Here is a 51963-nt window from a genome sequence, read left to right as displayed (position 1 = left end):
GCCGGGTGTGGGAGCAGGCGGGCGAGGACGGGGCGGGGCGGGGCGGGTGTGGGAGCGGCGCTGGCGAGCGTTCCCGCGGCTGCTGGTGGTCCTGGTCGGCACGGCGGCCGCCGGGGTCCGCTCGGCGGTGGCGGACCTGCGCCTGGCCGCCGAGGAGAACCCGGCCGTCGCCGAGCTGCTCGCCGCCGTCCCGGCCGGCGCCGCCCGGATCGAGGACCTCATCCAGCGCGGCCCGTCCGCCCCGGTCTGGCACCCGCTCGGCGGCCGGGGCGGGCGTGCGGGCGTGCGGGCGGACCGAGCCGTAGAGGGGCCGGCGTTGTCCATGGGTTGATCGCTTCGTTCCGCGGTGGCAGAGCCAACCGGTGGCGCGAACGGCGCAGGGGCGGACGTGTGAGCCCGCCCCTCCTGACCGGCCTGCCCGGCCGGCTCTCGCGTATCGCTACACGGGAGTCGGTTCAGAGGGGTCGGACCTCCTCCGCTTCCATCCCCTTCGGGCTCCGCTTCGCGGCGTATTCGACGCGCTGGTTCTCCTCCAGCACCTTGGCGCCTTCGACCTGGATCGTCGAATGGTGGACGAAGACATCCGCACCGCCGTCGTCCGGCGCGATGTAGCCGTACCCCTTGTCGGCCTTGAACCACTTCACCGTGCCATGTGGCATCAGATTGCTCCTCGGTCCCGTGCCACGGAGTCATGGCACTCTCGTTCAGGGCAACGGCCTGCGCCCCGCACCGGGCTCTTCCCACCACATCCGGGGCAACACGTGAATTCACTCCCCCGAGACAACGGTCGGGATCGGTCGCGCCGGCGCTCCTTCCCGCGACCACCCGTCGGCCGGGGCGGGCGGGCGTTCGGATGGACGGAGCCGTAGGCGGCGGGGTGGGAACGGCGCTCTCCCCGCGGGGCTTGCCCGGTGCCGTGACGAGTTCGTGAGCCTTGCGGGCCCGTCCGTTACCCGAACGGGTGAGTGATCAGGCGAGTCCGCCACCACCGGGGGCCTTGGCCCCTAGGGTCGCCATCGTCTTTGTCTCCAACTGAGGGAAGTCGAGGGGATCATGGCCAACGACCACGTGATCGTTCACGGAGAGCGCGGCTGCACGGGCAAGAGCCAGACCTTGCAGCCCGGCGCCTACGACACCAGCGCGCTGGATGACGACGACTTCATCAGCTCGGTGACCATCCCGAAGGGATGGACGGTGACTCTGTACGAGGACTCGAAGTTCGCCGGCCGCAGCAAGACCCTCACCGCGACGGGCGACGTCGGCGACGACTTCGACAACATCACGTCCTCCCTGACCGTCTCCAGCCCCGACAAGGAGGCGATCGTCAAGGTCGGCGACACCCACAAGGACGGCAAGGGCAGCACCATCACCGTCGAGCAGAACGACGTGGACGTCGACTCCAAGTCCCTCCTCAAGCTGACCCAGCGGTTCCCCCCGAAGTACGAGTCGATCATGGTCCTCTCCTTCACCATGACGATCGACCAGCCGGGCATGTAGGCGGCCCGAGCCGCTCACCACCCAGCCCCGCCGACCAGTCCGGCGGGGCAGCGGTGCCCCAAGCCACAGGAGAGCCGGCCACCACCCCGCGCGCGATGCGGCAGCGGCGAGGCGGTGCTGCGCGGCGGGCCGGCCTCGCGGCCGTCTGGCGGCAGGACAACGAGGTACTGCCGGTCCGTGTCCTCGACGCGGGCCAGTGTGACGGAGGTCGTGGCCGCTGCGAGCGCCCCGGCGGCCGGGCCGGCCTCCTCCGTCATCCGGTCGATCCGCGAGTGGAAGCGGGTGAGGTCCTTTGCCGGGCCGGTGATCCAGATCGCGATCCGCGCACCCCGGCGCAGCGCGGCGAGCAGGTCCGTACGCAGCGGCCCGTCTTCGGCTTCCTGGAGGAGCGGGTCGTGCAGGCGTTCCTGCCCGCACGGCCGGGACGGCGCCCCCTCGGCCAGCGCTCGACACTTGCGGCACGAGGCCAATGCCTGCGGCTGGAAGTGGTGCAGGAAGAGCCTCAGGTACCGGCCGCGGGTCCCGCACAGGGTACGGCCCGCTCCCCCGGCATGCTCGACACCGGGCACGCCTTCGACCTCGACCGCAGGGAACCCGGCCGGCTCACGTGCGGTCGCGAACGACCAAGTCCCGCCCGAGGCGTCGAAATCAGGAGTGTCGGCCATGCCAGGCGGCATGCCGCGCCGAGCGGCTCGCCTCCCGCGCGAGGGTGCGGGGCAGCCGCACGACCCGCATGCCGCGCTCAAACGGATCCGATAGAGCACAACGAGTGCCTGAAATGCGAGGCTCCGGCGAGCAGCCCATGCCAGGCCCAAGGCCCTGACGCCGGGCCCGGCGTCAGGGCAGTGCGGGCGGCTGCGGCGGCAACGACTGCGCCTTGAACGTGGACGAGGGAGCGGGCTGGGGAATCGGGACGCCGCTCTGGACCGGGTCGCACGGCGGGTACTGGTTCAACGAGTGCGGGGGGCAGGGCGCTGGACCCGCCGGAGTCCCCCACGTGCAGTTGCTGCCGCAGGTCCCGGGCGGGACGTTCCCGGGCGGGATGTCCTGGGGCGGCGTGGCCGCGGGGCGGGGAGCCGTGCGGACAGGCGCAGGCTGCCGCGTAGTGCCCTGCCGTGCGGCAGCGCGCGGCGTGGGCCGTACCGAAGCGGCCGCCGGCGACGCTGCCGGCGAGGCCGACGACGCGACGGCGGGCGAGGCCGACGGGGCGGCGCTCACGACGGGCGAGGCGGACGGCGGGGCCGACGGCCCGGGCGCCGAGGCCGATGGCGCACCGCCGGCGGCAGCGGGAACCGCCCCGTGGCGGGCCCCTGCGGTGGACCTTCCGCCCGCCGCGAGCCAGACGGCCCCCACGACCAGCACCAGCGCCCCCACTGCGACCGCGGTCCGCCGCCCCCCGCGCCCGGCGAACCGGGCGGTCAGGGCGCTCCGGCCGCCCGTACCCGCGACACTCCCGTCAACGCCGCCCGGCCGTCCGTGGTCCTGGTCCTGCTGTTGCTCGGACATCCGCCCGCTCCCCACCTGGTCGATCTTGCTCAGCCGTGGAGCCTAGCGAACGCCGCCACCGCCCCGGCAGAGCGGCCCCAGGCGCCAGCGGCGGCGTAGGCGGCCTCGTCTGCGGCGTCGGCGTACCGGTCGGCAGCTGAACCACTGCCTGGTGGAGGTGCAACAGGGAGGGCGCGTTGCACCCCCACTGGCTTCAAGGCGGTCCCCTGACCGCGCCCTGGGGGAGCGTCAGGGGCCCCGGCCGGATGGCGTCCCGGCTCCTACCGGCCGGGACGATCAGCGGCACAGTGACCTGGCCTGGTCCTCGCCGTGCACGGGCTGACGGGCATCCCCGGCCATCTCGTTCCCCACCGACGGCCGCTCTCCCCGCGCCAGGGGCAACTGGGCGCGGCGGCCCCGGTGCAACCTCGGGGCCGCCGCGCCGTTCAGGTCACTCGCTGCGCCACGCGGCCTGAACTCCGCATGCCGCGAGAGCGTTCCGTCACGGTGCGGTCAGGTCGCCGCAACCACCGTACGGGCCGGCCCACTCGGAGCCGTTGCCGTAGTAGTGCAAGGACGTCCACTGCACGCACTGTGAGTCGTTGATCTCGGCACCCGCGCGCCATGCGTCGTTCGGGGATACCGCCCCGTGATTGACGGGAGCGAAGAAGACGCTGTGGCTCCCGTTGCCCCCACTCATGTCATATGTGGTGGACAGGGTGGGGCCCCAGGGATCGCCGATGTACAACCGGACGCTGCCCGAGAAGCCCGGCGCCCAGATGAATTCGGCCGCGAGGTCCGCCTGCCCGGCGGCAGCACACGAATCCCAATACTGCTGGACGGTCCCCGCGAAGGTTCCCGCGTAGGTGTAGGTGCCGTCGGTCCCGATGCGCTCCCACCCCGTACAGGCGGCCGCGGCCTGTGCGGTGCCGCCGACGCCGAGGGCGGTCCCGGCGGCGAGGGTGAGGGTGGCCGCGGCCATGGCGATGGCGCGGCGGGGTTGTCCGAGTTTCGGCATGGGCATCTTCCCTTGGTCTGACCTCGGAGTCGGCCTGCTGCCTTCTCCGTCGGCCGCCGCCTGACCCGAGCCGGCCGACCGCGGTGACGGCCGTCAGGGACAGCAGCGCGCCCGGCCCGGCCACACCGGCCAGCCGGGCCGCAGCGGCGTAGGCCGCATCGACCGCCTGCACCGCCGTCGCGCCGTGCTGCTGCAAAAGAAAAGCTTGCGCAAATCGAGGTGCAGCAGCAGCGCAAGGGGTCGCCCGTGTTTCTCGGTATTACAACCTTTGATGAGGTCGCCGGACGCGCCAGCCTGGGCGAATGAGCAGAGCCTGGTGAATGGCGCTAGGAGAGCATGCCCGCTTGCCGCCCTAGCGCCATAGCTGCCGCCGGATCGGCCGGAGCCACGAAGCCAATCTTGCGGCAAATCTGAGCGATCCTCTTGTTTCGACGATCCGGATCCGTGGGAAGCTGCTGCAGCTTCAGAATGTCAGGGGTCGCCTTCCATGAATCGAGGAAGTACTGTTCCGCGCGACTGGAATACGAGAGTTCGGCGTCAATAGTGTGCACGAGGCGGATGATGACGTCTGACAGCTGAATCGCTTCCTCGATCGTGTAAGCGATGGGCTGACCTTCGACTATCGGAGTGATGATTGGGCCGGACTTTCCGCCGATGTCTGCCCGGGTCAACGTCGAAACATCACGCCACGCCTTTTCGGCTCTTTTTCCTGCGACGCCCCCACCGTGCATGAAGGAGTTCCGAATCTCCTTGTGGTAGCGATACAGCGCCATGAGTGCATCGAGCTCACTGATACTGTACTTCTTGCTTGCCGAATACGCAGGAAAGAAGGCTTGCTTCATCTCTAATGAGATCCCTGCCTGGTGTATGCCGGCGAGCGCTTCACCCACTCCGCTCCTGCGACTTCCATGCTTCCCCCTGCCGGGAAACTGGATGTCCCTACTGAGATCATCACCCTTCGGGAATTTTGCCATGAGCCCCTCGGCCCACCCTTCATAAAGGGCAATCATGTTCGCCCCAACAATCTGAGCGAACTGCCCCAACTGTTCCCCCCAGGGTGTTTCGACGCAGATCTTCTTGAGATTGTTGGCCTTAATCCCTGACCCACTTGCAAATCGGCCAGAAAGATCTAGATCGGTTGCGGTGGGGGATGCGGCGACAAACCCCTGAACCTGCCACCGCAGATTCCAGAGGGCAACGGAAGCAGGATGTATGAAGCTGAATAGCTGTTCTACGCGGGTCCCGAACGACTTCGATTCGGCGAAGAAGAACTGCTGCATTTTCCTTAGGCTCCCTGCGAAGGCGTTCGGGCCCTTGATGCAACCAGAGCGAACCCCGTTGTGTCCAGGGATGGCTGACACTCAGTCCGCAGGCGCCAGTTGCATCGTGTCGGCCCGTCAGTTTCCTAGCGGGCGTGAAGCGTCCTGGGATCACGCGCGAGCCGGGTAGCCCGTCACCACGCGTCTCTTATGCGAGCGGTCACATCCCGAACTGCATGTAGTAGTCCAGCCCCTCACGCTCGCCGAGGCCCCCGATCGCGCGGACGATCTCGGCGCCCCGCGCTGCGACGCCCTCATCGCGATCCGCGGCCAACTTGCGTGCGAGGTCAGCGGGTACAGCGCGCGGTTCGACCTCAGCAACCTGGAGCAGATCCACCGCCGCGTAGTCGCGGTCTTCCCGATCGCGACTGGCCGCCATCCGGTCGAAGATTGCGCGGGCTGCGGAGCGACGGAGCAACAGCGTCTTCGCGCCGGCGCGGGCAGCCGCGTGGACGTACCAGTCCTCTTTGCTCGGAAGTGTGAGTCTGGCCAGCAGTGACACAGGCACTCGGCCAGGCAGGGACTGAGCCCACTGCCACATCAGCACTGCTGCGCAACTGCGCAGCGAGAAGTTGGCTGATGCAGTCAGCGCCTCAACCTCTTCGAGGGCGATCAGCATGGTGTCGAGGCGATCGGCCGCTTCGAGTAGCGAGCAAGCCAACAGCTGGGTCTCGTGGTCCGCGGTCGTGGTCGCCTCGTGAGTAAGGGCTTCGACGACGACGCGTTGATCGTTGTGGCTGAGCGGCAGGAACAACTGGTTCATGCGGCGTTCTGCCTCTTCGTGCTCGCCGAGGTTCAGGCCCGCCAGCAGTTGTTCGACATGCAGTGCCATGTTTGCCATCGTCGGCGCGCTCGGACCGTGGGTAGTTCGAGCGGCCGCCTGTTGGGCAAATCCAGCTTCGACGGCGGCGCCCACCTGCCGGATCACCTCGGTGGCCTGCGCGAGCCCGCGATGGGTGGATTCGTGGTTGAGCTCGTTGGCAAGCGGTTCGAGCGGCCCGCCACGCGAGCCGAGGAGCACGATCTGCTGACACAGACGCTCGTAGAGCCTCGCTGTTAGCTCGCCAGCCGAGACCCCGAGGGAGTCCGCAGCTGACTGATCCACGCCGGTCATGCTTGCGTCGTCGAGGACCGCGAGCTGAGCGCCGATTGCGGCCTCAAGCGCTTGGGAGGCCGTGACGTCGGCATCGCGCGCGCCACCTCGCGTCGGGGCTTCGAAGAGCTCATTGATCACTCGCGCCAGGTGCTCGGCAGCCTCCTCATCGCCCGGGCACAGCTCGTAGACGGTCAACTGGATCGCCGCAGCGGCAGCGGAGCGTAGTGCCCTTCCCTGCTCGTCGGTGCCGCTAAAAAACTGACTCAACTTCTTGCGGCCCGCGTCCGCCATCGTCGCCACGAGCCACGCCGAGAAACCGTCCGCCAAGAGCACCATGGCCGCAAGTATCACCGACTACTTCGAGACTGTCTTTAGTTCGGAGAAAGCGGTGCAACGTCCGACGTGTGGCTTTGTAGGTGAGTAGTGAGAGCACCTGTTGCTCAGCGGCGAGAGCACCTCGTGCCACGGAAGAGTGATGTCGGCGAGTTTTGAGAGCACTCAGGTGCTTGCTTCGGGACCATGGTTGTGCTCTGCACGACGAGGGGGCCGGGGTGCTGCCGAAGTCCAAGGTCGATCTGTACGCGGCGATCCGCCGGGACTCGCACGCCGGTCTGTCGCACCGCGCTCTCCAGCGCAAGTACGGCGTCGGCTTCCTGACGGCGAAGAAGGCCCTGGAATCGGCATGGCCTGAGGCCCGCAAGAAGCTGCCGCCTCGGCAGACCCGGCTGGACCCCTTCAAGCCGCTGATCGACCGGATGCTGCGTGCGGACCTGGACGCGCCGCGCAAGCAGCGCGACACGGTGAAGCGGATCTTCGACCGGTTGCTGGACGAGCACGGCGCCGACGAGATCTCGTACCAGAGGCCGGCCGGGGCACCGTGGAGGCGTTCATCCCGCAGACCCACAAGCCCGGCGCGGAGGCAGAGGTCGACTTCGGCGACGTGACGGTGCGTCTGGCCGGCGAGCTGGTGACCTGCTACCTGTTCGCGTTCCGCCTGTCCTACTCGGGCAAGGCGGTGCACCGCGTCTTCGCCTCGGCCGGGCAGGAGGCGTTCTTCGAGGGCCACGTCCACGCTCTCAACACGCTGGGCGGGGTGCCGACCGGGAAGGTCCGCTACGACAACCTTAGGGCCGCGGTCGCCCAGGTACTGGGCTTCTCGCGCCAGTGCGTGGAGACCGAGCGGTGGACCGCGTTCCGGTCGCACTACGCTGGACAGCCTCTACTGCCAGCCCGGCATCCGCGGCGCCCACGAGAAGGGCGGCGTCGAGGGCCAGATCGGCTGGTTCCGCCGCAACCACCTGGTCCCCGTCCCCGAGGTCAACTCGTTCGCCGAGCTCAACGAGATGATCGAGCGCTGGGACCAGCAGGACGACGCCCGCCGCATCCGCCCGCGCCCGCGCACGATCGGCGAGTACTTCGCCGCCGAGTAGCCCCTGCTGGCGCCCCTGCCTGACGAGCCGTTCGAGACGGGCCGGCTGTTCACCCAGCGGGTCGACCGCTATAGCCAGATCAGCATCCGAACCAACCGCTACTCGGTGCCGGTGCGGCTGATCAACCGCACTGCTTCACGCCTCCGAGCTGGTCGTCTACGACGACCGAGAGGAGGTCGCCCGGCACGAGCGGCTGATCGCCAAGGGCGGCACCCGCCTCGACCTAGACCACTACCTGGAGGCACTGGTCCGCAAGCCCGGCGCCCTCCCCGGGGCCACCGCCCTCGAACAGGCCCGCTCGGCAGGCAGGTTCACTCCGCTCCACGACGCCTGGTGGGCAGCTGCGTGCGGGGGCGCGGCGAGAACCGGCCTTCCTTACGTGCCGCGGCGAGCAGTGGCAGCTCGCGCACACGGCTGGTCAGCACACCGCCCGGCACCGACGCCGTCACGGCCGGCACAGCCGCCGGCGCGATCCGCTCCCCCGCCGTCAGCGCCGCCACGGTGTCCACCATCGCAACCGCGCCGAACACCGCGGACGCGTCCAACCAGTACCGCGGCTCCTCCGCCGGCTCCCCGTCCGAGCCCGGCAGGATCCCACGGCCAGTGGTCCGCACGATCGCCTGCGCCACCTTCTCCAGCATCCGGCGGTCCTCCTGCAGCAGCTGACGCGCCGCCGGCTCCCCTACCCACCCCGCCGCGCGCGAGCCCGCCTCCGAAGCAGGCCCTTCGGTGTTCCGGACCTGAGTGGGGTGGTCGGCGAACAGGCGCCCGGCCGGCTCGCGGTGGCGGTGCATCACGCTGTAGGCCGCGTGGAGAACGTCGTCGAACGCTTGGCACGCAAGGCCCGGATCGTCGTTGCAGGCCGCACGGTCGAGCTGGAGCAGCAGCACCCGGTCGTGCCGCAGGAGTTCATCGCCGACGGCGCAGAACAGTTCGGCCGCGAGCGGATCGGCAGCCAGGTCGTCAGGGAACCTCGCCCCAACAGGCGCAGGACGGGACCGGCTTCACGGGCTCCGGCATGGCGATGGCGCCTCCCCTCGTGCGGCTTGTTCGGCTCACCAGCGGCCGCCACCAAGGGGCGGCGGCCTGGCGCCGAGGGGGCACCGGACGACACCACGGCCGACTACCTACACAAACTGTTCAAGCCGACCGCACGCGCGATCGACGGCCTGGAACGGGCCCTCGCCGGCATGGGACTGCTCCAGGATGCCCTGACGCTGGACCTACGACGCCCTCAGAGGGCGTTGAGTGAGGATATGTCCGTTTCGTCGTTGTGACGGTGTGTGGGCAGGTCACGCGGTCAGACGGCTGTTCTGGGTGTGGGGATTGCGAAAAGTCCGGGCTCGGTCTCGACGACGAGGCCGGCGCTGGTCAGCCGCTTGAGCTTGTTGCGCATGCCGGAGATGTGCGTGGGCTCGGTGCCGGTGGCCAGGGTCCGGCACAGGTCGCGGCAGCGTTGCGGGGCTGCGGCGTCGATGAGCGCGGTGAGGATGTGCTGGTAGATCGGGTTGTCGCGCAGGCCCGGCATCCGGTCGCCGGTCGGCTCGTCGTCGCCGAGGGACAGGATGACTTTGCGGGCGACCGCCAGGTCGGCGCGTTCCGCGTCGAGTTCGGCCAGGCGGGCGGTGAGCTGGCTGACCTCGGCGGACAGCTGCTCGGTCATGTCACCGATCGCCTGTTCCCGGTCGGAGATCCTCTCCGGTGCGGTGCGTGACATCGGCGGGTCCTCCTACGCTCCGCGCCAGGTCGGCGTCGACTCCTTGGTCAGCCTGCGGGACATGTTCGCCGTTATCGCCCAGTACACGCGGGACTCGGCGTTGGCCGGCAGTGGCCGCGCCTCCCCCGCAGGCAGCACCGACCGCACCCTTTGCCGGCAGCAGGCCGAACGCGAGCGCCGCCGGGCCGAACAGCAGCAGACCGCCAAGAAGTGTCGCCACCTATTCGGCTGAAAACCCACCAGAGCAGCAGAAAAAGAGCCAAAAAAACGAAAGGCGAATCCCGGCCAGTAGAAATCCGAATTCCCCAACACCATAGCGAAGGCGCCTCGAACTGACCCGCCCCCCGCAGAACCCAGGCCGGGCAGCAGGAGCAATGCCGCCCCGGCCCGCACCGCCGTCCGGCCGACCAACCACGCAAGGCCTGCCGGATCCTGAGGATCCGGCAGGCCCCCGAGTCAGATCGGGTGGAGCAGTTGCGCCAGTCGCCGCCCCGACGGTGTGGTCCGCGTCACCTCAGTGGTCGTCGGCCCAGACCTGCGGGCCGGGACCGGTGTCCGGTGCCGCCGCCGGAACGGGCTTGTCGGACCGTCAGCTGAAAACCTGGAGGCACTCCTGGTCCACGAGCTCGTAGTAGTCGTTGCCGAGGTACTCCCAGAGCTTGGCACAGTACTGCCCGGCGGCGATGTTCGCGTTCGGGTAGATCTGGCAGCCCACGACCTGGTTGGTGCCGGAAGTGACGGTGTTCGAGTTGCAGATGTGGCCGTTCGGCCCGGTGACCTCCTCGTGGACCGCGAATCCGGCCTGCACACCGGCGACCTGGGCCCAGCCGCGGACCTCGCTGGCATAGAGCCCGGAACCCTGGACGTACATGCAGTTGAGGGCGCCCCCGGCCTGACCGCAGTTGTTCCCGGTCATCGGAATGGCGATCGCGGGGGACGCGGACTGGCCGGCGGCGTAGGCGGGAGCCGCGCCCGCGGTCACCGCCGTGGCCGCGAGGAGCCCCGCTGCCGCGATCGCCACCCTGGCGAACTTCCTTGTCATCTTCATCTTCTCCTTCGATAGGCCCGAATTTCCGAGAAGCCTCTTGGCCGTGCCCCGCATCTCCTCGGCGGGATCCGTCTGCGACGGGTGCCCGGTCACCGAACGGCGCCAGCACCGCCTCGTGCCCGCATGCCGCGGAGCCCTAGAGGATGCACACCCGCCACCCCCAATGTCCCGGACCCGGCCAGAAGTTGGCCACGGCCGCGACACCGCGCGCAACAACCACCCACGATGCGGCCACGTGAACTGCGCCTTGGGACGACGTTGCACCGCAACGGCAACACCAGGCCCCGGGGGGATCCGGTCGCCTCGCACCCGGCCCCGCCGCCCCGTCAGCGTGCGCCGGCGCCGACCAGGAGGGCGCCCAGCTGCGTGCGGTGGCAGACCACCGTTCCGGCCCCGCGCCCACGGCTCACCAGACCCGACCGGAGCAGCTCCCCCCGAGATGGCAGGAGACGGTGGCAGGGCCGAGGTTGAGCACGTCGGCGAGCGCCCCGGTGCCGGCGGACGACTCCAGGGCGGTGAGCAGGGCCGCGCAGGTGCGGGTGGGGCCGAGGAACTGCTGCAGCGAGTCGGTGGCGGCCCGCGCCCGCGGCAGGGTCCGGCCGGGCCGGGGCCGCTCGGGCGACGGCGGCGGGGCGCCGGGGCTTGGCAGGTGCACGTGATCTTTCCAGAAGCGTCACGAGGGACGCCTGTTGCCCGGGTGGATGTGCTGCTTACGCTCCTGCACGCGACGGTATCCCCCACCACCCGCGCGATGTCACTGGATCCGGTGACGCAGCACCAACGGAAAGACCGCATGAACTACTGCGAGTTCTGTCGACGCCACCTCAACGGCGCGCTGTCCTGCCCTGGTTGCGGTGCCAGCGGTCCGTTCGTGGCAGCCGTGCCGCCGGATCGGTCCCGCACTGGACCGCCCGACCGACCGTCACTCGAAGAGCCCTCGCCCGCGAGTGCTCCGGTGCCGTCCCGGCGGCGGGGCAAGCGGCGGGGCAGGCGGCGCGGGTCGGGACGGCGGCGCGGTGTGCTGGTGCTGTCGATGGTCGGTCTGGTGGCCGGGGGCGGTCTGGGCACGATGGCGATGTCCTCGGGCCACTCGGACGGCACCGCGCTTCCGGTGGCCGCTCCCGACGCGGGGCTGCCCGGGGCGACGGACGGTGCGAGCCCGGGTGCCGCCTCCGTGCAGGTGATCGGGGACCCGACGGCGGGCGCGCGGCGGACCGGCAGCGCCCGCCCGAGTTCCTCCCCCTCGGCGTCCGTGTCCGTGTCCGCGTCCGGCAGCGCGTCCGCGAGCCCCGCGGCTTCGAGCGCGCTCGTCCAACCATCGGCGGCCACACCCGCCCCGGGCAGCTCCAGCACCCGTCCGAGCACTGCTCCGCCCTCGTCGGCCCCGCCCTCACCGACTACGAAGCCGACACCGAGGCCGACACCGACACCCGCACCGACGACCACCTGCACCCAGTTCCTCTTCTGGTGCGGCTGAGCCACCGGCGCCCGAAGCGCGGTCCGACGGTGCGTCAGGCCACCACGGGCCCGGGCGGCTGACGGGGCGTCCGGTCGACGAGCGGGCAGGCCCGCGCGTCGTTACCGTCGTGGCATGGAGATCGATCGCCGTCTGCTGCTGCGTCGCGTAGCGCAGGCCACCTCGGTGGGCGGGCTGATCGTCCTGCCCGCCCTGGGCCGCCCTGGGCTGGTCACCGGTGCGGTGTCCGCGGCCCGGCCCGGCGACGGGTCGGCCCCCTCGTCCGCCGCTCCGGTCGCGGTGGCCGCTCCGGCGATCGTGTCGCGCTCGTCCTGGCAGGCCCCCGCGCAGCCCCCGACGCAGGCGCCAACGGTCCAGTACGACCGCGTGGTGCGCGTCGCGTTCGTCCACCACACCGACAACCCGAACTCCTACGCGCCGCAGGACGTCCCCGAGATCCTGCGGGAGATCCACCACGACCACCTGGAGAACCGGGGGTGGGACGACATCGGCTACAACTTCCTCGTCGACCGGTTCGGCACGATCTACGAGGGCCGGGCCGGCGGCGTGGACCGTCCCGTCGTCGGCGCGCACACGGTCGGCTTCAACCGGGAGACCGTCGGCATCGCGGCGATCGGCACCTTCGACGACGCCGAAGTCCCCGAGGCCCTCGTCGCCGCCACGTCCGCCCTGGTCGCCTGGCGGCTCGGCCTGTGCGGCAGCGATCCGGGCGGCCGGTACGACCTGACGTCCACCAACGGCGACAGCCGCTTCCCGGCCGGCACCCGCCACACGTTCAACGCCGTGTCCGGGCACCGCGACGCCTTCTGCACCACGTGCCCGGGCGAGGCCCTGTACGCGCTCCTCCCCCGGATCGCCGAACGGGCGGCCGCCATCCAGCGGCAGGCCGACGCCTCGCAGGCCCGCACCGACTGGCAGCCGCTCGCGCCGCATCGCAGCGCCACCGGCCCGTCCGCGGGGCAGAGCCGGTGGACGCCGAGGCTGCCGGGCCGCGCACGCTGACCGGGGCGACGCCTACCTCGTCGCCGAGACCGCCCGGCGGGTCGTCAGCCGCACAGGCCGCGGGTGTAGTCGAAGGTCGCCGCGGCCTGCGAGTACTGCCACTGCGGGGCCAGCAGGTCGGCGTCCAGCTGCCCGGCCGCGGTGGGGTCCTCGACGATGTAGCCGAAGTCCTGGAGGTAGGCCGGGTAGAGGTTCTTGGAGCCGATGAAGAACGCCGAGCCGTCGACCGAGACCAGCTTGTGGTGCAGCGCGTACGGGTGGCCGTCGGCCCAGGTCGGGGCGGCGGCGGCACGGAAGGGGGCCAGCTGCAGGTTCTGGCACATCGCCGAGTGCGCGGCCCCGGCGCTGCCGGTCAACGCGATCAGGTGGTTCAGCAGCGTGCCGCTGACCTCGTCGAGCGACTTGATCTGCGAGTACCCGCCGCTGCCGACTGCGCCCCGGTTGGCGGGGTCGCTGACCACGATCCGCACCTTGACGCCGGCCGCCAGCTTGGCCGCCAGGGTGTCGTACAGCCTGACGTCGTAGCGCGGCATCGGCGGGCAGGTGCCGTTCAGGTCCTGCTGGGAGATCTCGATGTGGCTGGTGGCGCCGGCCACCAGGGCGCGCAGCGCGGCCTCCTCCGGGTTGGCGGTGGCGTAGTCGCGGTCGGCGTTGGTGTAGTCGTGCACGCCGATCGGGCCGCAGCGGACGTCCGGGGCGGTGACCGGGGTGAACCGGTAGTCCGAGGCCGGGTCCGCGGCCTGCACGCCGACGCCGAGCCCGCCGATCGCCAGGACCGGGATGCCGCCGGGCGCGGGGGCGGGCGCCGGGTTGGCGTCCTGCTCCAGTGTCGGGTCGCAGGCGGCGCCGTCGGAGGCGGCGAACCAGGCGGCCGAGAGCGGGCCGGTGTTGCGGCAGGTCCAGTCCCAGAGGCGGTCCAGGTAGCGGCCGGCCGTGCCGGCGGCCGGGCCTTCCAGCGCGAGGTCGACGTCCGAGACCGGGTGGGTGGTGTCGAGGTAGTCGTCCTTCCAGCCGTTGATGCCGCCGGTGATCACCCGCTGCCCGTCCACCACCAGCAGCTTGGAGTGGTTCCAGGAGAACGCCGTCCGGGCGGTGGTCATCGAGGCGACGGTGAGCGTGATGCCGCCGGCCGCGTCGCCGAGCCTGCCGAGCAGCTCGTCGCGGTAGCGGGTGGGCAGCGCGGTGACGTTGTACAGCGGGGCCGCGCCGACCAGGATCCGCACCTGGATCCGCCTGCCGCCCGCGTTCGCCACGGCCGTCTTGAGACCGGCCACGATGGCGTCCTCGAAGGCACCGTTGGGGAACGGCGCGAGCGAGGAGATGTCGACCGTGCGGGTCGCGGTGGCGATCGTGCCGGTCATCCGGTCCAGCAGCCGCCGGGTGCCGGGACGGTCGGTGCAGGCCGGGTCGCCCCAGCAGCCCGGCGTCTGCAGCAGCCAACCGCCCGGGTCGCCGGCGGGCGCGTCGAGAGTGTTGCCGGTGGTCCGCTGCCAGACCGTGCCCTCCAGGCCCGGCGAGACCTGGCGCAGCGTCTGCTCCACCGCGTCCAGGTACGGGGTCCGGTCGGCGGGCGCGACACCCGACGGCGCGGTGGAGCCTGCGGGAGCAGCCGGGGCGGTAGAGCCCGCGGGAGCGGCCGGGGCGGTGGGGTCCGCGAAGGCGGGGGCGGCCGGGACGGCGGCGAGGAGGGTGGTGGCCAGGGCGGCGGACGCCATCTGGCCCAGTCGGCGGGTCGGCTGACGGAGCAACAGGATTCCTTCAGGTGTTTGACGTTTGTTCACATGAACGATTCTGAAAGCTACCTGAAAGAAACCTGTGACTTCAACGGGCGCGTACTGCCGGCAGGACGCCGGGCGGGACGGGCGGACGAACCGTCAGGAAGCGGGTGCCGTGAGCATCGAGGCGACCCACGACGCGCACCGCGAGCCACCGGTGGCCAGGCCGAGCGTCCGCCCGTCCTGACGCCCGCCCTCCCGGTGCGACCGCCGCCCCGTCAGCACCGCGGCGCTGCCTGGGTCGTGGGCGAAGAACCCGGCGGGCACGGCGCCCCACCTGGTAGCGCGCCGCGCGGACGGCGCCGTGGCCACCCGGGGCGGCGCGCCCGGTCCGCCCGTTGAGTAGAGTTCCGGCTGTTCCGCCGCCCGGACGCACGTCGTACGGTCCGCCGCAGGCCGCCCGACCGGCCCGCATACGAAGGAAACGCCCGGATGTGCGAAGCACTCGAATCGTGACCTGCGATCGGTGCGCACCGGGAACCCGGAGCCCCGCGGCGCACGTCGCAGGCACTGCCGCGGACCCGAGCCGCCCGACGGCGCGGAGCCTGCGGGCGTGCGCCGCTGACGGCCCGCCACCACACCCCTGACGGCACCGTCGGCCCCGGCCGGCGGCACCGACGAGCAGAGAGCCCGATGATGAACAGCCCGACCCAGCACAGACAGGACCCGGCCGACGGCCAGTGGACGCTGCCCGGCTACACCCACGAGCGCGAGCTCGGATCCGGGGGCAGCGGACGCGTGGTGCTGGCCCGGCACGAGGCGACCGGTACCCGGGTGGCGGTCAAGTACCTGAGCGCGGCGGTCGAGGACACCACCAGGTTCCGTGCCGAGGCCGAACTGCTCGGCGCGCTGCGCTCGCCGCACGTCACCCGGTTCTACGAGTACGTCGAGGGTCCCCGGGGCGCCGCGATCGTGATGGAGGTGGTCGAGGGCCTGTCCCTGCGGGCGCTGCTGCGCCAGGCGGGCACCACCTCGCCGCAGGCCGCGTTGGTGGTGCTCAAGGGCTCGCTGCTGGGCCTGGCCGCCGCGCACCGGGCCGGGGTGGTGCACCGGGACTACAAGCCGGAGAACGTGCTGGTCACCGCGGACGGCGCATCCAAGTTGGTGGACTTCGGCGTCGCGTTGCGCGACGGCCGCAAGGGCAGCATCGCGGGCACGCCGATGTACATGGCCCCCGAGCAGTGGGCGGGCAAGCCGGCCGCGCCGTCGGCCGACGTGTACGCGGCCACCGTCACCTTCTTCGAGTGCCTGACCGGCTCCCGGCCCTACAACGGCGCCACGCCGACGGAGTTGGCCATCAAGCACACCGAGGCCCCGATCCCGGACGAGCTGGTGCCCGAGCCGGTGCGGGCGCTGGTCCGGGCCGGCCTGGCCAAGACGCCGCAGGAGCGGCCGGCGGACGCGGCCGCGATGGTCGAGCAGTTGGAGGAGCTGGCGGGCGCGGGCTACGGCGCCGACTGGCAGGAGCGCGGCCGCGACGGCCTGGCCGCCCTGGTCGCACTGCTGCCGCTGGCGCTGCTGCCCTCCGGCGGCGCGGCACCGGCCGGCACCACGGCACTGGCCACCACCGTGCTCGGCGCCGCACCGCCGGACGCGCTGCCCGCCGACCCGGCCGCCGACCGGCTGCCCGCGCCGCGCCGCCGACCGGGCCGGCGCTCCAAGCTGGTGGCGGGCGCGGTGGGCGTGGCACTGCTGGGCGGGGCGCTGGTCGGGACCGCCCTCGCCGAGGGGCCGGGCGCCGCGGGCACGACCACCGTGAACGCCCCCGCCCCGGAGCTGACCACCACGCTCGCCCCCGTCGCCGACACCGCCGCCCCGGTCCCCGGCGCGACCGCGAGCCCGACCGGCTCCGCCTCCGCCACGCCGTCCGCCACCGCCTCGGCGTCCGCGTCCGCCCTCGCCTCGGCGAGTACGCCGGCCAAGGTCACGCCCGAACCCGGCACCGGCACGGCCCGCCCCGCGCCCAGCACCCCGGCGGTACCGGTGGCCACTGCGCCCGGCACGCCGCCCACCGCCGCGCCGAGCGGCCCGCCGACGGCCGCTCCGACCTCGGCCGCCGCCAGCCCCTCCCCCGCCGCCGTGCTGCGGGTCCTCACCGTGGCCGTCTCCGGCTACGGCTGCTACGGGAACTACGGCACCAGCGGCACGGTCACGGTCACCACGGACGGCGCCGCCGCCGGAACGCTGACGGTCAGCTGGGTGGACGGCGGCACCACCCGCACGGTGGTCGCCACCCAGGCGTACGCCCTCGCCAAGGGGCAGCGCAGCTTCAGCTTCCCGGTCAGCCACGTCTTCGCGGACAACGCGAGCTACTGGGGTCTCCAGGTCGGCACCAGCCCGGCCGCCGCCCGGGGCCAGGGCGGCTACCAGGAGGTCGCCGCCTACCTGTGCAACCCGCCCCGCTGACACCCTTCCGACCGAACCACCACGCCGGCGCCCCGCCGGGCCCCGGCCGCGCCGCGTCACCTCGCGCCCCGGGCACCCGCACCGCACTGGCCGGCGCAACCCAGCCGCAAGGAAGACCCATGACCACGCCTCAGGACCCGACCGTCCAGCTCCCCGACAGCGGGGCCACCGTCGAACTGCCCGCTCCCGGCACCACCGTCGAGCTGCCCGGAACCGCAGTCACCCTCGAACTCCCCGACTCCGGAACCACGGCAGCCACCGTCGAACTCACCGACTCCGCGATCACCGTCGAACTGCCGCAGGGCCAGGACCAGCCGCCCGCCCCGACGGTGCAGTTGCGGAAGCCCGCTGCCTCCCCCGCGCCCGCGCTGTCGTCGGTGACCGCGAGCCTTTCGGCCACCGCCGAACTGCCCGGGGGCGACCGGCCCGGCGGCGAGGAGGGGCTGCGCCGGTTCGGCCCCGGCGTCCCGGCCGCCGCGGTGGAAGTGCCGCCGCGGGTGGCCGCCCTCTGGCAGGGGGACGAGGAGTCCGGGTCCGCCAGCGGGAAGCCGGCCGGGCGTCGGTTCAAGCGCTGGCTGGTCCCGGTGCTGATCCTGCTCGCCGTGCTGGCGTTCCTCCTCTGGCAGTGGCGGCCGCACCCGCTCACCGTGACCGGCCTGTCGGTACGGAGCAGCACCGCCGCCCAGGGCTGCGACAGCACGGCGGTCGTGACCGGGACGCTGGACACCAACGGCGGCTCGGGCACCGTCACCTACCGGTGGCACCGCAGCGACGGGACGGTGTCGGCCGACCTGACCCAGACCGTCGCCAGGGGCAGCCGCCACACCGACGTGGTGCTGCGCTGGACCTTCGAGGGCAAGGGCAGCATGACCGCCACCGCGACACTCGACGTCCTCAGCCCCACCCCGCGCACCGCCGCGACCACGTTCACCTACGCCTGCGGCTGAGCCACCGGGGGCACGGCGCGGTCGGCCGGCCGGCCCGGGGGATGTACCCCGTACCGGGACCTGACGGCCCGTCAAGGCGAGCCGACCGGCCGGGACGACCGGTTCGATCGGGACGGCGATGGCCAGGACCCGCCGCAACGACCGGGACCGCACGACCGACCGGCCCGACCGGGAGGACCGGACGGCGTCGAGCCGCGCCGGCCCCGGACCCCGGACTGCTGCGAGGTCGTGCCCACCTGGCAGCTGGTGGACGGCGGCACGATCGTCGTGCTCGGCGCCCACCAGGCCCGGTGCCCGGTCCGGTCGCCCCGCCCGCTACAGCGGCGCCCGGTTCGGACCGGCGCCGCCGAACGGTCGGGCCCCGCGGGGCCCGACCGTCAGGACGCGCAGTCGACGCAGATCGGCTGGCCGTTCTTGTCCTCACCGGCCAACTGGGTGCGGTGGTGCACCAGGAAGCAGGTCATGCAGGTGAACTCGTCCTGCTGCAGGGGGACGACCCGGACGGTGAGTTCTTCGCCGGACAGGTCGGCGCCCGGCAGTTCGAGGCCCTCGACGGCCTCGGTATCGACATCGACGGCGGAACTCTGCTTGTCCTCTCGCTGGCTCTTCAGCGCCTCGATGCTGTCGTCGGTGCTCTCGTCGCCACGGTCGCGCGGGGCGTCGTAATCGGTTGCCAAGACGGTGCCTTCTCCTCATCGGTCACTTCGGGTGGCGGGCCGCGCCGCCCGCCCCCGGTGGAACCGGACCGGCGCGCGCCGGCAGCCTGCCTGCGGCACACCACCATGCCATCTACCGGACCGTCCGGCGTGCGAAGCCCGACACGCGCCTCCCGGCACCGGACCTGACGGAGCACCGGCCACCACCCGCCCGGCGCAGCCCACGCGCCCCGGACACGTCGGGGCGACGGGGGAATCCAGCTGTCCAGGGCCGGCGCCGTCGGCCTGGCGTTCTCAGCGGGCGTGTCCATGGGCTGTTGAACGCCCTGCGCGAGGTTGACGACCAGTCCGGGACGCCGTCCCGGACACCCCACCTCCTGGAGGCCATCCATGTCCATCGTCCGCGCAGCCGCCGTGGCGGCCGTCACCACCGTGTGCCTCGCCGGGGCCGCCACCGGCACCGCCCAGGCCGACGGTCTGGGCTCCAGCACGGGCGCCACCCCGTCCGTCAGCAACTACGCCTACCAGGACAGCAGCCTCGACGTGCAGGCGAACGGCCAGGCCGACGGCACCCGGGTGGGCACCTACGGGACCAACTACTCCGGGGCGCAGTCGGTGGGCTGGTACGGCTTCGACGGTGACACCTTCGCCCTGCTGCCCGGCACCTCCGGCAAGGTCCTCGACCTGGACGTCGCGAGCGGCACGGTGCAGATCTGGGACGCCGGCCCGGGCACCGACTTCAACGCCGCCAACGGCGGCGCGCTGCCCGCCAACCAGCGGTGGCACAAGTACTACAGCAACAACGGCTGGAGCGTGCTGCAGAACGTCGCGACCGGGCAGTGCCTGAAGTCCAACGGCCCGGGCACCTACCTGTCGGTCGCCGCCTGCAACCCGAGCGACTTCTCCCAGGTGTGGCACTTCTGACGGGCGGGCAGGTGCGGTTCCGGTAGCCGCGCTCCGGGGTCGTGCCGTGGCACCGGTGCGCGGACGAGGACGCGGACCCCGGAGGCGGTGGCTGTCGCCCGAGTTCGTCGAACCCCCACCCCGTGACGGGTCGTTATGTCATGCTCACTCACAGGGGCGGGGGTGACGGGCGCGTGGCCGCCGCATGGACAATCAGTGCGTCAGGAGTGGGCGGCATGCTGTCGGTCAGCACGAGTGTGTTCCTCGCAATCGTCATCTTCCTGCTGCTGGGCCGGCGCACCGAGGCCCGCAGCCGCGTCAATGAGCGGCTGACCGCGTTCACGTGCGTCGTGTTCGGCGTCCTCATCGCCTCGACCTCCTGGGGCCACATGCTCCTGGGCCTGGTCGGCAACGTGCTCGGTACCGTCACCCGGGCCACCAGCTGAGGCGACCGGGGCAGGATCGCCGTCACGGCTGGAAGCCCAAGCGGCCTCCGGTCCCTCAACGGGCGTCGGAAGCGTCCCCGGGCCGGGCGGACGGTCCGGACCGGGCGGACGGTCCGGGTCGACCGGGGACGAAGGTGCCGGAGGGCGTCTCCTCGCCGCGCAGTGCGGCCAGGCGCCGGACCAGTTCCGCCTGCGCACTGTCGATCGTGGTGGGCGTGGCCACCTCGACGTGCACCAGGAGGTCGGCCCGGCCTCCCCGACGCAAGCGGGCAGCCCCGCGGCCGTGCAGCACCATGGCGTGGCCCGACTGGGTGCCGGGAGGGATCTCCAGCTCCTCCGGGCCGTCCAGCGTCGGCAGCGACAGCCGGGTGCCGAGGATGGCGGCGGTCATCGGAATGGTCACCGTGCAGTGCAGGTCGTCGCCGTGGCGCTGGAAGAGCTCGTGGGGGATCTCGACGACCTCCACGTAGAGGTCACCGGCGGGGCCGCCGCCCGGGCCGGCGTCGCCCTCGCCGGCCAGCTGGATCCGGGTGCCGTTGTCCACGCCCGCCGGGATCTTGACGGTCAGGGTGCGGCGGGCCCGGACCCGGCCGTCGCCCGCGCACTCGGGGCACGGGGTCGGCACCACGGTGCCCGAGCCCTGGCACTGCGAGCACGGGCCGGGGACCATGACCTGGCCCAGGAAGGACCGGGTCGCCTGGGAGACCTCGCCCTCGCCGCGGCACACGTCACAGGCCTGCGCGGTGGTGCCGGGAGCCGCGCCCTCGCCCCAGCAGGCGGTGCAGGTGACGGCCGTGTCGACCTGGAGTTCCTTGGTGCTGCCGAAGGTGGTCTCCACCAAGGTCATCGACAGCCGGATCATCGTGTCCTGGCCGCGCTGGAGGCGCGGACGGGCCCCGCGCCGGGGCGCACCGTCCCCTGCCGTCCAGTCCCCTGCCGCCCGGCCCACTGCCGTCCAGCCCACTGACGGCCCGTCAACCTGGGCCGTCGGGGCCTGCGGGGTTCCGTTCGGGCCGGTTCGGGCACGGGAGCTGACGGCACGCTGGCGCAGGCGCTCCATCTCCTGCCAGCGGACGCGCCAGGTCTCGATCCGGGCGTCGCCGTCACGGACGGGACGGGCCTCCTCGATGGCCAGGAGGGTGCGGACCACGGCCACGAGGAAGTCCAGGCGCGGCAGGCGGCGGCCGTTGAAGGCCTCGCTGAGCGCGGAGGCCGAGAGCGGGCGCCCGGGCGGCGCTTGCTTCTCCAACTCGCGCAGTGACGGGTTCCCGCACGAGATGCGCAGGTGGCGCAGGTCCTCGGCGAACCGGGCCAGCTCCTCGTCGAACGATTGCGGTGCCGGGTGACCCGGGATGTCCTGCTCGCCCATCTCGCTCCCCCCAAGGTAGTGGAGACCACGCTAGAGGCAACGACGCCGGACGGCACCGAAGTTCACCGAACAGCACCGAACGGCCCGCCGCGTTCCCATACCGTCGCCACGCCCAGCGGTCCGGCCTACGGGTCGAGCGCGCCGTCGGTGGTCGCCGGGGCGGTGGACCGCGGGTGACTCAGTGGGCGGGCACCGGTTCCGGCGACGGTTGCCACTCCCGCCTGAGCAGCCCGTAGACCCAGGAGTCGGAGACGTCGCCGTTGACCACGCAGTCCTCCCGCAGCGTCCCTTCACGCACGAAGCCGAGCTTCTCCAGCACGCGGGCGGATGCTCCGTTGCGCGTGTCGACCTCGGCCTGGACGCGGTTCAGGTCCAGCGTGTCGAAGGCCCACCGCAGCAGGGCGCGCGCGGTCTCGGTCGCGTAGCCGTGGCCCCAGGCCGCTTCGCTGAAGCAGTAGCCGAGCGACGCGCTGCGGTAGACCGGGTTCCACCCGCTCAGACCGCACCAGCCGATGAACGCCCCGTCGCCGGCACGCTCCACGGCCAGCCGGGCGCCGGTGCCCTCCAGGGCCATCTGCCGGCAGTCGGTGACGAACTTCTCGGCCCGCGCCCGTTCGCTCCACGGCGCCGAGTCCCAGTAGCGCAGCACGTAGGCGCTGCTGTGCAGGGCGAAGAGGTCGTTCGCGTCCGCGTCTTCGAATGCGCGCAGTCGAAGACGAGCGGTGTTCAGCGAGGGAGTGGGCAGCGGCATGCTCGTGTTCCGTCCCGTGGTCGATGGCCGATCAATCAGACCTCCGGCGCGCGTCACCCGCAACGGGTTTTCGCAGTGGGCCGACGCCGCGACTTCCTGCGGGTGCCCGGGGGCGGGCGGCGGCGGTCAGCAGGGGCCCTGGTCGCTCCAGCAGGCCCAGGACTGGGCCGCCCCGGGGGTGGCGCCGGTGGAGTACCAGGTGGAGTTCCACTGGTGGCCGCCGTAGCCGACCTTGTCGCCGGGGACGTAGGACGTGGTGGGGTTCCAGGGCGGGAGCGCTCCGCAGCCGCCGGTGGTGGGCGGGGTGACCGTCCATCCGAAGGTCGTGCTCGCGGCGGTCGTGCCGGAGCCCGCCGTGGCGCTGACGGTCCAGTTGCCGGTCTGTGTCGGGGCGCCGCTGACCAGGCCCGCGGCGGAGACGGTCAGACCCGGCGGCAGTGACTGGGTGCTGTAGGTCAGCGCCTTGCCCGCCGAGTCGGTCGCGCTCAGCTGCAGCGAGACCGCGGTGCCGATGGTGGTGTTCTGGGCGGCGGGCGCAGTCCAGGAGACCGTCTCGGTGCCACCGCCACCGCCGCCCGGGCCGCTACTGCTGCCGCTGCCGCTGCCCAGCGAGATCGTCCATGAGGTGGGGGCCGGGTCCTGGAGGTGGCCGTCCACCGGAGCGCTGCCGGTGGGGCCCACGTCGTCGTACGGGAAGGCGTATCCGACGGACGAGTACGCGTGCACCAGCCGGGCGTAGTGGTTGGTGACCGGGTCGGTGTAGTACTGCGAACTTCCCACCCCGCCGGGCTGGTTCTCGCCCCCGGCGAGCAGCAGGGTGCTGCGGTTGAGCGCCGCGCCCAGGCGTGCGGCCACCGCGCCGCGGGCGTCGGGGCCGGAGTTGTAGAGCGGGCCGGAGTTGCAGCCGAAGACGTCCACGGCACTGGGCCTGGTGAAGGCCACACCGTCGTCGCTCAGGCCGGCGAAGGTCAGCACGCCGTCGGAGACCGTGCCGGTGAACACGCCCTGCGACTGCGTGTCGATCGTCAGCGGTGTCGTGGTGAAGCGGGTCCAGACCCGGTCGAGGTAGGAGTTCCAGTAGCCGCCGAAGTCGGTGGTGGCGTGGGTGGGGGCCATCACCCGCAGCACGGCGCCGCTCGTGTCGGTGGCGACCAGGGTGTCCCAGGGGGCGCCGTCGCTCTGGTGCTGGGCGGTCAGCCCCGAGGCGATGGCGGCCAGGGCCCCGGACGGCAGCGGGCTCACGCTCTGGTCGCCGGCGGCGCCGGTGGTCCGCATGGAGATCGGGGACGCGACCAGGTCGACGTAGCTGATGTTGGCGTACAGGTTGGCGCTGTTGTAGGTGAACTCGCAGAACGTCCAGTCGGTCGTCCAGTTGGGGTCGGAGGCGGTGAAGCCCGGCTGGACCAGGCCCGGGACGCCGTTGCCGTTCGGCGGGTTGACGAAGAACCGGATCTTCTCCCCCACCGAGAACCAGACGCGCCCGCCGATCACGTACTGGCCCAGCACCACGGTGGTGGAACTGCCGGAGGCGCCGAGCGCGATCGCGTAGTCGGGCACCGGGGTGAGCGTCGCCGAGGGGCTGGCCAGGCGCTGGAACGTGCCGTCGGCGGTGACGAAGCCGGGCCATCCGCTGGTGTCGGAACCGGAGATGTAGGCGTAGACCGGCTGCCCGGAGCCGGAGTCGTTCTGCAGGGTGACCGGCAGGTCGCCGGCCGCGGACGCCGGGGTGCCGAAGCCCGGCAGCCAGCCGGGGGCGGTCAGGGCCGCTGCTCCTGCGAGGAGCAGTCCGCGTCGTGAGAGCACCTGGGACTCCAAGGAGTTCGAGAGGACCGCGCCCCCACGCACGGCTGGTGTGGACCACTTAGGACTATGGGTCGCCCACCGACATCCCGTCAATAGTTGTGCCTACAGGACCAGCCACCCGTGGGATGCGTTCACTTCCTCAATGGATGGCCGTCGCATCCGTCGACCACTTCACGACGTGCGGCGCGAAGAGCGGCAGGATCCACCCCACTGACCGACGGCCCGTCAGGAGCCGCGCGCCGTGGGCCAGGCGTGTGACGCTGGGGCGACGGGCGGCGCAGGGCACGGCCGACTGCGGCACGGACCCATACGCTGGCCGCGGACGAGCGCGGGACCGGAGGAGGCGGTGCGTGACGATGAGCGGGCCGGGCATCGACTACCGGGCGGTGTTCCAGGCGCTGCCGGGGATGGTGGCGCTGCTGACCCCGGACCTCGTCTACGCGGACGCGAACGAGGACTTCCTGCGCCACTCACACCGCACGCGCGACGAGTTGATCGGCCGTTACCTGTTCGACGTCTTCCCCGACAACCCGAACGATCCCACCGCCACCGGCGCGCGCAACCTCCAGGCGTCGCTGCGCCGGGTCCTGGAGTCCGGCGAGCGGGACACGATGGCGTTGCAGCGCTACGACGTCCGGTCGCCCGAGGGTCCCGGCGAGTGGGAGGAGCGGTACTGGAGCCCGATCAACGCCCCCGTCTCGGACGCCGACGGGCGGGTCGTGCTGCTGGTGCACCGGGTCGAGGAGGTCACCGAGCTGATCCGGGCCCGCGCCCGCGTGGGCGACAACCGGGCCCGGGTCCTGGAGGCCGAGCTCTACACCCGCTCCCGGGAGCTGCAGGAGGTCAACGAGCGGCTGCGGCAGGCCCACGCCCGCGAGCGGGAGGTCGCGCTGGCCCTGCAGGACGCGATGCTGCCCGCCCCGCACCTCGCCGGCCACCACCGGGCGGCGGTGCGCTACCGGCCTGCGGTCGGCGCGCTGAACGTGTGCGGGGACTGGTACGACCTGGTCGAGGTCCCCGACTCCCGCATGGTGGTCGCCGTCGGCGACGTCGTGGGCCACGGCCTGGCCGCCGCCTGCGTCATGGGCCAGTTGCGCAGCGCGCTCAGCGCCGCCTCCCGCGTGGCGGCCGGTCCGGCCCAGGCCCTGGAGGTGCTGGACCTGTACGCCCGCGCGGTCGACGGCGCCGAATCCACCACGGCCGCCTCCGTCCACGTCGACTGGCGGAGCCACACCCTCACCTACAGCAGCGCCGGGCATCCCCCGCCCGCGCTGCTGCGCCGGGACGGGACCGTGGCCTTCCTGGACCGGGCCACCGACCCGCCCCTCGCGGCCCGGCCCGAGCACGTGCCCCGCCCCCAGGCCTCGCTGGCCTTCGCGGGCGGCGACCGCCTCGTGCTCTACACCGACGGCCTGGTCGAGCGCCGCGGTGCGGACATCGACACCGGTCTCGGCCGACTGGCCCGCTCCCTCAACGTCAACCGCGCTCTCGAACCGGACCGGCTCGCCGATGCGCTCCTGCTCGACCTCCTCCCCAGCGCCGGTGCCACCGATGACACCGCGCTGGTCGTCCTGCGCCTGTAGCGCGCGTCTTTCGGATCACGCCGGGTGCCCGAACCGCGGTCCGTGATCTTGAGTCCCTCCGGTGTCGGCTGACACCATGTCCCCCAGTCACCACTCGACCACCAGGGGGAAATCATGAGCGTCGCACGCAGGCTGTTCCTAGGAGCCTTCACCGCCGGAGCCGTCACCGTCGCCGCCGAGGCCGCCACCGCCACGCCGGCCGCCGCCGACGGGGCGACCACCACCTTCACCGGGCCCGTCACCGCGCAGAAGTTCTACACCGACGCGACCGCCGAATCCGCGTACTTCAAGACCACCTCGACCACCGACAACGCGCTGACGGTCTACCAGGCCTCCACCACCGGGACCGGAGCCGCCCTGAACGTGGCCTCCAACAACGCCGGCACCTCCGCGATGTACCTGTCCGGCACCGAGACCGCCCGCGGCACACTGAAGATCACCCACACCGGATACGCCGACGGCTCCGACCGCAACGCCGCCGCGCTCTCCATCGACCTGCGCACCGCCGGCACCGGCTGCCAGGGCATCTACCTGACCGCCACCAACGGCCCCACCGCCGGCGAACTGATCGTGCTGCGCAACAACCCCAACGTCGACGACTTCATCGTCAAGGGCAACGGCCTGATCGGCATCGGCATCGTCGAAGCCGCCACCCCGCGAGCCCAGGTCCACATCAGGCAGAGCGCCAACACCGAGGCGGGCCTGCTGGTCGAGGGCTACGTGCGGGTCTCCGACAGCACCACCGCACCCAACTCCATCGACAGCGCCGGCGGCGGCAACCTGTTCGCCCAGAACGGCGCACTGATGTGGCGCGGCTCCAACGGCACCGTCACCACCATCGCCCCCGCGTAAGGACCCACCGTGCAACTCACCCCCGAAGAACTCGTCAGGGAATTCCACGACGCCGTCATGGAGCTGTACTTCGCACGCAAGCGGATCACGCTGCTGGAGGAGGAGAACGCCGCACTGCGGGCCCACCTCGCCACCGTCGGCGCCGACCCGGAACCCGAACCCGACACGGGCGCCGCGATCGGTATCGGCTGAACCACACAAGCCCGATGACGGCTGAGCCGAGCCAGCCCCGGCGGCAGCCCTGCAGATGCCGTCCTCCGGCGCGACGCCGTCGTCGCGGCGGCCGCCCGCTTCGAAACACCGTCAACCCACGCCCCGCGCCGCCCCCGTGATGCCGGTGCGCGTCCAGGTAGAGCACCCGTGCCTGGACGCGCCAGCACACCGCCCAGCCGCAGCCGAGTGGCGGGCCACCACGCCATCCGCCACCACCAAGGCCTCGGCCCCACCACCAGGCCCAAGCGACGTCACCCTCACCGACGTCTTCGCAACGTGAGAACAAGGCCCGCCGCCACGAGTACGCGACGCACAAGGGCCGTGTCCAGGGGACCGTGCCGGTCGACGTCGAGACCCGCAGGCCGGTGGGCCTGCTACGGGACGAGCTGTTCTTACTACTGACCCGCCCTCGGGTTGGCCTCCAGGAGACCGGTGCCGAGCGCGGTGACAGTGTGGAGAACGCGCTGACCGTGACGAGTGGTGGTGATGAGCCCGGCCGCGCGCAGCGTGGCGGTGTGTTGAGAGGCGGCCGGGGCGCTGATCTGGAGTCGGGCGGCGAGTTCGGTGGTGGTCCGGCCGTCGCCGATTGCCCGTAGGGCGGCGGCCTTGCCTTTGCCGATGAGGGCGATGAGGCCGTCGATGCCGGCCGGGGGCGCGATGATGGTCCGCGATGGCGTGTAGAGGAACAGGGGTTGCTGCCACGGGCTGGTGAAGGAGCAGGAGATCCTCCCATCGAGGAACAGATTGGGAGCCAGAACCAGCTTCACACCGTCGGCCTCGTCCTCGGGGCGCTGCGGGACCGGGACCGCAGCGGCGATGGTCGTCTCGAAGCGTGCGGGGTTGCTGAACTCCCGGCCCACGCCGGCCAGCATCCGGCTCGTTCCCCGGTCTGCGACGACGCGTTGACGCATGGTGATGTCGGCGTTGAGCCGTTTCACCATGTCGGGCCAGTCGTCGGCCAGGCAGGCGCGGTACACCGCGTGGACGGCCAGCACGAGGCGTTGCAGCGGCCGGGTGCCGCCGTCGAGCAGTTCGGCGACCGGCCGGGGGACGGGGCCCAGTTCGGCGTACAGGCCGAGCTCGTCGTGTATCCGCTCGGTCCCGATCGAGCTGATCACGTCCAACTCGTCAGCCAGGCGGATGTCACGCCCGACCTGCGGCATCGGGGGCGTCAGGAAGTCCGGCAGGTAGTACGGATTGGCCGTCACCAGGTTGACCAGCGGCAGGGCACGGGCCGGCACCCGGGACCGAACCGCATGCCACCAGCGTCGGCCCGGAAGCGGAGTGCGGCTGTGCTGGTTGAGCCCGATCAGCAGGTGCTGCATCGGCGAGACCGCGAACTCCACCTTGGCCGGACCCTGCACCCCGAGCTCCAACGTCACCCGCACCGCTCTGCCCCCCAGGCATCAACGCGTTTAAGGCGCCGGCTTAAACGCTGTCCACAGGTGGGACCGGTGACCCACCATCGACTGCGGCACCGACAGGTGCCGCAGGACCACGGGGCGCGACAGCCCCATGTGGCCCCGCAGCCCACGTACCGGGCGGTGCCGGACAGGCCCGCCTTCGAGAAAGGACCCCACCATGAGGAAGACCCTCCTGCGCACGATCTCCCTGGGCCTCAGCGCTCTGGTTCTCACGACTGCGGGCATCGCCACGGCTTCGGCGGCCACGGTCCAGCCGAACACCACCGCGTGCCACATGAGGTGCCTCGGCAACTGACCGCACCACAGACCGGGCCCGGCCGCGCCAGTGACAACCGCGGACCCGTAAGGCGAGGCCCCCGGACCGTCGAGCGAGATATCTGCAATCTCAACTCAACGGGTTGGGGGCCTCGTTGGCGTAGTGGTTGAGGCAGTGGGTGTTGGTGTTGGAGGCGATGGTGGGGCTCGGCACGTTGTCGCCCTGGGTGAAGACGGACCCACCGTTGGCGAAGGCCGTGCCCCCGCCCATCGTCACTACGACGGAAGCCGCTGCCGCCGCGATCGTGGTCCCAAAAAGCTTCCTGCGCATCATCGGTGTCCCCTTCGTAAGGCCTTCCGACACACCCGTTTCCACGAACCCGGGGTGCAGGCGACGGCATTGCCTGCCGCCAACCCGAATCCTTCGGACTCCGTCGAGCCCCCACCAGAGCCACCGCTGTACATGGAACAGAAACCCACAACACAGCCGCCTGAGCAGCGCATTGGAACCATGTTGCGCCCGGTTGGCGACGCCGTGGGCGAGGAGATCCCAAGGATCCGACCGTGTCGCACCGGGCAGCACTGCCCGAGGGGTTCGGTCCCGTGCGCCAGCAGCGACACACTGCCCGACCCTGCGGCAGACGGCACCGTTGGCGGGCTCAGCGCCGTAGGTGCCACCGCCCACCGTGGTTACGCACAACCTCGCCGAGCCGGGCGACCACCGCGCGGGGCCACCGGGCTGTGTCGCATGCGGACACGGCGCGTACAGCCACGGCTCCCGTGGCACCGCAGCACCCGGGTGGGCTACGGACCGGCCGTGGGACGGCCGCTGCCCCATCAGCCGCAGGTGGGCGGGTGACGCCGCTTCAGTCGCTGTCGGCGTCGCTGCGGGCCAGACCGGCCAAGAGGTCGACGACGTCCTGCTCCGGTGGGCCGGCGCCCTTCCTGACCGGGGGCCGGAGCCCGGCTGGGCGGGCCTGGCCGGGCAGGTGCTCGGTGCTCTGGACGCGCCGTCGGCCGGGCTGGCCGAGCCTGCGCCCCTTGGGGAGGAGCTGCCGGTCGCGGGTCCCGAGGAGTTGCGGGCCCTGCTGCGGGCTCTGGCAGCCGACTATGCCCGGGACCGCGCGTGGAGGGCGGACCGGGAGGCCCGGGGGCTATGGGCCGGCGATGGTGGTGGCTGGGCGAGCGGATCGTTGGCCGGGTTCCTGGAGTCCTGGGAGGCGTGGCTCGGCGCCAGTCTCGGCAAGCCCCCGAGGTTCTCGGACGTTCCGCCGGTCGAGCCGGTGACCTGGGCTTCCGTGGCCTGGCAGCTCGGCGCGGCCCGCGTCTACGAGTGAGGGCACCCAGCCAGCCGGCGCGATCTCCGCGGCGATCGCGTGACGACGCCGCCCGCAGCTCGTTGCTACGGATACGAAGCGATGCGGCGAAGGCAGGTGGACATGGCGGGCAGTGTGCTGGTGGGCCGCGCCCTGGCGAGGGGCGGGGTGGCGGGCGAGTACGACGCGGTGGTGGTCGGCTCCGGGGCCGGCGGGCTGACCACTGCGGTCTGCCTGGCGAAGCAGGGCCGGCGGGTGGCGGTGTTCGAGCAGCACTACACCGCGGGCGGCTACACCCATGCCTACCGGCGCCGGGGCTGGGAGTGGGACGTCGGGATCCACTACGTCGGGCAGTTGACGGCGCGTGAGCCGGTGCGGGTCCTATCCGATTACCTGACCGACGGCGCACTGGAATGGGCGCCGCTGGGAGACCCGTACGACGAGTACCGCCTGGCCGGGGAGGTGTACCGGGCCCCGGTCGGCTTCCCCGCCTACCAGGCCGCCCTGACCGCGCGCTTCCCCGTCGAACGACCGGGCATCGAGGCGCTGTTCACCCTCATCACACGGTGCCGGGCCGCGCTGCCGGCGCTCGCGCTGGGGCGCCTGTCCGGCCCGGTGGCGCGGCGCCTGGCCCAGCTGGCGCGGTCGGCGGCCGTGCCGCCGCAGGCACTGCGGCCCGCCCGGGAGGTGGTGCGGGGGCTGGTGGCCGACGAGCGGCTGCGGCAGGCGGTGCTCACTCCGAGCGCGCTGCTGCTGGCCGACTCCACCGCCCGGCTGCCGTTCTTCATGCTCGCGGTGCTGTTCGAACACTTCCGCACCGGCGCCTGGTACCCGGTGGGCGGCAGCGCCGCGATCGCGCGGGCCATGCTCGCCCCGATCCGGGCGGCGGGCGGCGAGGTGTTCGTCCGGGCGCCGGTGGCCCGGATCGAGCTCGCCGGGGCACGGGCGACCGCGGTGGTGCTCGCGGACGGCACCCGCGTGCGGGCTCCCGTGGTGATCAGCGCGGCGGGCGCCCAGAACACCTTCGCGACCCTGCTGCCACCCCAACCCGACGACAGCGCCGATCGGGCGGCCTGCATGCGACGCGGGTTCCCCTTCGTGCTCCTCTTCGTCGGACTGGACGGCGACCCCGCGGAACTCGCCCTGCCACGACACAACCTGATGGTGACCGACGGCGACTGCGACGCGTTCTTCGACGGCACCGGCGGACGCACCAGCGGCCTGTTCCTCTCCTTCTCCTGCGCCAAGGACCCGACCTGGACCGCGCGCCACCCCGGACGCTCGACCGGCGAGATCCTCGCCTACGTACGACCGGAGCTGTTCGAGCCCTTCCGCGGGTCGCGATGGCGCCGCCGCGACCCCGCGTACCAGGCCCTCAAAGCCGACCTCACCGCCGAACTGCTCGACCAGCTCCACCGTCAACTGCCCCGCACCAAGGGACGGGTGGCCTACCACGAACTCGGCACCCCGCTGACCTCCGAGCACTTCGCCGGCTGGCCCGGCGGCAGCCTGTACGGGCTGGCCAAGGACGTGGCCGGATTCGGCGACGGCCACCGACCCGGCCTGGCGCACTGGGTGCGCCCGCGAACCGGGATCGAGGGCCTCTACCTCTCCGGCCAGGACTGCCTGGCCGGCGGCTTCCTCGGCGCGGTCACCGGCGGCGTCCTCGCCGCACACGAAGCCCTCGACCCCACCGGCCGAACCCGCCTATGGGCAGGGCTCCTCCGTCAGGGGATGCGACCAGCGACCAGGTCATGAGAACGCGGGCGCCCCGCCGCGCTCACTGACCGTCGGTGTCAGGCACCTTCCTACTCGCTCGCATCCTCGACGGCTGCGGCCCGGGCACGGCGGCGGCCCAACAACGTGACTCCCACGGTCACCACGCCGATGGCGACGACCCTGGCGGCCTGGTAGTAGCCGGACGCCAGTTCCTCCGGGGTGCCGGGCAGCCTGAACGAGACCCACACGGCCGCGACTCCCCCGAGGACGATCAGTGCGACGGCCCCCCACGTCCCGAGTTCCGCCCACCAGGGCCCCGCAGCCTGACCCCGCTCCTCGGTGCGCTCAACGTCACTGTCGACCATGATCTGTTCTCCCGGGTGTGTGGTGGCGGTCGCGAGGTCAGACGCGGGCACGGCTCGGAAGGTCCACCGGGCCGAGAACGTTCCCCCTCGAACTGACATCCTGCCAGCCGGCGACATCCACCCTCACCCAACCCCGTTGAGCGGGTGCGGAAGTCCTGACAGTCCCGCTCACCAGTCCCGGGTGGCGATGAGCTCCTCCCCGTCCGCGTCCGCGAATCCGTAGGCCGACGCGACGAACCAGAACTCGTCGCCGATCCACTCCCGCGCCACCGTCTCGATCTCGCTCCCGGCCGCGTTCAACTCCGCGTCCAGAAGGTTGAACTCCTCCGTCGAGGCGTGGGTGAGCGCGTACAGGGCAGCCAGATCCGCCGGCTGCTCGGCCTCGATCCGCTCGCACAGCCGCAGCAGAATCTCCCTGCCCCGGTCGACGAGGTGATCGGGGAAGTACGAGTCCTCGTACATGTGCCGCAGGAACGCGTGCGCTGCCACCTGCTGGTTCGTGATCGGCATGCGGGTGCCCCTTCCCGTTCGAAGAACTGACGCGCCGATCATGCACGGCGCCGCTGACAGCGCGGTGGGCAGGACGGCTTGTGAACAGCACGTTCACCCCCGTGCTGGGCGTTCGGGAACACGTCAGCGGGCGCCCACCGCGATCGGTGGGCGCCCGCTGACGGTGTGTCGGCCCGCGTCAAGCCATCCGGAACCAGCAGATGTCGATGAAGCGGTCCGGGTCGTCCAGCTCGGCCATCTCCTGCGCGATGCGGCGCAGTGTCTCGGCCTTGGGGAGGGCCCAGGGCAGCAGGTCGGCGCCGTCGGCGGGGCCGATGTCGCCGACGGCGACGCCCTGGTCGATCATGCCGGCGATGAGGTCCAGGGTGACGGTGCGGATGGTCTCCTCCGGCGCGGTGTCGCCGGCGAGCTGTTCGGCCGAGTCCCGGATCAGGGAGAAGTAGACCAGCGATGTGCGGGTGTAGTCGACGAAGTAGTCCAGTTCTTCCTGGAAGGCGGTGGGGTCGGTCATGGCCGTGCTCCTAGCTAGTGCTTGGCGTGGTAGCGCTTGAACCCGAGTTCGTCCTGCAGGCCCTTGGTGAAGTCGATGGTCCAGTCTCCGGCGCCGTTGGAGCCGCTGAAACTCCGGTAGTTCACGTTTCCGCCGTCGAAGGTCCAGACCTGCAGGCTGCCCTTGTCGAGGGTCCTGGTGATGTCGGGGTCGCCGAGCTTGTCGCGCAGCTTCTTCGCCAGGGCCTGGATGTCGTCCGGTGTGACCATCTGCACGCCCTTGCTGTCCTCGACGCCGAGCGGCTTGCCCTCCAGCAGGACGACGTCGCGCAGTTTGTCGATCTTCCCCAGGCGCGTTGCCGCCACGGCTCCGCGGACGCCTTCCTCAAGCTTCTCCGCGGCCTTGAGCTTGCCGACCGGCAGGACGGTCATGGCGAAGGAGACGCACTTGCCCAGGGTGGGGTGCTGGGTGCAGTCGACCAGGTCGTCGACGCCGGTCAGCGCCATGGCGATCGGGACCAGCGGCTTGATCACCTCGGGGTTCTGGATCACCGCGTTGCCGTTGGCGCTGAGGATGCACGGCAGCAGGCCGTTGATCTCCCGGTTCATCGGGACGGTGCAGACCTTCGGCTGCTTCTCCTTGCCCTGCTTCTCGGCCTCGGCCTTGCGGGCCTCCTCCGCCTTGCGGGCCTCCTCGGCCAGGCGCCGGGCCTCGGCCTCCTCGGCCTGGCGCTTGTCCAGGGCGGTCTGCCAGGCCTGGGCGGCCATGGTGTTGGCCTCTTCGGCGCTCTTGCCGGCCGCGAGGGCCGAGGTGCGGGCGTCGGCGGCGGCGTCGTCAGCGGAACGGGCGGAGTTGCGCGCGTACTTGGCGGAGAAGGCGGCCTGGGCGGCGGACTCCTTCGCCGCGCCGGCGTCGCTGTTGGCGCGGGCGGCCGCGGTGCGGGCGGTGGTGGCGGACTTGGCGGCGCGGGTGGCGGAGGTCTCCGCGTTGGTGGCCGCGGTGCCGGCGTCGCGGGCGTAGCCCTGGGCCTGGCGGGCGGAGTCGTCGGCGGCAGCGGCGGCGTTGGCGGCCTCCGCTGACGCCTTGTTGGCGTCGGCGGCCGACTTGGCGGCGATCCAGCTCTTCTGCCGGGCCGTCGCCGCGACGCCGGAGGCGTCGGCGATCAGGTGCTGCATCTGGGCGGTGTGGGTGGCGGTGAGCTGGTCCTTGCGGTCGGCCATGTACTGGCCGACCTGGACGAAGTCGTGCAGCTCGTCGGCCGGTCCGGCCAGCGCCACCTTGGCCGCCGCCTGGACCTCCGGTCCGCCGGTGCCGGTGAGGGCGGAGGCGAGCACCCGCTCGTCGTCGTTGAGCGCGCCGTACTGGCCGGTGAGCAGGAAGGCCGCCAGCGTCCTGGGGTCGTTGGTCGCCAGGGCGGCCTTGGAGGCTTCCTTGACGCCGGGGCCGCCGGTGTTGTTGACCTGGGAGACCTTCACCCGCAGGTCGGCGGAGGCCGCCTGGTACTGGCCGGTGGCGAAGTAGTCGGCGACCTGCTGGGGGCTGCCCTTGAGTGCGTTCGCGGCGCCGGTGCGGACCGCTTCGTAGGGGCTCTGGGTGGTCAGGTCGAGGACCTGTTGGCGGGTGTCCTGCTGCTCGGCCTGGCTCCACCCGGTGCGCAGGTAGTCCAGCACGTCGGTGTCGGTGCCGGAGAGCGCCTGGGCCGCGGCCTGCTGGGCGAACGGGCCGCGGTCCTTCAGCGCCGCCACCGCCAGCTGCCGGCCCTTGCCCGCGACGGCCTTGGGGTCGGCGCCGGGCTTGGCGGCCTCGGCGGCGAGGGCGGTGACCGTGCCGTCCTGGCCGCGGGTGCCGGCCATGGCCGAGGCGGCGTCGGAGGTCAGCTGCTCGGTCTTCGCCTTGTCCGAGCGGGCGCGCTCGATCGCGGCGTTGGTACGGGTGTTGAGGTCCTCGGCCTCGCTCTGGCGGGCCAGCTCGAACACCTTCTTGGCGGTGGCCACCGAGGACTCGGCGGTGTCCGCGGCCTGTTTGGCCGCGCCCGCCGCCCTGGTGGCCTGCGCGGCGGCGTCGGCCGAACCGGCCGAGAACTGCTGCGCGGCGTCCGCCGCGTCGGCGGCGGCGTTGGCGTGCTGGGCCGCGGAGTTCGCGGCGTCGCGGGCGCCGTAGGCGGCGTCGGCCGAGGCGTCGGCCAGCGACTTGGCCGCGGCGGCGGCCCGGTTGGCCTCCTTCGCGTGCTGGCGGGTCTCGGCGGCCGCGGTGGCGGCCTGCTGGGAGTGCACGCCGGCCGCGGTCGCGTAGCGGTTCGCCGCGTCCGCCGCGTCGGCGGCGGCGTTGGCGTTCTCGCCGGCGCTCGCGGCCGCTGCCGCGGCGGCGCCGGCGGCCCGGGAGGCGTCGCCGGCGGCGCTCGCGGCCTGCGCCGACTTCGCCGACAGGGCCGCCGTCATCCGGGCGGCGGCCGCCGCGTTCTTCAACTCCTCGGCGTTGCCGCCGTCGCGCGCGGCCGCTGCCGCGGCGTTGTAGGCGCGGGAGGCCGCGTCCGCGGCGGCGGCGGCCGCGCTGGCGGTCTGGGCCGCCGCGATCGCCGCGACCCGTGCCGAGCGGTCGGCCGCGTTCGCGGCGCCGATGGCCTGCTGCGCCGCGTCGGCGGCGGCGCGGGCGGCGTCGGCGGCCTGCTGGGCCTTGATCCCGGCCCGGGTGGCGTCGCCCTTGGCGGCCTCGGTCTCCCGGGCGGCGTTCTCGGCGGCCTGCTTGGCGAGGGCGGAGGCCGCGATGGCCCGGTCGGAGGCCTCCTTGGCGTTGTCGGTGGCGGCCTGCGCCTGGACGCCGGCCTGCGCGGCCTGGTCGGCCAACTGCTGGATGCTCGCGTGCTCCTGGTCCCGGTTGCGGGCGGTGAACTGCCCGACCTCCAGGAACTCCACCAGGTCGTCGGCGGTGCCGCGCAGGGCCAGCTTCCCGGCCGCCTTGACGGCCGGGCCGCCGGCGGTGATGAGCTGTGAGATCAGCACCCGGTCGTCGGTGGTGCGGGCGTCGTACTGGCCGGCCCTCAGGAACCGGGTGACGTCATCCGGGGCGCCCTTGAGGGCGGCCGTGCCGGCTTCCTTCACCGACGTGCCGCCGTAGTTGATGATCCGGGAGGCCTCGACCCGCTCGTCGTCCTGGACCGCGGACTTCCAGCCCTGGAGCAGGAAGGTGCGCAGGTCCTGCGGGGAGCCCTGGAGCGCCTTCTTCGCGGCTTCGCGGACGCCGGGGCCGCCCAGGTTGAAGATGCGGCTGGTGTCGACGCGGTCGTCGTCGTTCTGGATGCCGTTCGCGCTCGCGAGGAACGCCTTGACCTCCTCGTCCGAGCCGAGCAGTGCCTGTTCGGCGCCGGCGCGGACGCCGGCGCCGCCGGAGGTCCACAGGGCGACCACCTGCGCGCGGTCGGAGACCGGGGCGTCGTCGTCGGTCGCGGCCGCGGCGGGTGCGGCTCCCAGCAGTCCGGCGGCCAGGGCCGCGGGCAGCAGCAGGGCGCAGGCTCCGCGCAGGGCGGTCGGCCGGCCGCGGCCGGGCGGCTCGGTCTTCCTGGTGCCCGGCTTCGCAGGCGGGCGCAGCGGAATCTTCACAAATGATCACTTTCAAGTTCGTATGAGGAGCGTCACAGCAGCGGGCTGGCATCCGGGCAGCAGGAATCAGGAGATGCCTTGCGGATACGGGAATTGATGCCCTGTCACGGTCCCGGTCGCCGCGCGGTTGGACATCGCCTGCGCTCGTCGGGACTGGAGTACATTACCAAGACATTACTGTTAGCTTACTTCCGCTTCATGTTTCTGAAGCGTCAGCGGTCCCGCACCGCACCCACTCCCCCACCCCGGAAAGGCGATGAGCCATGTCGATACCCCCTGCCCCGCGCACCCTCGTGCTCGCGGCCCTGGCCGTCACCGCCGCGAGCCTCACCCTCGCCACGACCATCGCGCAGGCCGCGCCGCAGACCGGCCAGTCCGCACCGGCCCAGGCGGCCGCCACCGCACCGGCCCAGGCCGCCGGCGACGACGCGATGCCGTCCGCCGTCGAGGACTACCTGCACCCCGGCGCCGCGCAGATCCTGCAGAACCAGAAGATCACCCTCAAGCGCGGTGACGGCCACCTGAAGCTCGTCGACTGCCAGGCCCGACACGACGTCATGGTCGAGTCCCGGCTCGCCCAGAAGCAGTTCTGCTTCGCCGTCACCGGCTCGAAGGGCTACCTCGCGCTGGAACTGCCCGACGCGTTCGGCATCTGGACCGAGGACCACCCGGTCCAGGCGAAGATCACCGCCGAGGGCAAGGAGACCGTGATCGACGCGGCCAAGAACGACTACCAGCCGATCGGCGAGGCCGGCAGCACCGGCAAGCGCTCCGTCCTGGTCGAACTGCGGATCAACGGCTGACCCGCACCACTGCGCACGAGCACACCAACCGCCGGGCCACCGGGCCCGGTTGGCATCCACCCCGCACGACGTTCCAGAGGATCCCGCCCATGGCCACCCCCCACCCGCGCACCGCGTGGCTGACCGCGCTCACCGGCGCGGCCATCGCCGCCGGCACCCTGACCGGCACCCCCGCCGCCGCCCTCACCGGCGACCCGACGCCCAACGGCTCCTACGCGTTCACCGCGAAGCTCGACATCGGCGCCGGCAACCGGGTCTGCACCGGCACGCTCGTCGACCCGAGCTGGATCCTCACCGCCGCGGGCTGCTTCGCCGACGACCCGGCCCGGGCCACCGCCCTGCCGGCCGGCGCCCCCAAGGACCACACCACCGCCACCGTCGGCGGCGTCGGCGCGGACGTCGTGCAGCTGGTCCCGCGTCAGGACCGCGACCTGGTGCTGGCCAAGCTCTCCCACCCCGTTTTCGGCACCGCCCCGGCCGCCGTCGCCACCGTGCCGGCGACGCCCGGGGACGCCCTGCGGGTGGTCGGCTGGGGCCGGACCAAGGACGAGTGGCTGCCGCAGCAGACCCACACCGGCACCACGGCCGTCACCGCCGCGGACGCCACCGCCCTCACCCTCACGCCCAAGACCGCGGGCGGGGCGGTGTGCAAGGGCGACGCCGGCGCGCCCGTGCTGCGCGAGAAGAACGGCGGCGTCGAGCTCACCGGCATCGCCACCCGCTCCTGGCAGGGCGGCTGCCTCGACGAGACCGAGACCCGCAACTCCGCCCTCGCCTCCCGGACGGACGACCTGGCGGGCTGGGTCGGCTCCACCGTCGCCCAGGGCGGGCCGGTGCTGGCGCCGGGCACGCGGATCGAGTCCGGCCGGACCGTGACCGGCAAGGACCTCCAGCTCGCGATGCAGGCCGACGGCAACCTCGTCGTCACCCACCGCGGCATCTCCGGCGGCGTGCTGTGGAGCAGCAACACCGGTGGCAACCCGGGCGCGTACGCCACCGTGCAGGAGGACGGCAACTTCGTCGTGTACCGCGCCGGGGCGAGCGGCGGCACCGGCGCGCTGTGGGCGTCGGGCACCTTCTGGTCGCCCGGCTCCTACGTCAGGCTCCAGGACGACGGCAACATCGTGGTCTACAAGAAGGACGGCGGCACCGAGACCGGCGGCGCCCTCTGGTCCACCGGGACCCAGCAGTTCGCCCCCGTCCTCGTCGGCGAGACGCCGATCCGGGCCGCCCGGTGGACGTCGGCCCGCTCCACCGTCCTGGAGATGCAGCCGGACGGCAACCTCGTGCTCTACCGCAAGAGCGACGGCGTGCCGCTGTGGAGCAGCAAGACCAGCGGCAACCCCGGGGCCTGGCTGGCCATGCAGGCCGACGGCAACGTCGTCGTCTACCGCGCCGGGGCGAGCGGCGGCACCGGCGCGCTGTGGGCCTCCGGCACCTTCTGGTCCCCCGGCGCCTACCTCAAGCTCCAGGACGACGGCAACCTGGTCGTCTACAAGAAGGACGGCGGCACCGAGACCGGCGGCGCGCTCTGGAGCACCAGCACGTTCGCCTGATCGACCGTCAGGCTGTGCCGACTGTCGCATGGTTCGACGGTCACTCGTGGGCGCTGATCTCCCCGCCGACGCCGAGCACGAGGTAGACGCCGTTGGCGTCCAGCCCGGCGTCGTGCTGGTCGGCGTCCAGCGTGCCGTCCACCGAGCCGTCGCCGCCGAGGATCTTCGCGCGGTAGTGGAGGTCGCCGACCTTGGTGACCTCGGCCGTCCAGCCCCCCGCGAGCTGGAAGGTGCCCGGCCCCTGCTGCGCGCCGCCCATCCAGGCGTGCACCGTGCCGTCCATCGCGAGCACGACGAACATGTCGTTGGCGTCCACGCCGGCGTCGTGGCCGTTCGCCTCCACCGTGCCGTAGACCTGCCCGTCGTGGACGATCTTGGCGAGGTAGTGCAGTTCGCCGAGCTGCTGGATCTGGGCGGTGCTGCCGTCCGGCAGCGGCTGGGTGCCCGCCGGGGACGCCCCCTTGCCCGTACCGGACGGCGGGGCGGTGCGGTTGGCCGCGGGCGTGCCGGGAGCCGCGGTGGGGCTGCGCGTCGCCGGGGAACCGGTGGGCCTGCCCGGGGCGGCGGCTGACGCGGTGTCAGCCGGCAGCGAGGAGGCCGGCAGCGAGGAGGCGGGCAGCGAGGAGGCGGGCAGCGGAGAGCCGGCGGGGGCGACCGAGACGGCGGCACTCGGCGCGGCGGCGCCGTGCGAGCCGGACGTGCTGCTGCACGCCGTGGCCGCCGGCACCAGCAGGGCCGCGGTCAGCACGGTGCCGGCCAGCGTACGGACGGCGGGGGTGCGGCGGGTCGCCGAGAGGGGCATGCGGGATCTCCTGCGCGAAGTACGGTTGGGAGCACGCCCGTTGCCCGGGTCGACCCGAACGGGGCCGGCGGGCGGCGCAACGGCGTGCACGATCGACCGTAGTGCGCGGCGTCGACGGAATGACGCCTTCCGTGTCACCGGAATGTCACACCGCTGCCCGAACGTCCCGGGCCGGTGGCCGTCCGACCTGCTCACACGCCGGAGGGCCGCCGGGATTCCCGGCGGCCCTCCACCCACTGCGGCGTAGCACTGACTCCCGACGGGGCGTCAGCGGCCTTGCAGGGATTTGACGTTGTCGCCGAAGGTCCAGCCCAGCGAGCCGTCCCAGTTGATCGACCAGGTCATCAGCCCCTTCAGCGATCCGTTGAAGGAGTTCCACGACTGGCTGACCAGGCTCGGGGCCATGTAGCCGCCACCCGCGCCCGGTTGGGCCGGCAGGCCGGGCACCTGCTTGTCGTAGGGCACCTTGATGGTGGTGCCCTGGATGGTCAGGCCGTTGTTCAGGCAGGTGGTCTGGGCGGTGAAGCCCTGCACGGTGCCGGCCTGGTAGGAGTCGCCCGAGCAGCCGTACATGCTGCCGTTGTAGTACTGCATGTTCAGCCACCACAGCTGGCCGTTGTCGGCGTACTTCTTGACGATCGGCAGGTAGGCGCCCCAGATCGAGCCGTAGGTCACGCTGCCGCCGGTGACGTAGGCGGTCTCCGGAGCCATCGTCAGGCCGAAGCCGGCCGGCATCTGGGAGAGCACGCCGTCGATGATCCGCTCCAGGTTCGCCTGGGAGGCCGAGAGCGTGTTGATGTCACCGCTGCCGGACAGGCCGGTCTCGATGTCGATGTCGATCCCGTCGAAGTTGTACTGCTTCAGGATCGGCACGACGGTCGCCACGAACCGGTCGGCGACGGTGCTGGAGCTCAGGTCGATGCCGGCGGAGGCGCCGCCGATCGACATCAGGATCGTCGCCCCGGCCGCCTTCGCCTGGCACATCTCGGCGGGGGTCGCGACCTTGACGTTGGTGTCCATGCCGTCCTGCCACTCGACGGTGCCGTCCGAGAGGATCACCGGGAAGGCGGCGTTGATGACGTTGTAGCCGTTCGCGGCGATCCGGCTGTCCGTGATCGGGATCCACCCGAGGCCGGGGTGCACGCCGTTCAGGGCGCCGTCCCAGTTCTCCCAGTAGCCCTGCAGCACCTTGCCCGACGGCCTGGGCTTGGTGGGGCAGGTCGCACCGGTCGGCGGCGTGCTGGTCGGGGGCGCGGTGGTGGGCGGCGCGGTCGTCGGAGGCGCCGTGGTCGGAGGCGCCGTCGTGGGCGGCGCGGTGGTGGGCGGCGCCGAGGTCGGGGGCGTCGAGGTCGGGGGCGTCGAGGTCGGGGGCGCGGTCGTCGGCGGGGGGCTGCCGCCGCCGGGGCCGGTGAGTGACACGTCGTCGGCGTAGTACGCGGGCTGCCCGTACCAGCCGTGCAGGTAGACGGTCACCGACGTGGTGCTCGCCCCGGTGGTGAACCCGACGCTGAGCTGGCTGTACGACGGGCTGCTCGGCGTCCAGGTGGACGGGTCCGAGGCCGCGCCGGTGCCGGTAGCGCCGAGGTAGACGTAGCTGCCCTCGACGTAAGCGCTCAGCGTGTACTGGGAGTTGGGCTGGACGCTGATGGTCTGGCTGCACTGGGCGGTGTCCTGGCCGGTCGGCGTGGCCTGGAGCGCCGCGGCGCCGGAGTGCACCGGGCTGCTGACGGTCGTCGCGGTGGCGCCGGAGCAGGTCCAGCCGGCGAGTCCGCTCTCGAAGCCGGGGTTGGTGACCAGGTTGGTGGTGGCGGCCCCGGCCGTCACGGTCCCGCTGACCGCGAGGCCGGCGCCGATGACGGCCGCGGCGCTCGCCCCGGCGAGGGCGCGCCGCAGGGTGGTCGAGCCGGGGACGGCGCTGGTCCGGTGGAGCCTCGGCGCGCGTTCCACGACCGCTCGCGGGGGGCGTGAACTGCCTGGCCTTGGACGGAACATGGTGCGATCCCTTCCCGCCGGGCGTCCGGCGGGTGACCGGCGCGTGGGGGCGTGACGCCCGGCTGTGGGTGAGGTGGGGACATGTGGGGCTGTGCCGGACCGGATCGTAGGAGGGGCACCAATGACCGTCAATAGGTCTGGACCATTGCTAGGGATGCGGGCCCGCCGGGCAAGGGTGGCCCGGTCTCCATGCATCCCGAAGATTCGAGCATTCGTTCGAATTCGATAGGATGGGCCCATGAGCAGCCACTTGCAGGGGTCTCTCTTCGAAGCCGGTGCCGAACCCGGGCTCGGGTCACTGGACGGTCTGCGCCGGGTCGAGTTGGGGCACGGTGCCTGGGTGGACCACCTGCCCGGCTGGCTGACCGGCGCCGACGAGTTGTTCGAGTCCCTGGTCGGGTCCGTCCCCTGGCGGGCCGAGCAGCGCACCATGTACGACCGGGACGTCGCCGTCCCCCGCCTGCTCGCCCGCTACCGCGGCGGACAGGCGCTCCCGCACCCGCTGCTCGACCAGGCGCGCGACGCGCTGAGCGAGCACTACCGGCCCGAGCTCGGCGAGCCCTTCGTCTCGGCCGGCCTGTGCTACTACCGCGACGGGCGGGACAGCGTGGCCTGGCACGGCGACCGGATCGGGCGCGGCGCGACGACCGACACCATGGTCGCGATCGTCTCGGTCGGCGAGCCGCGCCAGTTGCTGCTGCGCCCGCTCGGCGGCCGGACGACGGCCGGCTACCCGCTGGGGCACGGCGACCTGCTGGTGATGGGCGGCTCCTGCCAGCGCACCTTCGACCACGCCGTCCCCAAGACCGCCAAGCCGGTCGGGCCCCGGATCAGCGTGCAGTTCCGCCCGCACGGCGTCTCCTAGGCACGGCCCCCCGTGGCCGGCGCGGCGAAGGCGCCGCCGGCGCCGAACGCCAGGCGCGCGAAGTTCTCGCCGATCCGGCGGTGGGCCGCGGGATCGGGGTGCAGGCCGTCGGGCAGCGGGAGTTCGGCGTGCTCGCGCTCGCCGTACAGCTCGCGGCCGTCGAGGTAGTGCAGGCCGGGGTCCTCGGCCGCCCGCTGCTCGACGATCCGGGCGAGCTCGGCCCGGATGACGTTGAGCGTCAGGCGCCCGGCGGCACGCTCGGCCGGATCGCCGGTGGCCTTGAACCTCAGGGCCCCACCCGCGAAGTCGGGCATCAGCGGGCCCGGGGTGTCCTCCTGGACCGGGCACAGGATCGGCGAGACGACCAGCAGCGGCACCTCCGGGTGCCCCTCGCGGATGGTGTCGAGGAACCCGTGCACGGCGGGACCGAAGGCGCGCAGCCGCATCGCGTCGGCGTTGACGATGTTGATGCCGATCTTGACGCTGATCAGGTCCGCCGGGGCGTCGCGCATCGCGCGGGCGGTGAACGGGTCGAGCAGCGCGCTTCCGCCGAACCCGAGGTTGACCAGCTCCACCCCGCCCCGCGCGGCGGCCAGGGCCGGCCAGGTGCCGGTCGGGTGGGCGGCGTTCGAGCCGTGGCTGATCGAACTGCCGTGGTGCAGCCACACCTTGCGCCCGTGCCGCGCTGACGGTTCGACAGGGGCGTCGGTGCGCAGGGCGATCAGCTCGGTCGCCTCGGTGTGCGGGAGCCAGATCTCCACCTCCTTGGCGTGCCCCGGCAGCCCGGTGAAGCGTGCGGTCCCGGCCGGGCCGGCACGCAGTTCGAAGGCCTGGGTGACCATGTCGGTGATCACCCGCAGGTTGCCGCCGGCCACCGTGGCCCGGCCGGCGTGGCGGCCGTCGACCAGCAGGTCGTAGACCCCGTCGGCGGGGGCCGGGAGGCCCTGGTAGACGCGCTTGGTGGGCAGCGTCTCCAGGTCGATCCGGGTGGCGCGGGTGCGGAAGGCCAGTCGCACGCCGGAGGGCTGGGCCTCGGCCACGGCCAGTTGGTCGTCGGGGATCTGACGGCGTGCCCGGGCGGGCAGCCGGTGCGGGAGCAGGCCCCGCGCGGTCGGCTCCAGGTCGAGGTGGCCGCGCACCAGGTCGGGGGTGATGGGCGTGGTGATCGGGGTGGTGGTCCAGCCGTGGTCGGCGTCAGCGACGCCGGCGGGGTCGGTGGTGCGTTCGGTCGTCATGTCCGTTGCCTCAGCGTTCGCGCAGCATGGTGTCGAGGGAGTCCACGATCCAGGCCCAGGACTGCCGGGAGTCGGGCGTGCTGTGGTCGAAGCCGCCGGCCAGTTCCAGGTCGACGTAGCCGTGCACCACGCTGCCGAGCAGCCGGACCGCGTGCGTCTGGTCGGGCTCCGCCAGCGCGTAGCCGCGCAGGATCGCCCGCGTCATCTGCGCGAGCCGCACCCCCGCGCTGGCGGCCGCCGTCTCCCCGTCCAGGCGCAGGCGGGTGGCGGCGTAGCGGCCGGGGTGCTCCTTGGCGTAGTCGCGGCAGGCTTCGGCGAAGGCGGCCAGCGCGTCCTTGCCGGCGCGTCCGGCCAGGGCGGCGGACACCTGGTCGGCGAGTTCCTCCAGCGCCAGCAGCGCGATCCTGGTCTTCAGGTCCTGCGAGCTCTTCAGGTGCGAGTAGAGGCTCGCGGCCTTGACGTCGAACCGCCGGGCGAGCCCGGAGACGGTCACCTGGTCGAACCCGACCTCGTCGGCCAGCTCCGCGCCCGCCTGGACCAGGCGCTCCACGGTCAACCCGGCTCTGGCCACGGTCTCTCCCTCCATCGACTACAGCCATTATGCATCTTCCTAATAGCTGTAGGCAAAATGGGGTGCACCGTAGGTGCGCTGCCAGCGGCGCGCTCAGACCGACGAGGCGGTCACCACCGGCTGCGGGGCACTCTGGTGGCCCGCCGGGTAGCGCGGGCGGCGCACCAGCATCAGGGCCAGCAGCACGGCCAGGCCGCCCGCCGCGCAGGTCATCGAGAAGGCCGCCGAGTAGCCGTGACCACCCGCCAGCCGCCCCGCGGCGACCACCGCCAGGCCCTGACCCGCGATCATCCCGCTGCCCAGGAACGTCATCGCCTCCCCCATCCGGTCAACCGGCGCGATCCGCTCCACCAGGCCGAACAGCGCGATCAGCGCCGGGGCGACGGCGAGGCCGATCGCGGCCACCGCCAGCGTCGCGCCGACCGCCCCCTCGACCAGCAGCAGGGTGAGCGCCAGCAGCGCCTGCGCCGCCAGCGCCACCCGCAGCCGCACCGTCAGGTCGAAGCGCTCGCTGAACGCGGCCAGCAGGACCCCGGCCGCCGCACTGGTGGCGCCCATCGCCGACCAGACCAGGCCGCCGACGCCGGCGTCACCCCGGGCCAGGTCCTGCACGCCGGTGTTGGTCGCCCCGAACACCATGCCCTGCAACGCCGCCACCGCCAGCAGCACCAGCAGCGGCCGGGAGAGCAGCCGGCCCGTCCGCACGGCGCGCGGCGCCGCCCCGGGGGCGCTCGGGTGCAGGGCGAACACCGTGCCGAACACCGCCATCAGCACCGCGGCGCAGACCAGCCCCGCCGCCGGGTGCACCGCCCAGGCGAGGATCCCCACCAGCGCTGGGCCGACCACGAAGCTCGCCTCGTCCACCACGGCGTCGAAGGACAGCGCGCTGCCGACGAGTTCGCGGCCGTCGCGGTGACGGCTCGCCAGGTCGATCCAGCGCGTCCGGGACAGCGGGCCGATCTGCGGCACCGTCAGGCCGGCCAGCAGCGCGCAGCCGGCCTGCACCGCCAGGGGCCAGCGGGCCAGGGTGGCGAGCACCAGGGCGGTGGTCATCAGGGCGTTGGCCACCGAGGCGGCGAGGATCACCGGCCGGTGCCCCAGCCGGTCCGCCGACCGGCCGAGCACCGGCCCGCCCACCGCCTGCCCCGCCCAGAGCACGCCCGCGACGATGCCGCCGCGGGCCACCCCGCCGAAGGCGGTGACCATGAGCAGCGTGCCGGTGGGGCAGAGCGCGGCCGGCAGGCGGGCGAGGAAGGAGACCACGGGCAGCCGGGGCCCGGCGAGCCGGACGACTCCGTGCAATGCGCTACGGGCGGACAACGGGCACCTCTCGACGGCGTCGGCACGGGCTCGGCGACCGGCCGGCCGACCCCGCCAGCAAGTATCCGCAACCCGGGCGGCCGCTGACAGGGGGCCAAGAGGCTTGGTGCGGTGGGGACATGGGAGCGACGGCCGTGATCGACTGTGTCCCCCACTAGACCGCACCGCCGCACGCCCGGGCACCGGTGCCGTCCACCAACCCCGGGCCGCGCCCGCCGGGCGAGAACTGGACCTTCCTCCAGCGGACCTGGCGCCCGCTCAGTGCGCAACCGCCCGCGCGGGCCGGATCGGCTGTGCCCGCAGCCCGGGCGAGGTGAGCCCGAGGTCGCGGTCGTCCCGGCCGGCGGCCAGGTGGTCGAGCCAGCGTTCGTACCAGGCGAGGAAGTCGCGGGCCGAGGAGACGGTCGGGCCCCAGAACCCGTCGGCGTTGCCGATGAGCACGCGCCCGGCGAGCGGGCCGGTCACGCCGAGCAGGACGAGGTCGCTGCAGCCGCGCTCGACGACGTGCAGGAACAGGTCGCCCCGGCGGGTCGGCCGGTGGGCCCGGTGGAACCCCCTCGGGCCGACTCCGGCGGTCGCGGGGTCCATGGTGAAGAGCGTGCAGCCCTGCAGCGGGATCAGTCCGTAATAGGGAGCCGCACCGCTGCCGCCCAGCAGCGTGAGGAAGTCCCGGTAGGGCCCGGGGACTTCGACGTCGTGCTCGGCCTCGAAGGCGGCCGCCCGCGCCTCGGGCAGGCGCGGTCCGAGCCGGAAGCCGTGCCGCTCCTCGCCGAAGGAGTGGCTCCGGCCGGGCGTGTGGGGGATGCGGGCCAGCTTGCGTCGCAGGCGCGGGATGCGGGAGTCCATGCGGGGCTCTTCTCGTGTCGCGCCGCAGGGTATCAGCCGGGCCTGCGGCTTGACCGGCCGTCAGGCGCTCGGCAGGGCGGGCACGGTTTCGCCCAGGGCGAAGACGGACGCTCTCCCGGCACGCGTTTCCGCCGACGGTGAAGGGCCGCCCCGCCAGGGGCCGGTGCGCGCTACGGTCGGGCCATGAAGACGGTCACCACACGCACGGTCGCGTATCCGGCCGACGGCCTGACGATGGTCGGGCACCTGGCGCTGCCCTCGGGGGCCGGCCGCCGGCCCGCGGTCCTGCTCGGCCCCGAGGGGCCGGGGCTGGACGACGTAGTGCGCCGGCGGGCCGAGGCGCTCGCCGAGGCGGGCTACGTCGCGTTCGCCTTCGACCTGCACGGCGGGCGCTGGATCCGCGACCCGCAGGAGATGCTGGACCGGGTGATGCCGCTGCTCGCCGACCCCGACCGGATGCGCGGCATCGGCCGGGCCGCGCTCGACGTGCTGTGCGCCGAGCCGCGCACCGATCCCGGGCGGATCGCCGCGATCGGCTACGGCACCGGGGGCTTGATCGCGATGGAGCTCGGGCGGGCCGGGGTCGACCTGCGGGTGATCGGCACGGTCAATGCGCTGTTCCCGGGCCGGCCGGGCGAGGCGGCGAACATCCGCTGTCCCGTCTGGGCCGGGGTGGGATCGGAGGATCCGATCATGTCCGCCGAGCAGCGCGACGCCTTCGCCGCCGAGATGCAGGGCGCGGGGGTGGACTGGCGGCTGGTGGTCTACGGCGGGGCCAAGCACGCCTTCCACCAGCCGTCGGGGGGTCAGAAGCTGGTGCCCGGGGTCGCCTACCACCCCGAGCACGCGCAGCGCGCCTGGCGCGACGTCCTCGCGCTGCTCGCCGAGTGCGTGCCGGTCTGACGGTCCGACAGTTCGACGGTGGGTCAGCCCCGTCTGCGTCAGACGTCGGTGGGCCCGGTCAGGTGGGCGACCACCTCGACCGGGTCGAGGGTGATCAGGCCCTGGGTGACGACCTCCTCCGCCTGCGGCAGGAAGTCGCGCAGCCGGCGCTCCTCGTCGACGATCACCACGGCGACGGGGAGGTCCTCGGCGAGGTCGAGCAGCCGGGCGGTGTGGATCAGCGAGGCGCTGCCGAAGCCCTCGACGCCGCGGAAGACGCTCGCCCCGGCCAGCCCGGCCCGGTGGGCGCGCTGGACGATCTCGGTGTAGGCCGGGTGGTGCCGGTAGCGGGCGGTCTCGCCGAGGTAGACGGTCATCCGCAGCGCGGGCCCGCTCAGCGGGGCGCGCGGTTCGCGGGCCGGCTCCGGCTCGTCGTGGTGACGGTGGATCAGCGGGCTCATCGGGCACGTCCTCGGGTCGCGGCGCTCGGCCCGGCGACGGCGCCCGGCTGCGGGGCCGGGCGCCGGGGCGGGGCGCGGGGTGGGCGCGACTGTACAGCGCCCGCCCCGCGCCGGGCGGTAGGACACGCAGCGGCGGCCGCGGCTCAGCCGAGGTCGAGGAGCTGTTCGTGGAAGCCGCCGAACCCCCGCGCGGAGTCGACCAGGTGGACCTCCAGGATCCAGTGGCAGACCCGCCCGGCCCGGTCGGTGCGGCGCATGGGCGTGGTGTTGCCGGGCGCGATGTAGGACTCGATCTCGGCGGCGTCGATCTTCTCGTGCGGGAACTCGCCGACGAGGTGCCCGGCGTGGCCGGTGCCGCCGAGCGTCCAGCCCGCCTCCCGGGCGAGCCGCGCGATCTCGGCGTGGAGCTGGGCGCCGGTGATGTCGGGTTGCTCGGCGAAGTAGCGGCGGCCGGCCTCGAACACGACGGGCAGGTCCGCGGCGAGGCGCAGCTTGCCGGGGTCCTCGCCCAGCACGTAGGTGCGGCCGAGGTCGGCTTCGAACTCCTCGAAGATCGGGCCGAAGTCGACGAAGGCGATGTCGTCGTGCTCCAGGACCCGGTCCGGCGGGTTCTCCTTGTAGGGGAAGAGGGTGTGCGGTCCGGATCGGACGATGCGCTTGTGCCAGTGCTTGGTCGTGCCGAACATGTCGTTGGCCAGGTCGCGGATCCGGTCGCCGATCGCCTGCTCGCTCTCGCCCGCGGCGATGATCCCGCGCCTGGCCACCTCGTCGAAGAGGTCGGTGGCCTTCTGCTGGGCGTCGAGCAGCCGGCGGGCGCGGTGGTCCTCCGCCGTCGCGCTGTCGACGTAGACCCAGGCCTTGGCACCCGAGCGCAGCTCGGCCTTGATGCGCAGGTAGTCCTCGACCTCGTAGTGGTCGGCGGCGTCCAGCTCCGCGGGGCTGAGGGTGAGGACGGTGCCCTCGATCGCGTCGCCGGGATCCTCGGACCGCACCGCCATCGGGTGCCGGTCGCTGCCGCTGTCGGCGATCACGGCGGGATCGGTGATCGTCACCGTGTCCAGCCGGAAGCCGGGCAGCGCGTCCGCGCTGCCGACGAGCTCGCGCCCGAACCGGGCCCGCTGGACCTGCGGGAGTTGCAGCGTCCCGTACGAGAACAGCAGTTGGTCGGACACCTGAACCCCCAGGAGACGTGGCACTTGCTAGCTGATCCCTTAGCCTACCGTGGCATTTGCAAGGGTCGACTCGTGATTCCGCACACGTCCGAACCGGTGTCGGCGAGTGCCGGCCGGTGGCTCACACCCGGGCGGAGCGGGCGTGAGGCCGGGTTAACGTCCTGTGCACCTGCGGTGTGACGTCCGGGTAATCCGTTCCTCCTACGGTGAGGGCCGTGGGAACTCCCCACCGCCCGGGGCGCCGTGCAGGCGAGCGCCCGGGCGAGGACCGCGATCCCCGGGGAGGGCTCTCGATGGCTGTGCCAGGACCGGGGACCGGTACCGACAGCGCGCGGACGGTCTGCTCGTACTGCGGTGTCGGCTGCGGGATCGTCCTGGACCTCGAACGCGGCGCCGACGGCCGACGAACCGTCACCAAGGTGTCCGGCGACAAGGCCCACCCCGCGAACGGCGGGCGGCTGTGCACCAAGGGCGCCACCCACGCCGACCTACTGGCGGCCCCCGGCCGCCTGGAGACCGCGCTGGTGCGCACCGCCCGCGGCGAACCCGCGACGCCGGTCGACGTCGACGCGGCGGTGGCGGCGGTCGCCGGGCGACTGCGCGCGGTGCTGGACGAGCACGGCCCCGACGCACTGTCCTTCTACGTCTCCGGGCAGCTGTCGATCGAGGCGCAGTACCTGGCCAACAAGCTCGCCAAGGGCTTCGTGCGCACCAACCAGATCGAGTCCAACTCCCGGCTGTGCATGGCCTCCGCCGGTTCCGGCTACAAGCTGTCGCTGGGCGCGGACGGCCCGCCCGGCTCGTACGAGGACTTCGAACGGGCGGACGCCTTCTTCGTGATCGGCGCGAACATGGCCGACTGCCACCCGATCCTGTTCCTGCGGATGATGGACCGCGTCAAGTCCGCCGGGGCGAAGCTGATCGTCGTCGACCCGCGCCGCAACGCCACCGCGGACAAGGCCGACCTGTTCCTGCCGATCAAGCCCGGCACCGATCTGGCGCTGCTGAACGGCCTGCTGCACCTGCTCGTCGAGAACGGCCACGTGGACACCGCGTTCGTCGCGGAGTTCACCGACGGCTGGCCGGAGCTGGTCGAGTTCCTGGCGGACTACCCGCCGGCGCTGGTCGCCGAGACCACCGGCCTGCCGGAGGCGGACATCCGGCTGGCGGCACGGTGGATCGGCGAGGCCGGGGAGTGGATGAGCTGCTGGACGATGGGCCTCAACCAGTCCACCCACGGCACCTGGAACACCAACGCGCTGGTCAACCTGCACCTGGCCACGGGGGCGATCTGCCGCCCCGGCTCCGGCCCGCTCTCCCTGACCGGCCAGCCCAACGCGATGGGCGGCCGGGAGATGGGCTACATGGGACCCGGCCTGCCCGGGCAGCGCTCGGTGCTGGTGGACGCCGACCGGGCGTTCGTCGAGGAGCTGTGGGGGATCGAGCAGGGCGCGCTGCGCACCGGGGTCGGCCGCGGCACCGTCGAGATGTTCGAGCGGATGGCCGCCGGCGACATCAAGGCGTGCTGGATCATCTGCACCAACCCGGTCGCCTCCGTCGCCAACCGGAAGACCGTGATCCAGGGTCTGGAGGCCGCGGAGCTCGTCATCACCCAGGACGTCTTCGCCGAGACCGAGACCAACGCCTACGCGGACGTGGTGCTGCCCGGCACGCTGTGGGCCGAGTCCGACGGCGTCATGATCAACTCGGAGCGCAACCTCACCCTGGTCCCCGGTGTGCTCACCCCGCCCGGCCAGGCCACCCCCGACTGGCAGTTGATCGCCCGCGTGGCCTGCGCGATGGGCTTCGCCGACGCGTTCGGCTACACCTGTGCCGAGGAGGTCTTCGACGAGCTGCGCCGGGCCTGGAACCCCACGACCGGGTGGGACCTGCGCGGCGCGGACTACCAGCGGCTGCGCGAGGGCCCGGTGCAGTGGCCCGCCGCCCCCGGCGCGGGCTCCCGCAACCCGATCCGCTACCTCAACGACGGGATCAGCCAGACCCTGGTCGAGCGCGCGGACGGCACCCGGCCCCGGCTGGTCTTCCCCACCGCGAACGGGCGGGCGCAGTTCTTCGCCCGCCCGCACCTGCCGGCCGCCGAGCTCCCCGACGACGACTTCCCGTTCGTCCTCAACACCGGCCGCCTCCAGCACCAGTGGCACACCCTCACCAAGACCGGCAAGGTCGCCAAGCTGAACAAGCTCAACCCCGGACCTTTCGTCGAGGTCCACCCGCAGGACGCCGCCGGGCTGGGCGCCGTGGACGGCGACCGCATCGAGGTGGCCTCCCGCCGGGGCCGGGCCATCCTGCCCGCGCGGGTCACCGACCGCGTGCGGCCCGGCGACTGCTTCGCGCCCTTCCACTGGAACGACCTCTTCGGCGAGTACCTCTCCGTCAACGCCGTCACCAACGACGCCATCGACCCGATCTCCTTCCAACCGGAGTTCAAGGTCTGCGCCGTCGCGCTGCGCGTGGTGGCGGCCCCGACCCCGCCCCCGACACCGCAGGAAGGCGCCGCCGTGCCGGCCGATTCTCACACCGCTGCTCCCCGGCTCCTGCCCGTTCCCCAGCAGGCCGGTGCCGTGGGTGCGCTGGCCGCGCTGCTCGGCCTGCCCGACCTCACCCCGCCCGACCTCACCGAGACGGAGCGCCGCTACCTGGCCGGGTACCTCACCGGTGTGACCGCGGCGCCGCCGGCCGGTGTGCCGGTGCTGCCCGCCGGTGCGCCGTTCGCCCCGGCGACGTCGCTGTGGGTCGACGGCGTGCTGGCCGGGATGTTCTCCCGGACCGCCGTCCCCGCGACGCCGGTCGCGCTGCCGCCCCCGGGCCCGTCCGCCGACGACGACGCCGGCGGTGACGCGGCCGCGCCCGCCCGGCGGTTGCTCGTCCTGTGGGCCTCGCAGACCGGCAACGCCGAGGACTTCGCCGCCGACGCGGCCGCCCGTCTCACCGGGACCGGCCGCGCCGCCACCCTGGTCGCCATGGCCGAC

At 72.7% G+C, this 51963-nt stretch carries 46 protein-coding genes and 4 pseudogenes (1 of these 50 cut by a window edge); 21 read left to right on the top strand and 29 right to left on the bottom strand.

Annotated features, from left to right (window positions below; genetic code table 11):
- Positions 1-331 (top strand): annotated as a pseudogene (locus FHX73_RS41915) (hypothetical protein); the annotation flags it as partial.
- Positions 332-455: 124 nt separating this feature from the next.
- Here FHX73_RS41915 and FHX73_RS41910 read toward each other — a convergent pair.
- A complete protein-coding gene (locus FHX73_RS41910) occupies positions 456-659 on the bottom strand; it encodes a cold-shock protein (RefSeq protein WP_145911321.1) in 204 nt (67 codons plus the stop codon).
- A gap of 394 nt (positions 660-1053) precedes the next feature.
- Between FHX73_RS41910 and FHX73_RS41905 the strand changes: the two genes are divergently transcribed.
- Positions 1054-1497 carry a hypothetical protein gene (locus FHX73_RS41905; protein ID WP_145911320.1) on the top strand — a complete coding sequence of 148 codons (444 nt, stop codon included), beginning with the start codon at positions 1054-1056 and terminating at the stop codon, positions 1495-1497.
- A gap of 14 nt (positions 1498-1511) precedes the next feature.
- Here FHX73_RS41905 and FHX73_RS41900 read toward each other — a convergent pair whose 3' ends face one another.
- From FHX73_RS41900 to FHX73_RS41885, 4 genes are all read right to left on the bottom strand, one after another.
- Positions 1512-2162 (bottom strand): hypothetical protein, encoded by a 651-nt coding sequence (locus FHX73_RS41900; RefSeq protein ID WP_145911319.1) that lies wholly within the window; start codon positions 2160-2162, stop codon positions 1512-1514.
- A gap of 1322 nt (positions 2163-3484) precedes the next feature.
- Positions 3485-4000 (bottom strand): hypothetical protein, encoded by a 516-nt coding sequence (locus FHX73_RS41895; protein ID WP_145911318.1) that lies wholly within the window; start codon positions 3998-4000, stop codon positions 3485-3487.
- Positions 4001-4326: 326 nt separating this feature from the next.
- Positions 4327-5280 (bottom strand): hypothetical protein, encoded by a 954-nt coding sequence (locus tag FHX73_RS41890; protein ID WP_145911317.1) that lies wholly within the window; start codon positions 5278-5280, stop codon positions 4327-4329.
- Positions 5281-5479: 199 nt separating this feature from the next.
- Positions 5480-6751: a hypothetical protein gene (locus tag FHX73_RS41885; protein ID WP_145911316.1), complete on the bottom strand. Its 1272-nt coding sequence runs from the start codon at positions 6749-6751 to the stop codon at positions 5480-5482.
- A 215-nt stretch (positions 6752-6966) separates the two neighbouring features.
- On the opposite strand from FHX73_RS41885, the gene FHX73_RS46965 reads away from it, so the two are divergent.
- Together FHX73_RS46965 and FHX73_RS47765 are read left to right on the top strand one after the other, a co-directional pair.
- The gene (locus FHX73_RS46965) at positions 6967-7359 is read left to right on the top strand and encodes a hypothetical protein (RefSeq protein WP_246214214.1); all 393 of its coding nucleotides are present in this window, start codon (positions 6967-6969) and stop codon (positions 7357-7359) included.
- Positions 7360-7848: 489 nt separating this feature from the next.
- Positions 7849-7923, top strand: a pseudogene (locus FHX73_RS47765) (hypothetical protein); the annotation flags it as partial.
- Positions 7924-8156: 233 nt separating this feature from the next.
- On the opposite strand, the gene FHX73_RS45350 reads toward FHX73_RS47765, so the two are convergent.
- Positions 8157-8486 carry a hypothetical protein gene (locus FHX73_RS45350; protein WP_170305283.1) on the bottom strand — a complete coding sequence of 110 codons (330 nt, stop codon included), beginning with the start codon at positions 8484-8486 and terminating at the stop codon, positions 8157-8159.
- 168 nt (positions 8487-8654) lie between these two features.
- On the opposite strand from FHX73_RS45350, the gene FHX73_RS46960 reads away from it, so the two are divergent.
- Positions 8655-9122, top strand: coding sequence for a hypothetical protein (locus FHX73_RS46960; protein WP_246214213.1), 468 nt, complete (start codon positions 8655-8657; stop codon positions 9120-9122).
- A 23-nt stretch (positions 9123-9145) separates the two neighbouring features.
- Here FHX73_RS46960 and FHX73_RS41870 read toward each other — a convergent pair whose 3' ends face one another.
- Positions 9146-9562, bottom strand: coding sequence for a hypothetical protein (locus tag FHX73_RS41870; protein WP_145911315.1), 417 nt, complete (start codon positions 9560-9562; stop codon positions 9146-9148).
- Here FHX73_RS41870 and FHX73_RS41865 point away from each other — a divergent pair.
- Positions 9552-9794, top strand: coding sequence for a hypothetical protein (locus FHX73_RS41865; protein WP_145911314.1), 243 nt, complete (start codon positions 9552-9554; stop codon positions 9792-9794). The two genes, FHX73_RS41870 and FHX73_RS41865, sit on opposite strands and share 11 nt — an antisense overlap.
- A gap of 357 nt (positions 9795-10151) precedes the next feature.
- Here the strand turns inward: FHX73_RS41865 and FHX73_RS41860 are convergent, their stop codons facing one another.
- On the bottom strand, positions 10152-10604 hold the full coding sequence (locus FHX73_RS41860) for a hypothetical protein (RefSeq protein ID WP_145911313.1): 453 nt from the start codon (positions 10602-10604) through the stop codon (positions 10152-10154).
- Positions 10605-11016: 412 nt separating this feature from the next.
- Positions 11017-11265: a hypothetical protein gene (locus FHX73_RS41855; RefSeq protein ID WP_145911312.1), complete on the bottom strand. Its 249-nt coding sequence runs from the start codon at positions 11263-11265 to the stop codon at positions 11017-11019.
- 936 nt (positions 11266-12201) lie between these two features.
- Between FHX73_RS41855 and FHX73_RS41850 the strand changes: the two genes are divergently transcribed.
- Positions 12202-13089 (top strand): peptidoglycan recognition protein family protein, encoded by an 888-nt coding sequence (locus FHX73_RS41850; RefSeq protein WP_246214212.1) that lies wholly within the window; start codon positions 12202-12204, stop codon positions 13087-13089.
- A gap of 44 nt (positions 13090-13133) precedes the next feature.
- Here FHX73_RS41850 and FHX73_RS41845 read toward each other — a convergent pair whose 3' ends face one another.
- Positions 13134-14837 (bottom strand): phospholipase D-like domain-containing protein, encoded by a 1704-nt coding sequence (locus tag FHX73_RS41845; RefSeq protein WP_246214211.1) that lies wholly within the window; start codon positions 14835-14837, stop codon positions 13134-13136.
- 660 nt (positions 14838-15497) lie between these two features.
- Here FHX73_RS41845 and FHX73_RS41840 point away from each other — a divergent pair.
- Both FHX73_RS41840 and FHX73_RS41835 read left to right on the top strand, forming a co-directional pair.
- Positions 15498-17270 (top strand): serine/threonine-protein kinase, encoded by a 1773-nt coding sequence (locus FHX73_RS41840; protein WP_246214210.1) that lies wholly within the window; start codon positions 15498-15500, stop codon positions 17268-17270.
- A 119-nt stretch (positions 17271-17389) separates the two neighbouring features.
- Positions 17390-18217: a hypothetical protein gene (locus FHX73_RS41835; RefSeq protein WP_145911311.1), complete on the top strand. Its 828-nt coding sequence runs from the start codon at positions 17390-17392 to the stop codon at positions 18215-18217.
- A 377-nt stretch (positions 18218-18594) separates the two neighbouring features.
- Here the strand turns inward: FHX73_RS41835 and FHX73_RS41830 are convergent, their stop codons facing one another.
- Positions 18595-18894 (bottom strand): DUF4193 domain-containing protein, encoded by a 300-nt coding sequence (locus FHX73_RS41830; protein ID WP_145911310.1) that lies wholly within the window; start codon positions 18892-18894, stop codon positions 18595-18597.
- Positions 18895-19263: 369 nt separating this feature from the next.
- Here FHX73_RS41830 and FHX73_RS41825 point away from each other — a divergent pair, with 369 nt between their 5' ends.
- On the top strand, positions 19264-19797 hold the full coding sequence (locus FHX73_RS41825) for an RICIN domain-containing protein (RefSeq protein ID WP_145911309.1): 534 nt from the start codon (positions 19264-19266) through the stop codon (positions 19795-19797).
- Between the two features lie 215 nt (positions 19798-20012).
- The gene (locus FHX73_RS41820; RefSeq protein ID WP_145911308.1) at positions 20013-20222 is read left to right on the top strand and encodes a hypothetical protein; all 210 of its coding nucleotides are present in this window, start codon (positions 20013-20015) and stop codon (positions 20220-20222) included.
- A 55-nt stretch (positions 20223-20277) separates the two neighbouring features.
- On the opposite strand, the pseudogene FHX73_RS41815 reads toward FHX73_RS41820, so the two are convergent.
- The 3 genes and pseudogenes from FHX73_RS41815 to FHX73_RS41805 all read right to left on the bottom strand — a co-directional run.
- Positions 20278-21132: pseudogene (locus tag FHX73_RS41815) on the bottom strand (DnaJ C-terminal domain-containing protein); the annotation flags it as partial.
- 637 nt (positions 21133-21769) lie between these two features.
- Complete coding sequence (locus tag FHX73_RS41810; RefSeq protein ID WP_145911307.1) at positions 21770-22342, bottom strand: GNAT family N-acetyltransferase; 573 nt, start codon at positions 22340-22342, stop codon at positions 21770-21772.
- Between the two features lie 126 nt (positions 22343-22468).
- Positions 22469-24145, bottom strand: a complete 1677-nt coding sequence (locus FHX73_RS41805) for a beta-1,3-glucanase family protein (RefSeq protein ID WP_246214209.1) — start codon at positions 24143-24145, stop codon at positions 22469-22471.
- 356 nt (positions 24146-24501) lie between these two features.
- Here FHX73_RS41805 and FHX73_RS41800 point away from each other — a divergent pair, with 356 nt between their 5' ends.
- The 3 genes from FHX73_RS41800 to FHX73_RS41790 all read left to right on the top strand — a co-directional run bounded on the left by FHX73_RS41800 (position 24502) and on the right by FHX73_RS41790 (position 26772).
- On the top strand, positions 24502-25728 hold the full coding sequence (locus tag FHX73_RS41800) for a PP2C family protein-serine/threonine phosphatase (RefSeq protein ID WP_145911371.1): 1227 nt from the start codon (positions 24502-24504) through the stop codon (positions 25726-25728).
- A gap of 114 nt (positions 25729-25842) precedes the next feature.
- A complete protein-coding gene (locus tag FHX73_RS41795) occupies positions 25843-26580 on the top strand; it encodes a hyaluronoglucosaminidase (RefSeq protein ID WP_145911306.1) in 738 nt (245 codons plus the stop codon).
- Positions 26581-26589: 9 nt separating this feature from the next.
- A complete protein-coding gene (locus tag FHX73_RS41790; RefSeq protein ID WP_145911305.1) occupies positions 26590-26772 on the top strand; it encodes a hypothetical protein in 183 nt (60 codons plus the stop codon).
- A 416-nt stretch (positions 26773-27188) separates the two neighbouring features.
- Here FHX73_RS41790 and FHX73_RS41785 read toward each other — a convergent pair whose 3' ends face one another.
- Both FHX73_RS41785 and FHX73_RS45345 read right to left on the bottom strand, forming a co-directional pair.
- The gene (locus FHX73_RS41785; RefSeq protein ID WP_145911304.1) at positions 27189-28175 is read right to left on the bottom strand and encodes an ArsR/SmtB family transcription factor; all 987 of its coding nucleotides are present in this window, start codon (positions 28173-28175) and stop codon (positions 27189-27191) included.
- A 427-nt stretch (positions 28176-28602) separates the two neighbouring features.
- Entirely contained in the window at positions 28603-28743 is a 141-nt protein-coding gene (locus tag FHX73_RS45345; RefSeq protein WP_170305319.1) for a hypothetical protein, read from the bottom strand.
- A 718-nt stretch (positions 28744-29461) separates the two neighbouring features.
- On the opposite strand from FHX73_RS45345, the gene FHX73_RS41780 reads away from it, so the two are divergent.
- Positions 29462-29809: a hypothetical protein gene (locus tag FHX73_RS41780; protein WP_145911303.1), complete on the top strand. Its 348-nt coding sequence runs from the start codon at positions 29462-29464 to the stop codon at positions 29807-29809.
- Positions 29810-29890: 81 nt separating this feature from the next.
- Positions 29891-31546 carry a phytoene desaturase family protein gene (locus FHX73_RS41775; RefSeq protein WP_145911302.1) on the top strand — a complete coding sequence of 552 codons (1656 nt, stop codon included), beginning with the start codon at positions 29891-29893 and terminating at the stop codon, positions 31544-31546.
- Positions 31547-31596: 50 nt separating this feature from the next.
- On the opposite strand, the gene FHX73_RS41770 is transcribed toward FHX73_RS41775, so the two are convergent.
- From FHX73_RS41770 to FHX73_RS41755, 4 genes are all read right to left on the bottom strand, one after another.
- The gene (locus tag FHX73_RS41770) at positions 31597-31872 is read right to left on the bottom strand and encodes a hypothetical protein (protein WP_145911301.1); all 276 of its coding nucleotides are present in this window, start codon (positions 31870-31872) and stop codon (positions 31597-31599) included.
- Between the two features lie 168 nt (positions 31873-32040).
- Entirely contained in the window at positions 32041-32382 is a 342-nt protein-coding gene (locus FHX73_RS41765; protein ID WP_145911300.1) for a DUF5713 family protein, read from the bottom strand.
- Between the two features lie 178 nt (positions 32383-32560).
- Positions 32561-32893 carry a hypothetical protein gene (locus FHX73_RS41760; RefSeq protein WP_145911299.1) on the bottom strand — a complete coding sequence of 111 codons (333 nt, stop codon included), beginning with the start codon at positions 32891-32893 and terminating at the stop codon, positions 32561-32563.
- A gap of 14 nt (positions 32894-32907) precedes the next feature.
- Positions 32908-36468, bottom strand: a complete 3561-nt coding sequence (locus FHX73_RS41755) for an ALF repeat-containing protein (RefSeq protein WP_145911298.1) — start codon at positions 36466-36468, stop codon at positions 32908-32910.
- Between the two features lie 263 nt (positions 36469-36731).
- On the opposite strand from FHX73_RS41755, the gene FHX73_RS41750 reads away from it, so the two are divergent.
- Positions 36732-37271: a hypothetical protein gene (locus FHX73_RS41750; protein ID WP_246214208.1), complete on the top strand. Its 540-nt coding sequence runs from the start codon at positions 36732-36734 to the stop codon at positions 37269-37271.
- An 89-nt stretch (positions 37272-37360) separates the two neighbouring features.
- Positions 37361-38827, top strand: coding sequence for a trypsin-like serine protease (locus tag FHX73_RS41745; protein ID WP_145911297.1), 1467 nt, complete (start codon positions 37361-37363; stop codon positions 38825-38827).
- 40 nt (positions 38828-38867) lie between these two features.
- Here the strand turns inward: FHX73_RS41745 and FHX73_RS41740 are convergent, their stop codons facing one another.
- Positions 38868-39629, bottom strand: a complete 762-nt coding sequence (locus FHX73_RS41740; RefSeq protein ID WP_145911296.1) for a hypothetical protein — start codon at positions 39627-39629, stop codon at positions 38868-38870.
- Between the two features lie 267 nt (positions 39630-39896).
- Positions 39897-41576 (bottom strand): carbohydrate binding domain-containing protein, encoded by a 1680-nt coding sequence (locus FHX73_RS47760; RefSeq protein WP_246214207.1) that lies wholly within the window; start codon positions 41574-41576, stop codon positions 39897-39899.
- A gap of 283 nt (positions 41577-41859) precedes the next feature.
- Between FHX73_RS47760 and FHX73_RS41730 the strand changes: the two genes are divergently transcribed.
- On the top strand, positions 41860-42486 hold the full coding sequence (locus FHX73_RS41730) for an alpha-ketoglutarate-dependent dioxygenase AlkB (protein ID WP_145911294.1): 627 nt from the start codon (positions 41860-41862) through the stop codon (positions 42484-42486).
- On the opposite strand, the gene FHX73_RS41725 is transcribed toward FHX73_RS41730, so the two are convergent.
- The 4 genes from FHX73_RS41725 to FHX73_RS41710 all read right to left on the bottom strand — a co-directional run bounded on the left by FHX73_RS41725 (position 42483) and on the right by FHX73_RS41710 (position 46458).
- Positions 42483-43721, bottom strand: coding sequence for a GDSL-type esterase/lipase family protein (locus FHX73_RS41725; protein WP_145911293.1), 1239 nt, complete (start codon positions 43719-43721; stop codon positions 42483-42485). The two genes, FHX73_RS41730 and FHX73_RS41725, sit on opposite strands and share 4 nt — an antisense overlap.
- Positions 43722-43731: 10 nt before the next feature.
- On the bottom strand, positions 43732-44292 hold the full coding sequence (locus FHX73_RS41720) for a TetR/AcrR family transcriptional regulator (protein ID WP_145911292.1): 561 nt from the start codon (positions 44290-44292) through the stop codon (positions 43732-43734).
- A 93-nt stretch (positions 44293-44385) separates the two neighbouring features.
- On the bottom strand, positions 44386-45612 hold the full coding sequence (locus FHX73_RS41715; protein WP_145911291.1) for an MFS transporter: 1227 nt from the start codon (positions 45610-45612) through the stop codon (positions 44386-44388).
- 258 nt (positions 45613-45870) lie between these two features.
- A complete protein-coding gene (locus FHX73_RS41710; RefSeq protein ID WP_145911290.1) occupies positions 45871-46458 on the bottom strand; it encodes an SMI1/KNR4 family protein in 588 nt (195 codons plus the stop codon).
- 183 nt (positions 46459-46641) lie between these two features.
- On the opposite strand from FHX73_RS41710, the gene FHX73_RS41705 reads away from it, so the two are divergent.
- Positions 46642-47361, top strand: coding sequence for a dienelactone hydrolase family protein (locus FHX73_RS41705; protein ID WP_145911289.1), 720 nt, complete (start codon positions 46642-46644; stop codon positions 47359-47361).
- 38 nt (positions 47362-47399) lie between these two features.
- On the opposite strand, the gene FHX73_RS41700 is transcribed toward FHX73_RS41705, so the two are convergent.
- The 3 genes and pseudogenes from FHX73_RS41700 to FHX73_RS46955 form a co-directional block, all read right to left on the bottom strand.
- A complete protein-coding gene (locus FHX73_RS41700) occupies positions 47400-47717 on the bottom strand; it encodes a DUF190 domain-containing protein (RefSeq protein ID WP_246214225.1) in 318 nt (105 codons plus the stop codon).
- Between the two features lie 227 nt (positions 47718-47944).
- A complete protein-coding gene (locus FHX73_RS41695) occupies positions 47945-48607 on the bottom strand; it encodes a M24 family metallopeptidase (protein WP_281292788.1) in 663 nt (220 codons plus the stop codon).
- 39 nt (positions 48608-48646) lie between these two features.
- Positions 48647-48973, bottom strand: a pseudogene (locus tag FHX73_RS46955) (gamma-glutamylcyclotransferase family protein); the annotation flags it as partial.
- 293 nt (positions 48974-49266) lie between these two features.
- On the opposite strand from FHX73_RS46955, the gene FHX73_RS41690 reads away from it, so the two are divergent.
- Positions 49267-51963 carry the 5' portion of a bifunctional nitrate reductase/sulfite reductase flavoprotein subunit alpha gene (locus tag FHX73_RS41690; protein ID WP_145911286.1) on the top strand. Its footprint extends 1524 nt past the window's final position, so only the first 2697 of its 4221 coding nucleotides appear in the window; it begins with the start codon at positions 49267-49269; its stop codon lies beyond the right edge, outside the window.

It is taken from the genome of Kitasatospora viridis (assembly GCF_007829815.1).
Taxonomy (GTDB): Bacteria; Actinomycetota; Actinomycetes; order Streptomycetales; family Streptomycetaceae; genus Kitasatospora; species Kitasatospora viridis.
This window is presented reverse-complemented; position numbering and strand designations above follow the sequence as displayed.

What these genes read in the sequence shown, in the direction of transcription:
- FHX73_RS41910 (WP_145911321.1), bottom strand. Translation starts at nt 659, where the DNA reads ATGCCACATGGCACGGTGAAGTGGTTCAAGGCCGACAAGGGGTACGGC.
- FHX73_RS41905 (WP_145911320.1), top strand. Translation starts at nt 1,054, where the DNA reads ATGGCCAACGACCACGTGATCGTTCACGGAGAGCGCGGCTGCACGGGC.
- FHX73_RS41900 (WP_145911319.1), bottom strand. Translation starts at nt 2,162, where the DNA reads ATGGCCGACACTCCTGATTTCGACGCCTCGGGCGGGACTTGGTCGTTC.
- FHX73_RS41895 (WP_145911318.1), bottom strand. Translation starts at nt 4,000, where the DNA reads ATGCCGAAACTCGGACAACCCCGCCGCGCCATCGCCATGGCCGCGGCC.
- FHX73_RS41890 (WP_145911317.1), bottom strand. Translation starts at nt 5,280, where the DNA reads ATGCAGCAGTTCTTCTTCGCCGAATCGAAGTCGTTCGGGACCCGCGTA.
- FHX73_RS41885 (WP_145911316.1), bottom strand. Translation starts at nt 6,751, where the DNA reads ATGGTGCTCTTGGCGGACGGTTTCTCGGCGTGGCTCGTGGCGACGATG.
- FHX73_RS45350 (WP_170305283.1), bottom strand. Translation starts at nt 8,486, where the DNA reads ATGCTGGAGAAGGTGGCGCAGGCGATCGTGCGGACCACTGGCCGTGGG.
- FHX73_RS41870 (WP_145911315.1), bottom strand. Translation starts at nt 9,562, where the DNA reads ATGTCACGCACCGCACCGGAGAGGATCTCCGACCGGGAACAGGCGATC.
- FHX73_RS41860 (WP_145911313.1), bottom strand. Translation starts at nt 10,604, where the DNA reads ATGACAAGGAAGTTCGCCAGGGTGGCGATCGCGGCAGCGGGGCTCCTC.
- FHX73_RS41850 (WP_246214212.1), top strand. Translation starts at nt 12,202, where the DNA reads ATGGAGATCGATCGCCGTCTGCTGCTGCGTCGCGTAGCGCAGGCCACC.
- FHX73_RS41840 (WP_246214210.1), top strand. Translation starts at nt 15,498, where the DNA reads ATGATGAACAGCCCGACCCAGCACAGACAGGACCCGGCCGACGGCCAG.
- FHX73_RS41835 (WP_145911311.1), top strand. Translation starts at nt 17,390, where the DNA reads ATGACCACGCCTCAGGACCCGACCGTCCAGCTCCCCGACAGCGGGGCC.
- FHX73_RS41825 (WP_145911309.1), top strand. Translation starts at nt 19,264, where the DNA reads ATGTCCATCGTCCGCGCAGCCGCCGTGGCGGCCGTCACCACCGTGTGC.
- FHX73_RS41820 (WP_145911308.1), top strand. Translation starts at nt 20,013, where the DNA reads ATGCTGTCGGTCAGCACGAGTGTGTTCCTCGCAATCGTCATCTTCCTG.
- FHX73_RS41810 (WP_145911307.1), bottom strand. Translation starts at nt 22,342, where the DNA reads ATGCCGCTGCCCACTCCCTCGCTGAACACCGCTCGTCTTCGACTGCGC.
- FHX73_RS41800 (WP_145911371.1), top strand. Translation starts at nt 24,502, where the DNA reads ATGAGCGGGCCGGGCATCGACTACCGGGCGGTGTTCCAGGCGCTGCCG.
- FHX73_RS41795 (WP_145911306.1), top strand. Translation starts at nt 25,843, where the DNA reads ATGAGCGTCGCACGCAGGCTGTTCCTAGGAGCCTTCACCGCCGGAGCC.
- FHX73_RS45345 (WP_170305319.1), bottom strand. Translation starts at nt 28,743, where the DNA reads ATGGGCGGGGGCACGGCCTTCGCCAACGGTGGGTCCGTCTTCACCCAG.
- FHX73_RS41775 (WP_145911302.1), top strand. Translation starts at nt 29,891, where the DNA reads ATGCGGCGAAGGCAGGTGGACATGGCGGGCAGTGTGCTGGTGGGCCGC.
- FHX73_RS41770 (WP_145911301.1), bottom strand. Translation starts at nt 31,872, where the DNA reads ATGGTCGACAGTGACGTTGAGCGCACCGAGGAGCGGGGTCAGGCTGCG.
- FHX73_RS41765 (WP_145911300.1), bottom strand. Translation starts at nt 32,382, where the DNA reads ATGCCGATCACGAACCAGCAGGTGGCAGCGCACGCGTTCCTGCGGCAC.
- FHX73_RS41760 (WP_145911299.1), bottom strand. Translation starts at nt 32,893, where the DNA reads ATGACCGACCCCACCGCCTTCCAGGAAGAACTGGACTACTTCGTCGAC.
- FHX73_RS41750 (WP_246214208.1), top strand. Translation starts at nt 36,732, where the DNA reads ATGTCGATACCCCCTGCCCCGCGCACCCTCGTGCTCGCGGCCCTGGCC.
- FHX73_RS41745 (WP_145911297.1), top strand. Translation starts at nt 37,361, where the DNA reads ATGGCCACCCCCCACCCGCGCACCGCGTGGCTGACCGCGCTCACCGGC.
- FHX73_RS41740 (WP_145911296.1), bottom strand. Translation starts at nt 39,629, where the DNA reads ATGCCCCTCTCGGCGACCCGCCGCACCCCCGCCGTCCGTACGCTGGCC.
- FHX73_RS41730 (WP_145911294.1), top strand. Translation starts at nt 41,860, where the DNA reads ATGAGCAGCCACTTGCAGGGGTCTCTCTTCGAAGCCGGTGCCGAACCC.
- FHX73_RS41725 (WP_145911293.1), bottom strand. Translation starts at nt 43,721, where the DNA reads ATGACGACCGAACGCACCACCGACCCCGCCGGCGTCGCTGACGCCGAC.
- FHX73_RS41710 (WP_145911290.1), bottom strand. Translation starts at nt 46,458, where the DNA reads ATGGACTCCCGCATCCCGCGCCTGCGACGCAAGCTGGCCCGCATCCCC.
- FHX73_RS41705 (WP_145911289.1), top strand. Translation starts at nt 46,642, where the DNA reads ATGAAGACGGTCACCACACGCACGGTCGCGTATCCGGCCGACGGCCTG.
- FHX73_RS41700 (WP_246214225.1), bottom strand. Translation starts at nt 47,717, where the DNA reads ATGACCGTCTACCTCGGCGAGACCGCCCGCTACCGGCACCACCCGGCC.